This is a genomic window from Brevibacterium sediminis, from assembly GCF_024895295.1.
Classification (GTDB): domain Bacteria; phylum Actinomycetota; class Actinomycetes; order Actinomycetales; family Brevibacteriaceae; genus Brevibacterium; species Brevibacterium sediminis.
The window spans coordinates 1-57,671 of record NZ_JAHQRN010000011.1 but is presented as its reverse complement, the minus strand read 5'-3'; the positions used below and the strand labels follow the sequence as shown (position 1 = coordinate 57,671).

Genomic DNA, 57,671 nt, shown 5'->3' with positions numbered 1-57,671 from the left:
CGGTGAGTTCTCGTCGGGGGATTCGGCGGTGGGGGCCACCTCGGTGGGGGAGTCGTTTTCGGGGTCGACCCGTTCGGCTCCTGGGATCGGACCGGTCGAATTCACCTTCGATGCGGCGCGGATGTCAGGAGCGGCGGTGACGGGCCTGTGCCGTCGCGGTCGTGTCATCTGTCACCTGTTGACTTCATGTCGAGTGGGGAAGCTACGGTCTCCAGCCTAACGAGTAGGCGGGCTCGACCCGAGCATTCGGCACCGCATGGCGGGGTGTTTCTGCCGAATATTGCTACGCTTGAGGGCGTGAATACCGAAGAACTCGTCCAGGACTGGGCCCCGCTGCCCGACATCGCAGAGCTCACCGGGCTCGGCATCTCCCAAGTGCGGAGGCTGCTCGAAGACGGCGCCATCTGCGGAATCAAGATCGGCAATCCGAAGGTTCTGCGGGTTCCGTTGGCCTTCTTCGTCGACGGCGAGGTCGTCAAACCGCTCAAAGGCACCCTGCACACCCTCTACGACGCCGGATTCGACTACGAAGAAGCCATCGTGTGGCTCTTCACCGATGACGAGTCCCTGCCCGGCCGGCCCATCGACTTGCTTCGCTCGGGTAACAAGAAGGAAGTGCGCCGCCGCGCTCAAGCCCTCGCGTTCTGATCTGCGCGGGCTCGAGGAGAGCAGCGCAGCACCCTTGAGGTGAGCAGCGTTTGACGTGGTCAACGCGGCACCCTCGAAGCGAGCAGACCTGTTCGCCGGCCTCAGCTGGAGCGGTAGCTCAGCGCTTTCGCAAAACCCTTGAGTCGCTCCTGTGCGGCCGATCCGATGCGCACCTGCGCCGAGGCGGTCGGCCCTGCCGCTGAACCTGCACCGGCATCGGCTTCTGCCCACGTATCGACGATCGTCGCTGCGTGGGCATGCTTATCCGCGATGAAGGATTCGACGGCGGCGAGACCGCCCGAGTCCGTGATCATGTCAACGCATTCGGCCACCTCGGCGTCGCTGAGATCCGGATCGCCCAACCGCGCGGCGAGGACTTCGAGCTGGTCCGCCGAGATCCGGGCCGCGGTCTCGGCGATGAGCACGGTGCGTTTGCCCTCCCGGATATCGTCGCCGGCGGGTTTGCCTGTGGCCTCGGGGTCACCGGCGATGCCGAGCACATCGTCGCGCAGCTGGAACGCCTGTCCGAGGGGGAGGCCGAAAGCGGAGATCTCCTGCAGCTGCCCACCATCCGCTCCGGCCAGGGCCGCGCCGAGGAGGAGCGGCTGCTCGACCGAATACTTCGCGGACTTATAGCTCAGGACCTCCCACGCGCGTTCGGCGATCCGGTCGTCGCTGAGCGGAATGACCTCGGCGAGTACGTCGAGGTACTGGCCGACCATGACATCTCGGCGCACTGTTCCGCGCAGCTCGAGGGCCGTGCGGCTGTTGCCCAGGGCCTCCTGCGATCGTTCGAAGAGCTCCTCGCTCAGCGCCAGGCAGATATCGCCGATGACGATGGAAGCGGAGACGCCGAAGGACGCGCCGTCGCCATGGAAGCCGGAGCGCTGATGGTGGGCCTCGAACTGTCGGTGCAGGGCCGGCCGACCACGACGGGTGTCCGAATTGTCGATGACATCATCATGGATGAGCGCGGCGGCGTGGAGCAGCTCGAGCGAACCGGCCGCCTGCGCCAGACCCGCGGTGACGTCGGCTGCGGAGCCGGCTGTCCGGTCGGCTGTGGTCCCGCCTGCCTCGCCGGCGCGGACGTCACCGCCGGCGAGCTGGAAGCCCCACCACAGCAGGACGGGGCGGATCCTCTTGCCGCCGCGGGTGAACTCGATGAGCGCGTCGCCGATCGCTGTCGCATCGGGTGAGATCGCCTCGAACTCGGCAGCCTTCTCAGCAAGGAAGGCCTCCAGTTGGGGGGACACCTCGGCGGCGATGGACTCGGGAGAGTCGAGGAACTCGACGAGGGCGGGAGGGGCGTCGGCCGAGCCGGGTGCCGTGGACGGGCCGGGCTCAGGGGCGTCGCCGGTCATCCCCGATCTGTGCGAGGTCATGAACCGATGTTTCCGCCGACGGTCACGATCGAATTCGCTTTGTCCTCCGAATCCTCGGCGACCGTGACGACGAGGACGCTGTCATTGTCCTTGTGCTTGAAGTTGACCACGCGGGCGCTCTTCGTCTTCACCTCTTCGCCGAGGCGTTCGAAGTCCGCCTTGCCGAGCTCCTTCTCGTAGAACTCGAAGATGTCCTTGGCATCGGCCTTCGCCTTGACGACGAGGCTGACCTGTTCGGGCAGCTTCTTGTCCTTGTCGTTGTGAGCCTTGACGCTCGACGCGGAGAGCACCTCGGAATCCGGGTACGGCTTGATGTACTCGGGCAGATCCTTCACATCGTTCGATGTATCGGGGTCCGAGCCTGTGGCCTCGGTCGATGCTTCGGCCGAGGCGGTCTCGGATTCGGCAGGGGATGCGGAGGCAGGGGCCTCCTGAGAAGCCGAAGGGGTCGATTCGGCCTTGTCTCCACCGTTTCCCGAGCAGCCCGCGAGAGCGAGCGCGGCAACGATGGGCAGTGTCATGACAGCGGTGCGCGATACCATGCTTCAAGAGTACCTGGACTGTTCGGCGGAGCCGAAAGGAACAAGCGCGAGGGGCAGGCGATGAGTCGGAAGCAGCTGGCACGATCCGGAGGTGATCTGAGCCGTCTGGGCACGGACGACTCCGGCGCCACCATGCTCCACCTCGACATGGACTCGTTCTTCGTCTCCGTCGAGCTGCTCAGTCGCCCGCATCTCGTCGGCCGCCCCGTCATCGTCGGCGGACGCAGCGGACGCGGAGTCGTCGTCTCGGCCAGCTATGAAGCCCGCGAGTTCGGAGTCCATGCGGCGATGCCGATGTCGCGGGCCATGAACCTGTGCCCCGTCGCCGAGGTGATCCCGCCTTCCCACGGCCTGTACTCCTCGTACTCCCGCCAAGTCTTCGATCTCGTCGCCGAGGTGACCCCCGACGTACGGCAGGTCAGCGTCGACGAAGCCTATATCGATGTCTCCGGAGCCGTGCGCCGGCTCGGCTCTCCGGTGGAGATCACCACCCAGCTGCGAGCCCAGATCCAGGAGCGCACCGGTCTGAGCGCCTCGGTGGGCATCGCCGTCAGCCGCGTCGTGGCCAAACTCGCCTCGACGAGGGCGAAGCCGAACGGCCAGCTGCTCGTGCCCGCAGCCGCGACCCAGCAGTTCCTCGACCCGATGCCCATCGAAGCCCTGCCCGGGGTGGGGGAGAAGACGCAGGAGGGCTTCTTCCGCTATGGAATCCGCCTCATCGGCGACCTCGCCGCAGTCGACGAGGATTGGGCCGCACGAGTCTTCGGTGCGCACGGCCATCAGCTGTGGCGGGCTGCCCACGGTCAGGACTCGTCCGGTTTCGACCACCAGGCCAAGGAACACTCGATCAGTGCTGAGAACACCTTCGGCGAGGACATCTGGGACGTCGCCGTGCTCGAACACGAACTGCTGCGCCTCGCTGACAAGGTCGCCTACCGAGTCCGCGCAGAAGGAAAGGTCGCCACAAGCCTCGGTCTGAAGTACCGTCTCGGCGATTTCACGACTCTGTCGAGGTCTGTGACTCTGTCGGCGCCGACGGATCTGGCCCGGGAGATGTACGAGGCGCTGCGCCCGGCTCTGCGCAAACTGCGTGAGCAGCGCTCCCAGGGAGTCAGGCTGCTCGGCGTCCGAGCCGCCGGCCTCAGCGATTTCGCCGTCACCGGACGGCAGGCCACCTTGGACGAACCAGAACATTCCGGACGTGAAGCCGAGGTCGCCCTCGACGAGGTGAGGCGGCGATTCGGCAGCGAAGCGATCTCGCAGGCCTCGCTTCTGCGCAAACGCCCCGAGGCCTGAGAGCGGGTGAGCGGGAGCACAGTCTGAAGACCCCGTGGGAATCCGGCTCCTGACGGCCCCCGGAGATGTTTTTTCGGCCCTCAGAGACTATGATTGGGGGAAAGACTTGGGAAGCGAAACGGGGGTTCGAGATGCCACTCTCCGATCACGAACAGCAGCTGTTGGATCAACTTGAGAAGCAGCTGCGCAGTGAAGACCCTCGTTTTGCCCGGAATATCTCGGAAACCCAGGCCGCTGCCACGGGGCCCGGTTTCTCGGCGAAGCGCTTCGTCCTCGGTATTCTCATCGCACTCGCCGGGCTGGCCGCGACGATCCTCGCGATCTCGCTCGTGTCCAACTCCGCATGGTGGATCGCCCTCGGCGTCGTCGGCTTCGGCCTCATGGTCGCCGGAATGTACTGGGCGTTCAGCCGTCCCGGCCATGTGCACACCACTCAGACGGACTCTCGGAACTCCGGAGCGAAGACCGGTGCCAAGGGCAACTCCGGATTCATGAGCCGAATGGAAGACCGGTGGGAGAAGCGCCAACGCGGCGAATGATCCTGCTCAGGGCGATCAAGGCACTCTCGATATGAGAGTGCCTTTTTCAATGCCGGTCCGCCTACTCGCCGGTTCTGCCCTTGCTGTCTTTGCCGGCGTCTTCGCCTTCGCCGAGGCAGCGCACTGGCGATCGAGCCACCGTCGGCTGGGAGACTGTGATACCTCTGCTGGCCGGCGATCACGGAGCGACCGGTGGTCGAGTCCAGGCGTTCGGGCCCTGACCGCGGCAGGCAGAGACGAGACCACAGCCGACAGCGACCAGATCATCATCGTCCTCGGATATGCCAACCGCGGTCAGCGACCGAACGGAATCAACCGGTTCCGGGTCCGCGCGGGTCTGCGGTCGATCGATCCGACAGCCCGGTCGACTCTCCTCATCTTCTGCGGAGGCGCCGTCACAGGACGAACACCGGAGGCCCTCATCCTCGAACGCTTCGCCCGGGACGAACTCGGCTTCACCGGCCGAGCCGTGCTGGAGGAGCAGAGCACAACGACGTGGGAGAACATCGCCAACGCGATCCCCATCATCGACCGCGAGCTCACCCCGGCCACGACGATCAGCATCGTCTCGAACTCCCACCACGCCGAGAAAGCCCGCGACCACCTGTGGCAGATGCGCCCGGACCTGGCACGACGACTGGTCCGCGGGGGAGACTACCGATTCGGTGAACAGCCGCTGGTGAAGCCCATCGCCGCCGTGCGCGGCCTGCTCGCCCTGCGTGCACTCGATCGAGAGAACGCGAAACACGCGGCAGGGCACTGAGGTCCCAGACTCTCGCATGGAGGGTCCAGGCTCTGCGTGACAGCGAAGAGGCGGCCCCGCAGGACCGCCTCCTCGCACATCGACCAGGACCGCCAGGTATCGGCCTGGATCGTCAGCTCCTCGTCATTTCGGACGATTGAACAGGCTGGCCGGCCAGATCTTCGCAGAGATCCGACTGCCCGGCGTGGCCCGCTCCGACAAGTCCGTCCTCACCTCGTCGACGAGCGCTTGCACCTCCGAGTCATCGAGCGCCTCGGTAGCCGCACCGTAGCGCTGAGCTTCGAGGGCATCGACGAACGCTCCGAGCGCAGAGTCATCATGACCCGACTCTGACGGACGCGACGGGGCCGGACTGCTCAGACGTCGCAGCCGTTCATCCGAACGATCGAACGTCGAGGAACCGGCAGCTTCTGCGTTCTGCACGGCGGCACCGGAGCCGGCAGCCGCCTCGGCGGCGGTCTTTCGCATCGGTTCGCCGGTGTCCGGATCGATCTCTGGCGCCGTGGAGCCGGCATCCGTACCGGTGGTACTCGAGGTATCCGCAGCCTCGGTGCCACCACCGCCGGCAGCGCCGGTTGCAGGGACGGCACCGGCGAGCACGAGCTCGTTGAAGCGCAGTGTCCGACTCGAATCCAAGCTCTGCCCGTAGTCGGTGGCCAGAGCACGGACCTCAGTCCACACCGCCTCGAGGTTCTGCGGATCCTTCGTCCTGCGCGAGCGCAGGATCGAACGCCAGATCGCAGGCAGTGCCGCGAGCAGCAGCAGGACGAGCACGATCGCAGCGATGCCGAAGACAGTGCCGAAGTTCGAACCGGCCGGCTCTGCGGCCTGAGTGCTCGTCTCCTCCTCGGTGGGTTCCTCGGAGCCACCGGTCGGCGAAGCAGATTCGCTCGGCTCTTCGCTCGGGCTCGCAGACTCCGACTCGTCGCCCTCCTCCTGCTGGTCGGCGCCATCGGCGAGGGTCCACTTCGGCGGATCTCCGGCGGGACCGCCGGGGGTGGGTTCGAAGCGCACCCAGCCGGCACCTTCGAAGTAGAGCTCCGGCCAGGCATGCGAATCCTGCATGCTCACGTCGACGCCGTTCTCGGCTTCGTCCCCGCCGGCGTATCCGACGCCGATGCGGGCCGGAATTCCCATCGTCCGGGCCATGATCGTCATGGCCGAGGAGAACTGGACGCAGTAGCCCTGCTTATCCGCCAGGAAGTCCGAGATTGCGTCGCCGCTGGCCCGTTCGGGGGCATCGAGCGAATACTCGAAATCGCCGCCGCGGAAGTACGCCTGCAGCATGACTGCGGCCTCCCACTGGTTATCCGCATCGGCGGTGACCCGCTCTGCGGTCTCCTTCACGCTGGTCGGCAGGGAGTCGGGGACGGCGAGTTCGGTCTCGAAGTCGCTCTCGGACACCGGAGTTGCCGACTGCAGATCCTCGACGTCGGGATTCGGGGACAGATAGTCCATCGAATACTGCAGTCCACCGGTCTTCTCACCGTTGCCGACGACCGTCAAGGTCTTCTCGTCGAAGATCCACCGACGACTCAGGTCCTTCGGCTGCTGCGGAGCATACGGAGACGGCAGGTACTGCTGGTCGTAGTCGTCGCCGACGGCGACGCTGATCGTCTGCTCCTTGAAGTTCTTGTCCCGCGGCATCCCCGCGGGCCATGGCATTCCGTCGGCGGCGATCGCGAACGGATCGAGGCTGAACGGGCTCGGTGCCCAGTTCTCACCGTCGAAGTCATCGATCGAGGTCAACCGGATCGGATCCGCGTCCTCGTCCGTCGTCTGGTAGCTGAACAGCGTCTTGTCATCCCGGTCGCCGAGGTTCTGGCGCAGGTTGAGGAATGGGTTCGTCACCGTCAGGTCGCCCTGGCCCTTCGAGGCCCGGTCGGGCAGGGTGGGCACCGGGGGCAGCAGATGGGGCAGGCCGATGCCGATCGCCAGAGCCAGAGCTCCGGCGAGGATCGCCGTCATTCCTCCGCGCCACCGGGTCGCGGGCAGATAGGGGCTGAGCATGAGCAGCAGGAACGCCGCGAGGATCGCGACGATGTGCCACCACTTCACCTCCTGCGCGGCGAAGTAGACGGGGATCATCCACAGCACGAGCAGCAGCACACCGCCGACCTTCGGTGCCCGCAGATCCGAGACGAGGCCGTCGATGAGGATCGTGATGAGGGTGAAAGCGATCGTGAGCATCGCGATGAAGCCCGGTGTGCTCGCCGCCGGGGGAGCGGTCGCGTAGAGGTCGCTGACCCCCTCGGAGAGCAGATCGATCACCGTTCCGAAGGACTCACCGGTCGGGATGAACCCGAGCAGAAGCGAATCCCCGGCGCAGACGATGAAGACCGCGATGAGACCGGCCACGCACTGGGCGATGACCGCGGTGCCGGTCGAGCGCAGTGCCGGAACGGTGCGGAACACGGCGCCGACGATGACGACGACGGCGACGGCGACCAGGACGGGCGAGACCCAGGCGAAGTCCTTGAACACCGCCGATACGGCGACAGCGGTAAGGGCCATGGCGACGAAGACGACGATCGCCTCGAGCCAGCCCGTGCTCGGGCGCTCATCGCCCGTCGACGAGGGAGCCGAATAGCCGTTCGCCGGAGACTCGGAATCGGCTCCGCGCAGACGTGTGTCGGGAGTATTCAGACTCATCGGCGCACCCCCTGCGGAGTCGAGCTCGCACCACCCGGAGCCGCGGACGCGCTGCCGGCACCGGCAGTTCCCGGTCCGGGTTCGGCCGAGGTCCGACCGGTGCCGCTGCGAGAGCGCTTGGACTCGAACGTCGTCCAGGACTCCGGCAGGTCCTCGCTGAGACCGAGCATCGTCAGATCGTCGATCTCGCTGAGCGTGCGCAGAGTCACCGGCACGCGGCGGGAGAAGTGCGAGGCGAGTTCCTGCCCGCGCTGGTCGCCGACGGAGCAGATGACGATGTGGTTGGGGTTGTCGTGCGAGGGCAGTTCGACCCTGCCCGGGCGCACAAGGGCGGAGAGCAGACGCAGCTTGTCGATCTCGCGGGCTCCTTTGAATCTGATCTGGTGTCCGGGAGCGACGACATTGACTTCGTAATCGGCCTTGAGGAACGCGGTTCCGGCCGCGGTCGCCGCGGCCAGCAGGAACTCGATCTCGAGGTCGCTCGGCTCCACGGCGCCCTCATCGGCGACGAGGTCGATGAGGATGAGCGAATGGAGCGTCTCCTCATCGGCTTCGTGCCGGACCATGAGCTCGCCGGACTTCGCCGTCGAGGGCCAATGCACATGCCGCAGATCATCGCCGGGCACGTACTCACGTGTGTGGAAGTCCCGGGTGGTGTGTCCGGTGCGGACCTTGCCGTCGTCGAGGCGGGAGGGCCGAATCGACGAATCCTGCGGGATGCGCGCAGGCAGGATCGGCACGGACACGGCCACGGGGAAGGCCCCGTGGGCCTTCTTCTTCATCTTCACCAGGCCGAAGGGTCCGAACACGGTGATGAGGACCGCATCGATCCCGGAGACACCGCGGCGATTGGGGGTGAACGACGTCAGCACCGTCTGCGATGCCCCATGGGCCAGAGCCGGGACATCACCGGAGGTGGAGTCGCCGAATCCCTCGGCCGGGGTGAAATCGATCGTCGCGGCGGGAATCGCGAGCTGGCCGACATTCGTCACGCGCGCCTGGACTTCGACCTCTTTGCCTTCGGCGGCCAGCGGGTAGCGGTCTCCCGAAGGAGACAGCGCCACTTCGTGGAGGTTCGTGCTCATCGCGATCGACACCCGACGGGTGCCCCATAGGATGAGCAGCGCCGAGAGCAGGACCAGGCCGAGCAGCAGCAGACCGGCCGGCAGCAGGCCAGGCAGCGCGAAGCGGTAGGCCGTGATGATCAGGGCCGCCCCGGCCAGGACGAAGATGATGCCCGAAGTGCTCAGTCGCATGCGGTCACTGGTTCGCCGAGACGGGCACGCGGGACAGCACCCGACCGATGAGGTCAGCAGCCAGATCTGCGTCGTCTCCGTCGCGGGGGATGATGCGGTGGGCGAGGATGTACGGGGCCAGAGCCTGCACATCGTCGGGGGTGACGAAGGTGCGCCCCGACAGTGCCGCGCGTGCCTTCGCCGCCCGCAGCAGATGGACGCCGCCGCGCGGGGAGCTGCCGAGCAGGATCGCCTGATCGTTGCGGGTGGCATGGAGGATCGCCACGATGTACTCGCGCAGCTGCCGGCTGGCGGAGACATGGCGGACGATGGTGCGGGCCTGAGTGATCTGCTCGAGGTTCGTCACCGCGGCAGCGGTCTCGAGGGGATCGTTCTGGATCTGGTTGTCCAGCAGATCGACCTCGTCGGACGTCGCCGGATATCCCAGGGAGATACGGGTGAGGAAGCGGTCGCGCTGCGCCTCGGGCAGAGCGTAGGTGCCCTCCATGTCGATCGGATTCTGAGTGGCGACGACGATGAACGGCGTGGGCATCGGATAGGTCTGCCCGTCGATCGTCGCCTGACCTTCGGCCATGCACTCGAGCATCGCCGACTGCGTCTTCGGGGACGCACGGTTGATCTCGTCGGCGATGACGATGTTCGCGAACACCGGTCCCTGTCGGAACTCGAAGTGACGAGTCTCCTGGTTGAACAGGTTCACACCCACGACGTCGGTGGGCAGCAGGTCCGGGGTGAACTGGATGCGGCGCACGGAACCGTCGACGACCTTGCCCATGGCACGGGCCAACAGGGTCTTGCCGACGCCGGGGACGTCTTCGAGGAGGACATGTCCGCCGGCGAGCAGTGCGATGAGTGAGAGGCCGACGGCCTCATCCTTGCCCTCGAGCACCGAGTTCATCGCGGTGCGTGCCCGCGAGGTCAGATTCTGCACCCACTCGATGTGTTCGGCGCCGATCACGGAATTGGTCTGTGTACCTTCTTGGCTGGTCGACATACCCTCCATTGTCCCTTAAAGCCCGCACCCCAGCCACACGAGTTTCTTTCAGCTTCGTCACTCCCTTCTCCTCCCCACTCCCACGCCCTCCCCGAGGCACCCCACCCCACTCCCCACCACTCTCCCCACTTTCCTCCACGCGGACCCTCCACTTTCCTCCCCACTCGCCTCCACCTCGGCGCGGGTCTCGCCCGTGATCCCCGGATTCTCGCGGATCTGTGCCGTTCTCATCGTCCTCGCCGAGGCAGCCCACCGCCTTCGCGGGCCCGCCGTTCTTCCCGCGTCCGACACTCCCGCGACGCGCCTTCGAGAAATTTTCCCCACTTTCCTCCACCTATCTGACCTGGGAAAACAATGAGTCAGGAGCATCGTTGAAGCGAAAAGCTGGAATATGTGGAGGGAAGTGGAGTACTGTGGTTGCTATCGGAGCCGATGGGTTTCGAAAGGGGTGAGACGACATGTTCTTGGGCACTCATATGCAGAAGCTCGACGACAAAGGTCGCCTCATCCTGCCCGCAAAGTTCCGCGAGGAGCTGTCGCCCGGACTCGTTCTGACCCGTGGCCAGGAGAACTGCCTCACCCTGTTCCCCACCACGGAGTTCGAAGCCGAGCACGCGCGAATCCAGAACGCGCCGAAGACGAATAAGGAAGCCCGCGATTACCAGCGTGTGTTCCTGTCGGCGGCATCTGCGGAACAACCGGACAAACAGGGACGCATCACGGTCCCGAACATATTGCGGCAGTACGCATCACTCGATCGGGAAGTCGCAGTGATCGGCATGGGCAACCGAGTCGAGATCTGGGATGCACCGACCTGGGAGGACTACCTCGTCGGCGCTCAGCAGGCCTTCGCCGAACGCGAGGAGGAGGTGATCCCCGGAGTGATCTGATTCTGCTCGGGTTTGATCCTTGCCCGCCGTGCTCGAGTTTCGGGGAACTTCCCCGTTTCCGAAGCTCGGACGTCCTGACACACTTCCCCGGTGGCAGGGCCACGGCGGTCAAGGTTCTGGCTCCAGCAGCGCACCCCCGACCACCCCCGTATGAAGGACCCACGAATGACAGCTCAGCACGTACCGGTGCTCCTGACGCGCGTGGTCGAACTCATCGGCGTCGGCGTCGAAGCCGCCAGGGGCGCGGGCCACACCCCGGTCGTCGTCGACGGCACGCTCGGAATGGGCGGTCACGCCGAAGCCGTCCTCACGGCCTTCGACGATGTCCACCTCGTCGGCATCGACCGTGATCTGCAGGCCATCGACATCGCCGCGAAACGCCTGGCCCCCTTCGCTGACCGCATCGATATCGTCCACGCAGTCGACGACGAACTGCCCGAGGTCCTCGCCGACCTCGGCATCTCAGAGATCAGCGCGATCCTGCTCGACCTGGGAGTGTCCTCACTGCAGCTCGACGAGGACGAACGCGGATTCTCCTACTCCCGGCCGGCGCCCCTGGACATGCGCATGGACCGCACCCAGGAGCTCACGGCGGAGAAAGTGCTGGCCACCTACTCGGAATCCGAGCTGCGCCGCATCCTCCGCGAATACGGAGAGGAGAAGCTGGCCGGCAAGATCGCGAAGATCATCGTCACCGACCGAGTCGACACCCCGTGGGAGACCTCGGACCAGCTCGCGGCCATGCTCTCCCGAGTGATCCCGCAGACGAAAAAGAAGTCGCATCCCGCCAAACGCACCTTTCAGGCCCTGCGCATCGAGGTCAACGACGAGCTCGGGGTGCTGCGCACCGCGCTGCCGGCGGCACTGGAAGCGCTGCACATCGGGGGAGTGGCCGTCATCGAGTCCTACCAGTCATTGGAGGACACGATCGTGAAGAAGACCTTCCGAGCGGCCACGACCTCCTCGGCGCCGCCGGATCTGCCGGTCGTGCCCGAAGAGCACCAGCCCTGGCTGACCGAGATCATCCGGGGCGCCGAAATGGCTGATGAGCAAGAAGCAGAGACCAACCCGCGGGCGGCAAGCGTCCGACTGCGGGCAGTGCAGAAGATCAGGGAGGCACGATCGTGAGCAATTCCTCGGCAAGAGCCGGTCAGCATAACTTCCCCGAACGTCCGCGCCGGTTCGAAGAGGCCGGTGGTCAGCAGGGTGGGGCGAGGCTGCGGCTGCTCAAGTTCGAACTGCCGAAGTCCCGTCTGCCCTTCTCCATGCTGTGCGTGGGGATCCTTCTCGCCACCCTCGTGGCCGTGCTGCTGCTCAACATCTTCGTCGCCAACACCTCCTACAAGGTCGACCAGCTGACGAGTGAGAAGGAAGCTCTGGCCGAGCAGAAGGACCGCCTCGTCGAAGACAACTCGTACCGTGAGTCCCCGCAGAACATCGCCTTGGCCGCCGAAGAGCTCGGTCTCGTCCGTGATTCCTCACCGGAATTCCTCGACGCGAAGACCGGGAAGATGATCGATGCCCCCGGAATCGACGTCAGCGGTGAGAAAGAGCCCACAGTCGTGCCCGGCCCGCGCGCCGATACACGTAATGACATCCGACCCAATCTACGATCGGATGAGAAGCTCCCGGTCGTCGGGGGCAGCCCGAGCCAGGACGTGGCGGCTCCGAGCCAGGAGGCGCCGAAGTAGTCCGAGCTCACCGGGACCAGGGAACGGCCTGACCGACACATTCGCCGACCACACCAAGGACCGAGGACTCAAGCTATGGGCCCAGCCAAGACCCGACTGAAGAAGAAACGCAAGGGCGGTGGCCCCGATCTGCGTTGGCGGATGGGCTTCATCGCCGCGGTGTCGGTCCTCGTCCTCCTCATCACCTCCGTCCGCCTCGTATCCATCCAGGGTATGGATTCGATGAAGCTGGCGGAGAAGGCGCTGTCGAATCGCCTGGTCACTCGGACCCTGCCGGCCGATCGCGGACAGATCCTGGCCGCCGACGGCACAGTGCTCGCCGACAGCGTCTCCCGTTACCAGCTCGTCGTCGATCAGCAGAACGTCGCCCAGTACGAAGTCGACGGCAAGCTCGTCGGAGCCTGGGGCGCAGCCGAAGCCCTGTCGAAGCCGCTGAAGACCGACCCCGGTGTCCTCTATCCGAAACTCGTCGGCGACAAGCGATGGAACCCCGTTGCGAAGGGGCTGACCTCGGAGACCTGGCGTGCGGTGAAGAAGCTCGAGGTCCTCGGCATCTCCGCCGAGGAGTACTCCGTGCGCTCATACCCTGCCGGCGGAGTCGCCGGCAACCTCGTCGGGTTCCTCAGCTCCGACGGCACGGCCCAGGCCGGTCTCGAATCGGCCTATGACGAACAGCTGTCGGGCAAGGACGGCCAGCAGCAGTACGAACGCGGAGCACGCGGAGAGATCATCCCTCTCGGCGACAACAACATGAAGGACGCCGTCGACGGCCAGGGCCTGCAGACGACGATCGACCCGGCGATGCAGTACTACGCACAGCAGGCCATCGAAGAGCAGCGGAAGAAGCACGAAGCCGAATCCGCGTCGATCGTCATCAAAGAGATCAAGACGGGACGCATCATCACCGCCGCGGATGCTCCCACCGTCGACCCGAACTCCCCGGGCAAGGTCGACGGCCCCGACCGCGGTTCGCGCATCTTCACCGACATGTTCGAGCCCGGTTCGACCGCGAAGATGGTCACCGCCGCAGCGCTGCTCGACCAAGGACTCGTCACTCCCGAACAGGAGTTCACCGTCCCGGACAAGTGGAAGGCACCGAACGACGAGGAGTTCCGCGACTCCCACGAGCACCCCGACGAGAAGCTCACCTTCGCCGGAATCCTCGCCCAATCCTCGAACACCGGCACCGTGCTGGCGGGCAAGGAACTCACCGAAGCCCAGCGCTACGAATACATGAAGAAGTTCGGCTTCGGCACCAGTTCGGGAATCGACTTCCCGGCCGAGACCTCGGGCATCCTGCATCCGTACGAGGAGTGGGACGGACGTACGAAGTACACCGTGATGTTCGGTCAGGGTGTGGCCGCGAACGCGATCCAGACGACCGACGTCATCTCCACCATCGCCAACGGGGGAGTCCACGTGCCCTCCCGCCTCGTCGACGGAATGATCTCCCCGAACGGACGCACCATCTCCACCCCCGCAGGAGAGAAGGAACGCGTCGTCAGCAAGAAGGCCGCCGACGAGACCCTGCGGATGCTCGAAGGCGTCGTGGCCGAAGGCACGGGCAAGTCCGCCCAGGTCTCCGGCTACAGGGTCGCAGGGAAGACCGGCACCGCGCAGGCACCGGCAGCCGAGGGCGGAGGCTATGACGGATACACCGCCTCCTTCGTCGGCGTCCTGCCCGCCGAAGATCCCGAACTCGCGATCTCGGTGACTTTGCAACGTCCTCGGAACGGCTACTACGGTGGACAGGCCGCAGCCCCCGTGTTCTCCGATGTCGCGGGCTTCGCCATGCGGCATCTCAAGATCCCACCGTCGACACAGAAGCCCGACCTGCCCGCCCGAGAATGGAAATGATGCGCTTTTCACAGCTGCTGCCGATCGCACCCGGCACCCTCCACGGTGACCCCGAGACAGAGGTCACCGGAGTCTCCCACGACTCGCGTGCGGTCTCACCCGGTCAGCTCTACGCCGCCCTGCCGGGCGCGAACGTCCACGGTGCGAAGTTCGCCCCCGAGCTGATCCGCGCCGGAGTCGACGCCATCCTCACCGACGATGCCGGCTGGCATCTCATCACCGAAGCGCTGGGCACGGACGAGGCGGACCGGGACCTGCTCGCCGGAGTCACCGCTCTCATCGTCGAAGCACCTCGCGCCGTGCTCGGGTTCGTCTCCGCTGCCGTCTACGGGACCACCTCGGTGCCGGAGCTCATCGGAGTCACCGGAACGAACGGGAAGACGACGACGACCTACCTGGCCGACGGGATGCTCGCGGCACTGGGCCACCGCACCGCCGTCATCGGCACTGTCGCCATCCTCATCGCCGGCGATACGGTGCCCAGCGTGCGCACGACTCCGGAGGCCCCCGAACTGCACGCCCTGTTTGCGAAGATGCGCGCGGCCGAGGTCGACACCTGTGCGATGGAGGTCTCCTCCCACGCGCTCAGCCAGCACCGCGTCGACGGGGCTCACTTCAGCGTCGCCGGGTTCACGAACCTGTCCCAGGATCACCTCGACTTCCACAACACGATGGAGGAGTACTTCGAGGCGAAGGCCCAGCTGTTCACCCGCACATTCTCCGACAAGGCCGTCATTGTCGTCGAAGACGAATGGGGCGAGCGGATGACGGCGGCCGCACAGGTGCCCGTGCGCACGCTGGGACGAGACGAACGCAGCCAGTGGCGCATCGAGCACACCCCAGGCGTTTCGGACTTCGTGCTCCACCTCGACGACGGGGAGAGCATCCGGCTCCGCTCACCGCTGCCAGGCGATTTCAACGTCACGAATACGGCCCTGGCGGCCTCGATGCTCATCGAGGCCGGCGTCAGTGCCGAAGAGATCGATGCCATCGGCCGCAGCTTCGTGGCCACGGTGCCCGGACGGATGGAGATCATCGATGTCTCCGGTCCGCGGGCGCTGAGCGAATCCCACCCGGACATCCTGCCGCGGGCCATCGTCGACTACTCGCACACCCCCGACGCGATCGCGAAGGCGCTGGCGACGCTCCACGCCGACTCCGATGAGCTCATCATCGTCTTCGGCGCCGGAGGCGACCGCGACCGCGGCAAGCGCTTCGGCATGGGTCAGGCGGCGGCACGTGAAGCCGATGTGATCGTTCTCACCGACGACAATCCGCGCACCGAGGATCCCGACACGATCCGTGCAGCCATCAGGCAGGGGATCGACGCCGAGGTGGATGCGGGACGGGCCCGTGTGAAAAAGATCATCGAGGTCCCCGACCGCGGTGCCGCCATCGATGAGGCGATTGCCGAAGCAGACGCCTCGGCGACCGTGCTCATCGCGGGCAAGGGGCATGAGACAGGCCAGACCGTGGGCACCACGGTCACCGATTTCGACGACCGGGCCAGGACACGCTCAGCGCTGTCCATGCGACTGGGCGGCGCACAACCAGGTAAAGTTCACAGATGATATGAAGCGACTGACTGCAGCCGAAATCGCAACCGCCCTGGGCGGCGAGTTGTACGGCATCGACCCCGAGACCCCATTGACCGCCGGTGTGGTGACCGACTCGAGAGAAGTCGGACCCGGCGATATCTACGTCGCCCGCCGAGGCGAGAGCTTCGACGGCATCGAATTCGCCGCCGCCGCCGTCGAGGCGGGAGCGGCCCTGATCATCGGCGAATCCGTCCCCACCATCGACGACGAACCTCTGCCGGTCGTCGTCGTCGCCGATGCCACCGAAGCGCTCGGCCAGTTGGCCAAGCACAGCATCGAAGGCCTGCGCACAGACGGCGAACTCACCGTCATCGCGATCACCGGTTCCGTCGGCAAGACCACGGTGAAGGACCTCGCCGCGGATCTGCTCTCGGGTGAGGCGGAGACCGTGTGGCCGCCGAACTCCTACAACAACGAGGTCGGAGTCCCGCTGACAGCTCTGCGCGCGGTCGAAACCACTCGTTTCCTCGTCCTCGAGATGGGCGCACGGTCGATCGGCAACCTCGCCTATCTGACGAGCCTCATCCGACCAGATATCGCCGTCGAGCTGGCCGTGGGCACCGCCCACTCCGGAGTCTTCGGTTCGATCGAGAACACCGCGCGGGCGAAGGCCGAACTCGTGGAGTCCCTGACGGCCGGATCCACCGCCGTGCTCAACGCCGACGACACCCGCGTATCGGCGATGCGCGAGGTGCTCGCTCCAGAGGTGACCACCCTGTGGTTCTCACAGCGTGAGTCCCTGCCCGAATGGGTCGGTGCCGACGACCTGGTCGTGCGCGGTACCTCGGTGTCCACGGATTCCTCCGGTCATCCGACGTTCACCCTCACCCTGCCCGGTGAGGAGCCCCGCGATGTGCGTCTGGCGCTCATCGGCGAGCACCACGTCGGCAACGCTCTGGCGGCAGCCGCCATCGCCCACGCCTGCGGCGTAGCGGCCAGGTCGATCGTCACGACGCTGTCGACCTCCTCGGCGGCCAGTCGCTGGCGGATGGAGCTCATCGATTCGCCGTCGGGCGTGACCGTGCTCAACGACGCCTACAATGCGAACCCCGAATCCATGCGGGCCTCCTTGAAGACCCTGGCCTCGATGGGCCGCGGTGATGAGGAGAACAGCCCACGTCGCACCTTCGCCGTGCTCGGCGAGATGCTCGAACTCGGGTCCGAATCGGTGTCCGCGCACTCGGACATCGGCGAACTCGTCGTGCGCCTCAACATCACTCGCACCATCGTCGTAGGAGAGGGCGCGAAGCCGATCTTCAACGCTGCGAACCTCGAAGGCTCCTGGGGCAACGAGGCGGCCTGGGTCGCCACCGCGGCCGAGGCGAAGGACCTTCTGAGCGCCGAACTCGCTCCCGGCGACATCGTTCTGTTCAAATCCTCCCGCGATGCCGGTCTGCGCTATCTGGGAGACGAAATCGCCGGAGTATCGGGGGCCCAATGATTGCCGTACTGCTCGCAGCCTGCCTGGCTCTCATCTTCGCTCTCGTCGGGACACCGCTGTTCATCCGGGTGCTCGTCAAGAAAGGGTACGGCCAGTTCGTCCGTGACGACGGTCCGACCTCGCACGCGACGAAGCGCGGAACCCCGACCATGGGCGGAGTCGTCATCATCGGCGCCGCAGTGCTCGCCTACCTGCTCGGACACCTGTTCACCGGTTCCGTGCCCACAGCGTCGGGTCTGCTCGTGCTGTGGCTGGCCGCAGGACTGGCGGTCGTCGGCTTCCTCGACGACTTCATCAAGATCAAGAAGCAGCGGTCACTGGGACTGCGCCCCATGCCGAAGCTCATCGGCCAGGCCTTCGTCGGAATCTCGTTCGCCGTGCTCGCGCTGCAGTTCCCGAACTCCTTCGGTGAGACCCCGGCGTCGACGAAGGTGTCGTTCATCCGCGACACGAACCTCGACCTCGCCTTCGGTTCGGCGATCCTCGGCCTCATCCTGTTCGTCATCTGGGCGAACCTCATCGTCACCGCTGTCTCGAACGCGGTGAACCTCACCGACGGCCTCGACGGACTGGCCGCCGGCGCCTCGGTGGTCGTCTTCGCCGCCTATGTCGTCATCGGCACCTGGCAGTCGACCCAGAACTGCAATCTCATGTCCGAGGCCACGAACGCCTGCTACTACATGCGCGACCCCCGCGACCTCGCGATGGTCGCCGGCGCCATGGCCGCGGCCTGCTTCGGCTTCCTGTGGTTCAACACCTCGCCGGCGAAGATCTTCATGGGCGACACCGGTTCGCTGGCCATCGGCGGTGCCTTCGCCGGACTGGCGATCATGTCGCGCACCGAGCTGCTGCTCATCGTCCTCGGCGGACTCTTCGTCATCATCACCCTGTCGGTGATCATCCAGGTCGCTTCCTTCAAGACCACCGGCAAACGCGTGTTCCGCATGGCGCCCCTGCAGCACCACTTCGAACTCAAGGGCTGGGCCGAAGTGACGATCGTGGTGAGGTTCTGGATCATCGCCGCCCTCTTCGTCATCGCCGGAATCTGCCTGTTCTACGCCGATTGGGTGGCGCGCATTGGCTGATGAACCCACCACCAAGGAGATCCCGGCCGCACTGCACGGACCGAGTTCATCCCTGGCCGGACTGCGCATCCTCGTCACCGGTCTCGGGGTGACGGGATTCCCCGCTGCCGTCCACCTCGGCGAACGCGGAGCCGATGTCATCGTCATCGACGGCGACGCCACCGCCGATGTGAGCGAGAAGGCGCAGATCCTCGAGGTCTTCGACGTCGACATCCGACGGGGACCCGAACACGTCGAAGCTCTGCCCGAAGGCGAATTCGACCTCGTCGTCACCTCACCCGGATGGCGTCCGGACCAGCCGGTGCTCGCGGCCGCAGCGAAGGCCGGTATCCCGGTCATCGGCGAAGTCGAACTCGCGTGGCGGATCCGCGGCACCAACGACGCCAAATGGCTCGCCATCACCGGCACCAACGGCAAGACGACGACCACGACGATGCTCGAATCGATGCTGCTGGCAGCAGGGCTCAAGGCCAAGGCCTGCGGCAATATCGGCACCCCGCTGCTTGAAGCCGTGCTCGAACCCGGCCTCGAGGCCCTCGCGATCGAACTCTCGAGCTTCCAGCTGCACTGGCAGGAGTCGATGAGCGCCGACGCCGCAGCCGTGCTCAACATCGCACCCGATCACCTCGACTGGCACGGCAGCGCCGAAGCCTATGCGGCAGACAAAGCGAAGATCTTCCACAATGCGAAGCTCGCCTGCGTGTACAACTGCGCAGACGAGGTGACTCTGCACATGGTCGAGGACGCCGACGTCGTCGAAGGAGCCAAGGCCATCGGCTTCACCACCGGTGTGCCTCGCCCCGGCGAGCTCGGCGTCGTCGAGGACCTGCTGGTCGACCGGGCCTTCATTCCGCAGCGCTACTCATCGGCCGCCGAACTCGCCTCCCTCGACGATGTGGCGACGGCCACCGGGGTCGCGGGTTCGCGGCCCGCCCCCCACCAGGTCGCCAATGCTCTGGCCGCAGCCTGTCTGGCCCGCGCCATCGACGTGCCCGGTCAGGCGATCGCCGCGGGACTGCAGAACCATTCACTCGGCGCCCACCGCATGGTCACCGTCGCCGAGGCGGACGGCATCCGCTGGGTCGACGATTCGAAGGCGACGAACACCCACGCCGCGAATGCCTCGCTGGCCGCCTTCGACTCGATCATCTGGATCGCCGGGGGACTGCCCAAAGGCGCCGACTTCACCTCGCTGTTCGCCGACCACCGCGAACGGCTGAAGGCACTCGTGCTCATCGGATCGGACGACTCGGCTTACCGTGAGGCCATCGCCGCGACCATCCCCGACCTCGAAGTCGTCCGCATCGAACCGGCCCTGGCCGTGGACTCCGGAGTCCCGAAACGCCGCGGAGAGGCCGTCGCCGCGGCCGCCGTCGACGCAGCCGCACGGTTGGCCGAAGCCGGAGACACCGTTCTCCTGGCACCGGCGGCAGCGAGCATGGACCAGTTCCTCAACTACAACACTCGCGGCGATCTCTTCGCCGAGGCCGTCAACTCGCACCTGGAGCGCTGAGATGGGACGGCAGACCACCGCGAAGGCGGATGAACGCCGCCGCCGCAAGCTTGCGAAGGCCTCTGTCTCCGCATCCGCTCCGACGACGTCGACCACTTCGAGGCCGACGACCGGGCGGCAGCAGACGGGGGTCAAGACCGCGCCGAAGGCGCGAAACGCGAAGTCTGCCGGCACAGCGTCTGCCGCGAAGACAGCGCCGACGACGACCGCAGGCAGGCGCTCGTCAGGAACCGGCAGGTCGGCATCTGCCGCACGCGACTCCAGACCGAAGGCGGGGGCGGCGAAGAAGCCTGCGAAGACGTCTGGCAAGAGTGCCGCGAAGGCCACCTCGAAGAAGCCTGCGAAGGCCGCGGGGAAGAACAAGACCGCCTCGGTGCTCAAGAAGGCATGGATCCATCTGCGCGATGACATCTCCAGTCTCTCCGCGCACCCGCTGACGACCTACTTCCTCATCCTCGCCTCCGTCGTCCTGCTCACAGGACTCGGCCTGGTCATGGTGCTCTCCGCCTCATCGATCACTTCCTACGACGGGGGAGCCGGCTCCTCATTCGCCTACTTCAACAAGCAGGCGATGTTCGCCGGGGTCGGCCTCGTCCTCATGTACATCGCGAGCCGGATGCCGCTGCAGTTCTGGAAGCGGATCGCATGGTTCGCCATCATCGGCGGACTCCTCATGCAGGCGGCGGTCTTCGTCCCCGGACTCGGCAAAGAGACGAAGGGCAATGCGAACTGGATCGGGTTCGGCGGATTCCAGATCCAGCCCTCGGAGTTCCTCAAGGTCGCCCTCGCCCTGTGGCTCGGCTTCATCCTCGCCCAGAAGGCCGGGAAGATGACCACCTTCGGCCATGCCATGATCCCCGTCGTGCCCGGAGTCCTCGGCGCCGCCGGACTCGTCGTGGCCGGCAACGACCTCGGCACCGGCCTGGTCATCATGGCCATGGCCGTCGTCTGCCTGTTCGTCGGCGGATTCCCGATGAAGTACTTCATCCTCCTGGGTGGCGTGCTCGCCGCGGCGGTCACCTTCTTCGTCCTCAGCTCCCAGAACCGTCTTGACCGCATCCAGGCGATGCTCACCGGTCACGCGGACCAGAGCGCTGCAGACACCATGGGCCAAGCCTGGCAGTCCAACCACGGGCTGTTCTCGCTGGCCTCCGGCGGATGGTTGGGGGTCGGGCTCGGCGCCAGCCGTGAGAAATGGTCCTGGCTGCCCGAAGCCCACAACGACTTCATCTTCGCCATAATCGGAGAGGAGCTGGGCCTCGTCGGCACCCTCGTCGTCATTCTCATCTTCGCCGTCCTCGGCTTCGCCATGGTCCGCGTGGTGATGCGTTCGAACAGTCTCATGGTCCAGGTCGCCACTGCCGGCTTCTTCGCCCTCATCATCGGGCAGGCCGGAATCAACATCGGCGTCGTCACCGGACTGCTGCCGGTCATCGGTCTGCCGCTGCCGTTCGTGTCCTACGGCGGCTCCTCGATCATCGCCTCTCTCCTCGCAGTGGGAGTGGTGCTGTCGTTCGCTCGCACCGAACCGGGCGCCGAGGCGGCCATCGCCGCCAACAAGGAACGTCTGCGATCCTCACTCGCCGTGCTTGCCCGCAAGAAAAGGAAATGAGATGACGAGTATCCTCCTCGCCGGTGGAGGCACCACCGGCCATATCTCGCCGATGCTGGCGATCGGCCGCGAGCTGCGCCGGCAGCACCCCGACTGGGATGTCGTGGCGTTGGGCACCCCCGACGGGCTCGAAGCCGAAATCGTACCGCGTGCCGGGTTCGAACTGCTCACCATCGACAAGGTGCCCATGCCGCGGTCGATCAGTCCCGCCCTGCTGAAGTTCCCGGGACGCTTCCGCGGCAATATCTCCGCCGTCAAGCAGATCATCGCTTCCCGCAGCATCGACGCCGTCGTCGGCGTCGGCGGCTACGTCTGCCCGCCGGCCTTCCTCGCCGCCAAACAGGCGAAGATCCCACTGATCGTCCACGAAGCCAATGCGAAGCCGGGAATGGCGAACCGCCTCGGCGCCCGACTGACCACCACCGGGCGCGTCGGGATCACCTTCCCGGACACCGAGCTGCGGAATTCTATCCTCGTCGGCATGCCCATGCCCACCGAGATCACGGATCTCGACCGCAGCGACGCGGGACAGCGCGCGGGGTTCCGTGCCGATCTCGGGCTGCGCGACGACCGTCCGGTCCTCGTCGTGACCGGCGGTTCCTCCGGTGCGCAGAAGATCAACGAAGCGTTCCTGGCCACCGCGACCGCATGTCAGGAGGCCGGCGTCCAAGTCCTCCATATCACGGGGGCCGGAAAGGGCGAGGCCCTGCGGGAGGCGGCGGCCGAGCTGCCCGACTACCACGTCGTGGACTACGTCGACGGAATGCATCGGGCCTATGCGGTCGCCGATCTGCTCGTCGCCCGCTCCGGTGCCGCCACAGTCTCCGAAGCCACGGTCGCCGGAGTCCCGGCGGTCTACGTGCCGCTGGCCATCGGCAACGGCGAACAGCGCCTCAACGCCTCCGGAAGCGTCTCGGCCGGTGCCTCACTCATGGTCGACAATGCAGAATTCTCACCGTCGACGGTCGTCGACACTATTCTGCCGCTGCTGGCCGACGAGCCCCGTCTGACGCAGATGAGCCAGGCGGCACTGCATCTCAACTACCCCACCGATGCCGCGGCCCGCATGGCCGCCATCGTCAACCGCGCGCTGGAAGGCTGACCATGACCTCTGCGAACACGAGCCCCGCGAACATCGTTCCCGTCGGCGAACTCGGAGCCGTCCACTTCATCGGCATCGGCGGATCGGGAATGTCCGGAATCGCCCGGATCATGGTCATGAACGGAGTCACCGTCTCCGGTTCGGACGCGAAGGAATCCAACGTCGTCGACGTTCTCCGGACCCTGGGCGCCACGGTCACGATCGGGCATTCGGCCGACAACCTCGGCGAGGCCGATACTCTCGTCATCTCATCGGCCATCCGCAAGGACAACCCCGAACTCGTCGAAGCACAGCGCCGGGGACTGCGCATCCTCCACCGCTCCGGAGCACTCGCTTCGCTCATGGTCGACCGGCGGGCCGTGGCCGTGGCGGGCACCCACGGGAAGACCACGACCACGTCGATGACCACCGTGGCGCTGCAGGCCTGTGGAGTCGACCCGTCCTTCGTCATCGGGGGAGTGCTGTCGACGACGGGCACGAACGCCCATCTGGGCACCGGAGACGTCTTCGTCGCCGAAGCAGACGAATCCGACGGATCGTTCCTCCTCTACGAACCGGCCATCGGCATCCTCACGAACGTCGAAGCCGACCACCTCGATCACTACGGCACCCCGGAGAAGGTGCGCGAAGCCTTCATCGAGTTCTGCGACGGCATCCAGACCCGAGGTGGAACGATCATCGCCTGCGCCGACGACCCCGGCTCCCACGACGTCGCCCTGCACTCCCGCAGCCAGGGAGCCGACGTCGTCCTCTATGGCACGTCCGAGGATGCCGATATCGTGCTGCGTGACCTCGACTCCGGAATCGGCTCGAGCTTCGTCCTCGACCTGCCCGGCCGGGACGGCGAGCTGCGAGTCGAACTGCGGCAGCCGGGGATGCACAATGCACTCAACGCCACAGCCGCCATCGCCGTGGCACACAGCCTCGGCGCAGATGTCGAACGTGCGGCCACGGGTCTCGCCGGCTACGGAGGCACCCGCCGCCGCTTCGAAGAACGCGGAATCGCCGCCGGCGTGCGCGTCATCGACGACTACGCCCATCACCCGACCGAGGTGCGCGCGGTGCTCAGCGCCGCCCGCGGGGTCGTCACCGACGGGGGACGGGTCTGGGCCGTCTTCCAACCCCACCTGTACTCGCGGACGATGGAATTCCGGGAGGAATTCGGACAGGCCCTCGGTCTGGCCGATGAGGTCGTCGTCCTCGACGTCTTTCCTGCGCGCGAAGATCCCGTGCCCGGAGTCACCGGCGCGCTCATCGCCGACCGTGTCCCGCACGAGAACGTGACCTTCCTGGAGTCCTTCGCCGAGGCGGTCCCCTTCGTCGCCGCTCGCGTGAAGCCAGGCGATCTCGTGCTCACTGTCGGTGCCGGTGACGTGACCATCCTCGGGCCCGAGCTGCTGAGCGCGTTGGAGGGCTGACGCCCATGGTGCCGCTTCCCCCGGCTCAGGCCGGTGACAACTCCACCGCGGACCTCACCGGAGTCATTCGGGCCCGCCGCCTCAAGACCTGGCGTCGACGCCTCATCGGCATCGGCATCGTGGCCGCCCTCATCGCGCTCGTCGCCGTCGCCTGGTTCTCGCCCCTGCTGTCCCTGCAGAAGGTGCAGGTGAGCGGCAGTCGACTGCTCAACACCGATGAGGTCAGCAATTCCGTGCTCGACGACCAGGGCGGCCGACCGCTTCCGCAGGTGCGTCCCGGTCGCGTCGAGGACGCCGTGCTGGAGGAATTCCCGAAAGCCGAGACGGCTTCCGTCCACTACGCGGGTCCCAGGGCGCTGAAGATCGAGATCACCGATCGCACCCCCGTCATCGCCATCAGAGGCGAATCCGGCTATCGCCTCTACGACTCCGAAGCCGTCGACCTCGGCACGGTCGACACGGCGCCGAAGAAGCTCACGGTGCTCAGCGGCGGAGGACACCAGCCGGACAGAGAGACCGTCTCCGCGGTCATTCGCTTCATGGGCGAACTGCGACCGGAGCTGAGGCGTCAGCTGGTGACGATCGAGGCCAAGGACGCAATGAGCCTCAAGGGACGCCTCGACACCGGAAAGCAGAAGGCCACGGTCGTCTTCGGCGATTCCTCGGACTCCAGCCTCAAGGTGCGCACCGCCGCCCAGCTGGCCGCCGAGGGCCGCACCGAGATCGATGTCTCCGTGCCCTCGGTGCCCGTGACCGACTGAGTCCCGCCCGGCCGGTCGTCGGTCCGAGCCGGTGTCGAACACTTCGCCGCGGCCGCCCCGGGCCTCCGTGAGCTGCCCCGTATGGGCCAGTCGCTGCGATTGCCTCCGTTTGGCTCCGACACACCGGGTGTGAAGTTTGGCCGAACCCCGACACTCCGGCGAGAATGGTTGCAGTGAGATTGCCCCGCCCAATAGCCTCAGGGCAGAGAACACAGACCGAATGCGCACGCAGACCCTGCGGAGCGCAAGCGCTTGAGACGAGGAACCGACTTGGCTGAATTCCCACAATCCGGAGCGGACATCAAAGTTGCCGGAACCGGCGGCGGCGGTGTCAACGCTGTACAGAGGATGATCGACGTCGGCCTGCGCGGCGTGGAGTTCATCGCGATCAACACCGACGCCCAGGCTCTCGTCCTCTCCGACGCCGATGTCAAGCTCGAGATTGGCCGCGACCAGACCCGAGGCCTCGGCGCCGGCGCAGACCCGGAGATCGGCAAGAAGGCCGCCGAATCCTCCGAAGACGCCATCCGCGACGCTCTCGAGGGCGCGGACATGGTCTTCGTCACCGCCGGCGAAGGCGGCGGCACGGGAACCGGTGCCGCCCCGGTCGTGGCCCGCGTGGCCCGGTCGCTCGGCGCTCTGACCATCGGCGTCGTGACCCGCCCCTTCACCTTCGAGGGACGCCGTCGTTCCGCGCAGGCGGAAGCCGGCATCGCGGCGCTGCGCGAAGAGGTCGACACCCTCATCGTCATCCCCAACGACCGTCTGCTCTCAATCTCCGATCGCAGCGTCTCCGTCGTCGAAGCATTCCGCTCCGCCGATGAGGTGCTGCGCTCCGGTGTCCAGGGCATCACCGACCTCATCTCGGTCCCGGGTCTGATCAACCTCGACTTCGCCGACGTCAAGTCGGTCATGCAGGATGCCGGGACCGCGCTCATGGGCATCGGTGCGGCAACCGGCGACGACCGTGCCGTGCAGGCGGCCGAATCCGCGATCGCGTCCCCGCTGCTGGAAGCCAGCATCGACGGCGCCCACGGAGTGCTCTTCTGCATCACCGGCGGCGGCGACCTCGGACTCTTCGAGGTCAACGAGGCCGCACGCCTGGTCCAGGAGGCCGCGCACCCCGAGGCGAACATCATCTTCGGCGCCGTCATCGATGACAACATCGGCGACGAATGCCGAGTGACCGTCATCGCCGCCGGATTCGACAACACCTCCCCGAACGCGGAGGTCGCCGGATCCGACCAGCTCCCCGCGCCGATTCCGGCCGCCGCTCCGGCCGAGACCGAGTCCGAGTCGCCCGTCATCGCCGAATCCGAGCCCGAGGCCCCCGAAGCCGACGAGCCTGCACCTGCGCCGCGCCGCAGCGAGGAACACCAGATTCCCGCTTCGCTGCCGGGCGAACGCAGCAGCTCGAACTTCGACTCCGACCTCGATATCCCGGACTTCCTCAAGTAATATGCTGCGCTCGAGGTTCGTCATCCCGGGCGGGCGCACCGCCCACATCGCCTTCACCGACCGGCACGGCGGATACTCGAGCGGGGACTTCTCCTCGTTCAACCTCGCCCGCCACGTCGGAGACGATGACGAACTCGTCGCAGCCAACCGAGCCGCTCTCGCTCAGGTCATCGGCCTGAGCGGCGAGCGGCTCTCATTCGTCTCCCAGGTCCACGGCACCGATGTGCACATCATCGGCGACGAAGCACAGCTGCGGCAGACTCCGGTGGAGGCCGACGCCCAACTGACGACCGTCCCGGGACTCGGATTGGCGATCATGGTCGCCGACTGCACCCCTGTCATGCTCGCCGATGCCGACGCCGGTGTCATCGCCGCCGTCCACGCGGGCCGCCCGGGAATGGCCGCAGGAATCGTCGGCAGAACAGTGGCCGCGATGCACGACGCCGGTGCACGGGACATCCACGCGGTCATCGGTCCCTCGGTGTGTCCGCGCTGCTACGAAGTCCCAGCCGCGCTGAGGAGCGAGGTCGCGGCGATCGAGCCGACAGCCGCCTCGGTGTCGGTGACCGGAACACCGGCACTCGACGTCGCCGGGGCCGTGGCCGAACAGCTGCGCCGGAACGATGTGACCATCGATCATTTCTCGCGCACCTGCACGAAGGAATCCGAGGACCTCTTCTCCTACCGCAGGCAGAAGCGCACGGGCCGTTTCGCAGGAATCATCTGGCTGCAGGAAGAAAACACCGCGACACACCCATAGGACTCACCGGCCCAGATGCTCGCGTGCGATAGTTTGGGCGACAGGTGAGCAAGTGCCGAAGTCCGAGGAGCTTTAGACATGTCAGCAATCAAGAAGACGCTGGAATACCTGGGTTTCGTCGAAGAAGAGGACGAGACCACCCAGCACACCGACCGTCGTGAACCCGCCCGCCGGGATCGCGAGGTCGTCGAGACCTTCGACGAGGACGACCAGTACGACGAACCGGCCGCAGCCGAGGAACGGACTCCGGCTCCGGTGACACCGATCCACCCGTCACCGATCCGTCCCGTAGACACCCCGGCGCCAGGAACCTCAATGAACCGCATCAGGACCATCCACCCCCGCAGCTACAACGACGCCATGGTCATCGGTGCCGCCTTCCGTGAGGGCACCCCTGTGATCATGAACCTCTCTGAGATGGACGAGAACAACTCCAAGCGCCTCGTCGACTTCTCCGCCGGTCTCATCTTCGGCCTCCACGGGTCGATCGAGCGCGTGACGAACAAGGTCTTCCTGCTCACCCCCGAGAACATCGAAGTCGCCGGCGAGAGCGAAGCCGATTCGGATACTCAGGCCAGCTTCTTCAACCAGAGCTGAGTGGGCCGGAGAAGCTCTCAACTCGTCCTCAGCTGGAGCCGATAGGCTGAAGCCTCAGAACTCAAGCAACAACGAAAGGCGCGGGGGACCCACGTGGCCATCATCTTCTACATCCTCGGGACTGCACTGAGCCTCTACGTCTACGTGCTCCTGGCGCGAGTCGTGCTCGATCTGGTCCAGGTGTTTTCCCGCGATTGGAGGCCCACGGGCTTCCTCCTCGTCCTCGCCGAGATCGTGTACACACTCACCGATCCGCCCCTGAAGCTGCTGCGCAAGATCATTCCGCCGCTGCGGCTGGGACAGGTCTCGCTCGACCTGGGATTCATCGTCCTGCTCATCGGCATCCAGATCATCGCGTCGGTGTTCTTCAACCTTTCGCACACCTCCGCCTGATATCCGCCATCACAGTGTTCTCCGCTGAAGAACCACTGCGAATGGATATGGGGAACGGCGTGAAGAATGTGCCGGTCGATGAAGGGTTTTCGATTGATCGAATACCGGACAAATGGTGAATATGCTCACCGGAATTGGCTGTCAGTGTGCTCGAGTTGTTAGCCTCGAACGCGGAAAACTTCGTCATTGAATGCGAGACACGCCATTACTGCGGGACAAAACTGCAGGTGTTACGCTAATGTGACGTTGAAGCCGTCCTTCTGGGCGGCAGCGTAATGAATGTAGATCGACCGAAGGTGACCTCATGGCGCTCACGCCTGAAGACGTAGTAAACAAGCGGTTCCAGCATGTGAAGTTCCGCGACGGGTACGACCAGGACGAAGTCGACGATTTCCTTGATGAGGTCGTCGTTGAGATTCGCCGTCTCTACCAGGAGAACGACGAACTGCGTCAGAAGCTCTCCACCGCCGAACAGCGCGTGAAGGAACTCGAAGCCGGCGGCGCCTCCGCTGCACCGGCACAGGACATCGACGCCACTCAGGCGATGCCCGCCGCCGTTCCTGCTCCCGAAGCGAAGGAAGAGGCTCCGGCTCCGGCCGAGGCACCTGCCGCTCCGGCACCGGTCGAAGAGACCCCGGCCCCGGTCGTCAAGGAAGCCGCTCCCGCTCCGCAGGACAACTCCGCCGCACCAGCGATGACCGCCGGTGCCGCCGGTGGAGCTGCGGGTGCCGGTCTCGGTGCTGCCGCGGTCGGCGGCGACGGAGACGCTCATGGTCTCATCGCTCTGGCTCAGCGCGTCCACGACGAGCATGTTGCCGAAGGTGAGCGCAAACGCGACGAGCTCATCAAGGGCGCCGAGAAGGAAGCCGCCGACATCGTCGGCAAGGCCGAGTCCAAGCGCGACGAAACTCTGTCGACCCTCGAATCGCAGAAGTCGACCCTCGAGCGCTCCATCGACCAGCTCTCGAACTTCGAGCGCCAGTACCGCACTCGACTCAAGAGCTACCTCAACGATCAGCTGCGTGACCTCGAGAACTCCACGAGCCTGGCTCCGGAGACCCTCGACGGAAACGGCCCACTGGGCGGTTCCTCGAACCACAAGCTCTGATCTCAGCGCATCACCGACCGAGGTCCGGGAACTCCGCGGAGTACCCGGGCCTCCGTCGTGTCCGCACACTGCACCGTCGTGCGGGTGAATCCCGCGGCCTCGGCGGTGGTCTAGAATGAACCAAATGAACGATCCTGCCTCACGGGTGAAACGACCTCGCGCCGCCATGATGGCCCTGCTGTTCACAATCGCGGCAGTCGTGCTCGTGATCGATCAGTTCACCAAATTCCTCGCCGTCAGTCTCCTCGAAGACCAGCCTCCGGTGCCTGTGATCGGATCGCTGGCCGGATTCACCTTCTACCGCAATCCCGGAGCCGCCCTCGGCCTCGGCTCGAGCGTGACGTGGATCTTCCCGATCATCGCCATCGGCGTCTTCGTCGCGATCCTCGTGATCTCGCGCAAACTCGGCTCGAGAGCATGGGCAATCGGTCTCGGTCTGCTCTTGGGCGGACTCTTCGGCAACCTCGTCGACAGGCTCTTCCGCGAACCCGCATTCCTGCACGGAGCCGTCGTCGACTTCATCGATCTGTCGCTGTTCATCTGCAACGTCGCGGACATCGCGATCTCCGCTGCCGCGGTGACCTTGGTCATCGTCAGTCTCAGAGGCATCGACATCGACGGATCGGACTCCACCCGCGTGAAAGAGGACTCTCATGACTGAACGCTCCATCCTGGTCCCCGAGGGACTCGACGGTCAGCGCGTGGACGCTGCGATGTCGAAGCTGCTCGGCCTTTCCCGGACCGCCGCCGCCGATATCTGCGCCGACGGGGGAGTGGAGATGTCCGGGCGCCCCGTCATCAAGTCCGATCGCGTCATCGCCGGCGAACGGCTCGACATCATGATGCCCGAACCGAAGAAGCCCCTCGAGGTCGTGCCCGATCCAGTGCCGGGAATGCGCATCGTCCACGACGAGGACGCATTCGTCGTCGTCGATAAGCCCGTCGGGGTGGCAGCACACCCGGCTCTCGGTTGGACCGGACGCACCGTCGTCGGCGGGCTCGCCGCCGCTGGATTCCGCATCGCGACTTCCGGCGCCCCCGAACGTCAGGGCATCGTGCAGCGACTGGACGTCGGAACCTCGGGTCTCATGGTCGTGGCGAAGAGCGAATACGCCTACAGCGTGCTCAAACGCGCCTTCAAGGAACGCACGGTGGAAAAGACCTACCATGCGGTCGTGCAGGGACTGCCCGATCCAGTGCTCGGCACCATCGATGCCCCGATCGCCCGACACCCCAAGCACGACGGACTCTACGCAGTGCGCACCGAAGGCAAGAACGCGATCACCCACTACGAGGTGATCGAAGCCCACCGCCGCGCCGCACTCGTCGAGGTCCATCTGGAGACCGGACGCACCCACCAGATCCGCGTCCACTTCTCCGCCACCAAACACCCCTGCGTCGGCGACCTGCCCTACGGTGCCGATCCGGTGCTGGCGAAGGAACTCGGTCTGGAACGCCAATGGCTGCATGCCGTCAAACTCGGCTTCCACCACCCCGACACGCAGAAGTGGGTCGAATTCGAAAGCGGCTACCCCGAGGACCTGCAGACCGCGCTCGACCGCATCCGGCCGCACTGACGCCGCGGCCACGCGCTGCCGCTTGCCGGACTGTGTCGGAGACTGACTGCTGAGCGACGCGCCGACGGGACCCGCACAAACCGGAACCTCGTCGTGAAGTGCCCGGAACAACAGTCGCGGGAACCCGCTCCACGGGTGCCGATGGACTAAGCTGGAACGGCAACACCGGCAACTTCAGGAAGGCGGCGCCCAGTGCCGAACGAGGACTTCGTCCACCTCCACGTCCATACCGAATACTCCATGTTGGACGGTGCGGCCCGCCTCGCCGATCTGATGGCGGCGACGAAGGCATCGGGAATGTCCGCTATCGCCACGACCGATCACGGATACCTGTTCGGCGCCTTCGACTTCTGGTCGCAGGCGACAGCCGCCGGAATCAAACCCATCATCGGCGTCGAGGCCTATGTCACCCCCGGCACGGACCGTCGGGACAAGACCCGCGTGAAGTGGCGCACCGACGAATCGCAGAAGAGCGACGACCTCTCCGGTGGCGGTCTCTACACCCACATGACCCTGTTGTCTCGGAACAACACAGGCATGCGCAACCTGTTCAAGGCATCGTCGTATGCCTCACTGGACTCGGTGACGGCGAAATGGCCTCGACTGGACCAGGACCTGCTCGAGAGCTACTCCGACGGACTCCTCGCCACCACCGGCTGCCCGTCGGGAGAGGTGCAGGTGCGGCTGCGCCTGGGACAGTACGAAGAGGCCAAGGCGGCCGCCGGGAAATACCGTGAGATCTTCGGCAAGGACAACTACTACGTCGAACTCATGGACCACGGTCTGTCCATCGAGAAGCGAGTGACGAAGGACCTCATCCGGCTGTCGAAGGAACTCGACATTCCGCTGGTCGCCACCAACGACCTCCACTACACGCACGAATCGGATGCGAAGGCGCACGAGGCGCTGTTGGCCATCCAGTCCGGCTCCAAGCTCCTCGAACCCACCTACGATCAGGGCGGTTCGCGATTCGCCTTCTCCGGTTCCGGCTACTACCTCAAGACCCCCGCAGAGATGCGGTCCCTGTTCAAGGAATTTCCCGAAGCCTGCGACAACACCCTCGAGATCGCCGAGAAGTGCGAAGTCTCCTTCGACACCTCGGCGAACTACATGCCGAAGTTCCCGTGCCCTCCCGGTGAGGACGAGACCTCGTGGCTGATCAAGGAAGTCGCGAAGGGTCTCGACTACCGGTACCCGAACGGCGTACCCGACGACGTCCGCCGGCAGGCCGACTACGAACTCGACATCATCATCTCGATGGGCTTCCCCGGCTACTTCCTCGTCGTCGCCGACTTCATCAACTGGTCGAAGGACAACGGCATCCGCGTCGGACCCGGCCGTGGTTCGGGAGCCGGCTCCATGGTCGCCTACGCTATGCGCATCACCGACCTCGATCCGCTGCAGCACGGACTGTTCTTCGAGCGCTTCCTCAACCCGGACCGTGTGTCCATGCCCGACTTCGACGTCGACTTCGATGATCGTCGCCGCAGCGAGGTCATCGACTATGTGACCGAGAAGTACGGCGATGAGCGTGTGGCGATGATCGTCACCTACGGCACGATCAAGACGAAGATGGCGCTGAAGGACTCTGCGCGGGTGCTCGGCAAACCCTTCTCGATGGGTGAGCGGCTGACGAAGGCGCTGCCGCCGGCGGAGATGGCCAAGGACATCCCGCTCAAGGACATCGAGGACCCGGAGTCCAAGCGGTACAAGGAAGCCGGGGAGTTCCGCGAACTCGTCGACACCGATCCGGAGGCCCGAGAGACCTTCGAGACCGCGAAGGGCCTGGAAGGGCTGAAGCGTCAGTGGGGCGTCCACGCCGCCGGTGTCATCATGTCCTCGGACCCGATCATCGACGTCATCCCGATCATGCGTCGGTTCCAGGACGGTCAGGTCATCACCCAGTTCGACTACCCGACATCTGAGGGCCTCGGGCTCATCAAGATGGACTTCCTGGGGCTGCGGAACCTCACGATCATCTCCGATGCGGTGGAGAACATCAAAGCCAACCGGGATTTCGATCTCGACCTCGAGCACCTCGCCCTCGACGACCCGGCGGCGTACGAGCTGCTGACCCGCGGCGACACCCTCGGCGTGTTCCAGCTCGACGGCGGCGGTCTGCGTGCCCTGCTGCGGATGATGAAGCCGGATAACTTCGAGGATATCTCCGCGACCCTGGCGCTCTACCGCCCCGGTCCGATGGGCGCGGATTCGCATACGAACTATGCCCTGCGCAAGAACGGTCTGCAGGAGGTCACCCCGATCCACCCGGAGCTCGAGGAGCCGCTCAAGGAGATCCTCGACACCACCTACGGTCTCATCATCTACCAGGAGCAGGTGATGGCGATCGCGCAGAAGGTCGCCGGCTATTCGCTGGGCCAGGCCGATATCCTCCGCCGCGCGATGGGCAAGAAGAAGAAGTCCGAGCTCGACAAGCAGCAGGTCGGATTCTTCGGCGGAATGAAGGAACGCGGCTTCTCCGAAGCCGCCGCTCAAGCCCTGTGGGACATCCTGCTGCCGTTCTCGGACTACGCGTTCAACAAGGCGCACTCGGCCGCCTACGGCGTCGTGTCCTACTGGACCGCCTATCTCAAGGCGCATTACACGGCCGAATACATGGCGGCCCTGCTGACCTCGGTCGGTGACAACAAGGACAAGCTCGCGATCTATCTCAACGAGTGTCGTCGCCTCGGCATCACCGTGCTGCCTCCGGACGTCAACGAATCCGCTCTCCACTTCACCCCTGTCGGTACGGACATCCGCTTCGGAATGGGAGCGGTGCGCAACGTCGGCGCCCACGTCGTCGAGGGCATCGTCGAGGCCCGTGGAGAGAAGGGTTCCTACTCCTCGTTCACGGACTTCCTCGACAAGGTGCCCAGCCATGTGTGCAACAAGCGCACGATCGAATCGCTCATCAAGGCCGGCGGCTTCGACTCGCTCGGCCACAGCCGCCGCTCACTCGTCGAAGTCCACGAGGAGGCCGTCGACTCGGTCATCGGCGTCAAGAGGCAGGAAGCCAACGGTCAGTTCGACCTCTTCGCCGGTCTCGGCGGGGGAGACGACTCACCGGGCTTCTCCGTGACCATTCCCGACCGTCCGGAGTGGGAGAAGAAGGAGAAGCTGTCCTTCGAGCGCGACATGATCGGCCTCTACGTCTCCGACCACCCGCTCAACGGGCTCGAAGGCGTGCTGGCCGCTGAATCAGATGCCTCCATCGCCGAGGTGGTCGACCCTGAATCACACCGTCATGACGGATCCCAGATCAAGGTCTGCGGAATGATCACGCAGGTCACCCGCAAGGTGTCGAAGAACTCCGGGCGTCCCTATGCGATCGTGTCCTTGGAGGACCTCGAAGCCGAGATCGAAGTGATGTTCTTCGGCGACACCTACGAGCCCGTGGCGAGCCTTCTCGCGACCGACCTCGTGATCTCCCTGACCGGACGCATCCGCACCTCCGATGACCGTCCGACCTCGCTGATGGCGATGTCGATGACGATTCCCGATGTCACCGACCCCAACGATCGGCCGCTCAACCTCGTCATGCCGATGGAGAAGGCGACAGAGGAGATGGCGACGAAACTCAAGCAGATCCTCGAATCAAACAAGGGCCAGACCGATGTCCACATCACTCTGTCCCAGCCGGGACGGCAGACGGTGATGCGCCTCGACAGGTCGATCCGAGTCGACCCGAACCCGAGCCTCTACGGAGACCTCAAAGCGCTGCTGGGATCCCGCTGCCTGAGCGTCTGAGGCGCGAGCGCCGAGCCCGCCCTCGTCCGCACTTCGGGCGGGAGGAGAGCGGTGCTGCTGTGGAGACTAGAATGGTGCGGGTGAACATTCTGGACTTCCGTGGTGAGACCCTCAACAAGCGATTCCTGGCGCAGAAACTGCCTCGGGCCGCCGAGACCCATGCCGATATCGAACGACGGGTGGCTGAACTCCTTGACACCGTCGCCGGTGGGGGAGCGGCCGCGGTGAAGGACTTCACCGAACGCTTCGACGGAGTGCGCCCCGAAATGCTGCGGGTACCGGAATCCGCGCTGGCCGAAGCAGCGGCAGAACTCGATCCCGCAGTCAGGGCCGCGCTCGACGAATCGATCGCCCGCGCCCGGAAGGTCGCCGCCGATCAGCGCCCCGTCGATGTCCGCACCGAACTGGCCTCCGGTGCCTTCGTCACCACCCGTCACCTGCCGGTCGAACGGGTCGGACTCTATGTGCCCGGCGGACTGGCCGTCTACCCGTCGACTGTGATCATGAACGTCGTGCCAGCACAGACGGCCGGTGCACGCTCGTTGGCGATCGCCAGCCCACCGCAGAGCAATGGTCTGCCGCACCCGATCGTGCTCGCCACCGCACACATCCTCGGCGTGGACGAGGTCTGGGCGATGGGTGGGGCACAGGCGATCGGTGCTCTGGCCTATGGCTTCGACGACGATGAGGACCTCGAGCCGGTCGACCTCATCACCGGTCCTGGAAACGCCTATGTGGCTGCGGCGAAGTCGCTCGTCCGCTCCCGGGTCGGCATCGACGCGGTCGCCGGCCCTACAGAGATCATCATCCTCGCCGACGAACAGGCGGATCCGCGCTTCGTCGCCGCCGACCTCATCAGTCAGGCCGAACACGACGAACTGGCCGCCTCGGTGCTGGTCACCGACTCCGTCGATCTCGCCGAAGCGGTGCAGAAGGAGTTGGACGTGCAGGTGCCGGAGGCCATGCACACCGAACGGATCGGGACGGCTCTGGCCGGAAGGCAGTCGGCGATCGTCCTCGTCGACGACCTCGACGCCGGGATCACCGTCGTCAACGGCTATGCCGGTGAGCACGTCGAGGTCCACACGGTCGATGCGGAAGCGGTCGGGGCACGAATCACGAACGGGGGCGCGGTCTTCCTCGGCGATTGGGCCCCGGTGTCACTCGGTGACTACTGTGCCGGGTCGAACCACGTGCTGCCCACGATGGGCACCGCCGCGCACGGCTCCGGGTTGGGTGTGCACTCATTCATCAAGGTCAGCCAGGTCATCGACTATGACCGACAGGCACTGTCCGCGGTGGCAGAGCACATCGGTGTTCTCGCCGACGGCGAACAGCTGCCGGCCCACGGCCGGGCTGTCGACATCAGGTTCGAGGAGTAGAGATGCGCTGTCCGTTCTGCCGTGAGTCCGATTCTCGGGTCGTCGATTCGAGGACCAGCGAAGACGGCGCTGCGATCCGACGGCGCCGGCAGTGCCGTCATTGCGGTCGCCGCTTCACCACGATGGAGGCCACGAGCCTGTCGGTGATCAAACGCTCCGGAGTCACCGAGGAATTCTCCCGTCAGAAGATCATGTCGGGTGTGCGCAAGGCCTGCCAGGGACGTCCGGTCAGCGACGATGATCTCGCGAAGCTCGCTCAGCGGGTGGAGGAGAATATCCGGTCGCGCGGAATCGCCGAGATCGACGCCGACGAGGTGGGACTGTCGATCCTCGAACCGCTGCGCGAACTCGACCAGGTCGCCTACCTGCGATTCGCCAGCGTCTACCAGGGATTCGACTCGCTCGAGGACTTCGAGGCAGCGATCGATTCGCTGCGCGCCGATGCGCTGCTGCAGTCCGGTCAGACTCGGGAACCCACCCCCGACGACTTCGCCGACTGAGCTGCTCGGGGACCCGGCCGACCGGATCCTGAGACTGCTGAGATTTCTGTCAGAAATCTTCGTTTCGAGTACCGCGGTACAGAAATAGTTGTGTAGTATTGAACGTGCGCGCTACGGCGCGCGGCCGCTTGCGGTTCGGAGGGGAAGCCGAACCCAAGCGGCCTTTCACATTCACCCCTCAATTACTACCTGACGGCGGCCCAGCAACCTCGCGCGAGGTTGCTGGGCCGCCGTCAGGTAGTAATAAGGGGTTTGGGTCAGCCGGCTTGGCGGATCGTTTCGGCGGAGAAGAGCTCGGTGAGTTCCGTCGATGCCGATGCCAGGACACGCAGACGTTCAGTCGTGCGGGTCAGCGCCACATAGAGGCCGCCGACGCCCTCTTCGCCGCCGAGCGGAGCGATGCGGCCGGGTTCGACGATGATCACCGCATCGAACTCGAGGCCTTTGGCCTGCTGCGGGGTGATGAGGGCGATCTGATGATCCAAGCCCGTGACCGACCGCCCGAAATCGAAGTCCGCGATCGCCTCGGCGATGGGCTCGATGAGTTCCCCATCAGCGATGACGGCGATCTTCCCACCTTCGGCGGCGGACACCTCGGCCGCGACCGCCTCGGGGAGGGCGCCCAGCATCTCCGATTCGTCGGCGAAGGTATCCAGGCGCGGATTCGATCCTCCCTGGCGCACCGATTCGACGAGCTCGAGCTGCGGGAAATGCCGGTGCAGGTAGCGGTTGGCCAGATCCATCACCGACTGCGGGGTGCGGTAGGAGACCGTGAGCACCTGGAGGGCGAAACGATCTCCGACGAATTCGCTCAGGATCGATGACCAGGTGCGGGCGTTGTCGACCTGCGAGGACTGGGCGAGGTCACCGACGACCGTGGCCGACTTCGACGGCACGCGACGGAAGAGCACCCGCCACTGCATGGGAGAGAGCTCCTGCGCCTCATCGACGACGAGGTGGCCGTACGTCCACTCGCGGTCCTCGAGAGCGCGTTCGGCCAGCGTCATCGTCGGTCCCTGTTCCTCCCAGCGGGCAGCGAGGGTCTCGGCGGAGACCATCCCGCCGGTCTCGGTCATGTCGACGACGGCTTCGGCGTATTCGCGTGCCGAGTCATCTCGCGCCTGCGTCTGCTGCGGGGCGGAACCGAGAAGCTCGGCCAACTCGTCGAGCAGCGGCACATCATCGACCGTGAACTCATCCCGACGCTGCTCGAGCAGAATCGACTGCTCGGCAGGAGTGAGGACCTTGCGGGCAGCGGCCTGCAGTTTGTGCGGCCTGCCCAGCAGAGACCGCAGCGCGGCGGCCGGGCCGATGGGGAACCATGCGAGGTTGAGGGCGCGTCGGACGTCGACGGAGGAGCGCAGGTCTTCGAGCAGCTCGGGCAGCCGTTCGCCGGCCGCATCCATCCCCATCTCACGGGCGAGATCCTCGGCGAGGATCTTCAGCAGACCGGTGACGAAACCGGTGCGGGCGGCATTGTGCGGGTCCCCGCTGCGACGAGCCCGATCGCGCGCGGACTGAACGTCCTTACGACGCAGCACGATCGTGTGCGAACGCACCCGCATCTCGACATCGTGATCGGGAATGCGCTGATAGTTCGCAACATGGTTCTTCAGCACCCGAGCCATGACGGAGCGGCCCTTGATCTCGGCGACAGCCGGTGCATCTGCGGCATCCGTATCGAGGCCCGGGTACAGCTGACCGGGAGTGAGCAGAACGGCCCCGGTTTCGCCGAGGCTGGGCAGAACCTTCTCGATGTACTTGAGGAACACCGTCGACGGGCCGACGAGGAGGACACCGGACTTCGCGATGCGCTCACGGTGACGGTAGAGCAGGAAAGCGGCACGGTGGAGCGCGACGGCGGTCTTGCCGGTTCCCGGCCCTCCCTGGACGACGAGCACGCCGGAGAGCGGACGGCGGATGATCGCATCCTGCTCGGCCTGGATGGTTGCGACGATATCGCCCATCCGTCCGGTGCGATGAGTGCTGAGGGCGGCGAGGAGTGCGCCTTCGCCCTGGAGATTCGACCGCTGAGCGTCATCGAGTGCGTCGATGTCGAGCACATCGTCTTCGATGCCGGTGACCTTCCGGTTCGCGGTGACGAGGTGACGTCGGCGGGCGATCCCGTCGGGGTTGGCGGCCGTCGACTGATAGAAGCGCTCGGCAGCCGGTGCCCTCCAGTCGATGAGGATCTGCTGACGCTGTTCGTCGGTGAGTCCGATGCGACCGATGTAGGTGGGGTCGTCTTCGTCGATGATGTCGAGGCGACCGAAGCACAGCCCCTCCTCGGCGCCGTCGAGACGGATGAGCTGATCTTCGTACATCGTCGCGAAGGCATCGCGTTCGGTGCGGTGCTGGTGGTTGCCTCCGACCTCGGAGACCCTCACCGTGCCCAGGCGGGCCGTCGTCTCCTCCCGGAGCTCATCGAGGCGGGCATAGAGCTCGTCGAGCTTGGTCTGCTCGACACGAATTTCTGAAGTTTCGGTCATCTCACCTTCTTGGGTCGGCATTCAATTATGCCGAACTTTCCCCGGTGTCTGTAGTCGCATCGTCATTTCGGACCGGGGCGTACCTCACATTCCCTGTCTGCCGGGGGTAGGCAAAGCCAGCCGGGTCAGCAGGGCGAGGGGAGAAGAGCCAGCTGGGTCGGAAAGTGCAGGAGCGTGGGACCCGAGAGGCGGCCGGTGCCGACGTGAAGGTCAGAGTCCCGATCTCGTGAAGATCAGAGGCCCAACCTGGAGCGCAGTTCTGCTCCCGCCAGGAAGGTCGCTGAGGAGGCGGCGGTGCGCAGACTGCGGTCGAGCCCACCCGTGTCGAGGGGAGTATTGGAGGCGAGGACGACGACGTTTCCGCGTCGACGTCCCTTGAGGATCGCCGGTTCCGTGGCTGCGGCAAGATGGGCGAAGTGCTCGCCGAGGCTGCGGAGTTCGGACCGGAGGACGCGGTGGTCACCTGAGTCAGGCACATTGGCGACATAGATGCCGGAGCCCTTGACCGCCTCGGCGCAGGAGGCGAAGAACTCCGAAGTTTGCAGAGACGCGGGAACCGAGTCGTGGTCGAAGGCGTCGCGGACGAGGACGTCGAGGGTCTCGGGCCGGAACTTGCCGATCTCCACCGCTCCGTCGCCGGCGCGCAGCGCCAGGGCGGGGGAGCGGGGCAGGTCGAACCAGTCGCGAGCGAAGTCGAGCAGCTTGGCATCGATGTCGATCGCCGTCTGCTTCGATCCCGGTCGTGCCGAGTTCAGCGCCCGGGCCAGAGCACAGCCGGCAGCACCGATGTGTGCGGCCCGCAGCGTCCGGTCAGGGAGTTGAACGTCGATGATGCGTCGCATCCAGTCCAGGTACTCGAAGTCCAGTCGCTGCGGATCGCTGAGCGTGATCGACGAAGAAGGGACCCCATTGACGTGGAGCACATAGGAATCGGCCTCACCGTCGAGCTTCTCCAGCCGGGCTTCACCCGTCGAGATGTCGACCACTTGAGAACCAGGAACTGTGTATATCCGTCGCTTCGCCACCCCTCACTTGTATGCCAGTAAGGCGTGTGAGGCAATTCGGCCCGGATTCTCGTGGGGATGACGGATGCGACTCGCCCACCAGAGCGCTGTGGACCCGTGCGGTCCATCCACAGGCGCAGACCAGGATCTGGAGGAACGGATGAGGGATCGGTTGAAGTGGGTACCCAGAAAGGCAGCCCATCCCAGGCATGGGCCTCGCCTCAGGCACGGGAACCGCTCCGCACCGGCTGGTTCCGAACTGATCAAGGAGGACGCAGTGAAGACACCGGCCCGCACACCCGAGGACATCATCGGGATCATCCCCCATACTCTCGGGTACACCCCGCGTCGCAGCCTCGTCGCTGTCATCGTCGGCACCGAGCTCAACGGGTCCCAGACCAGTTCGACCACGATGCGCATCGACTTCGACCGGGAGAGCGCGGCGCAGACGCTGTCCCAAGGCGGCGGCTGGTACGCCGACCTCGTCATGCGCGCCGGTACGGTCACCGGGGTCTTCCTCGTTCTCTATGATGACGACTATCAGCCGGTCAGCGCTTTCGGCGCCGGTGCAGACGCCGAATACGCGGAGGTCCACCGTGGTCTCATCCGAGCAGCGATCGACGAACTGGCCATCACCTTCGCCTCCAGAAGCGTCGACACCCTCAGCGCATGGTGGGTCAACCAAGAGCACTTCGGACGCATCGACGAGGACGGCTATGACTGCACACCGCTGATCGAGGCAACCACCTCGGCGTGTGCCACCGAACTCGTCGCCGGCGGATCCAACCCAGTCAACGATCCGGAGGACCTCGTCATCGCCCCGATGACCGCCGATGCCTTCGCCGACAGTCGTCGCGGACATGCCGAGGAGTGGATGGGCACGGACGAGGCCTTCGCGATCCTCGCCGAGGTATACCCGCGCCTGGACGCCATGCGGTGCGAGGAGGACGCGATCGACGAGGCGCGCATCCACGACCTCATGGACCTGCCGACCGTGATGGCACTCGATACCCTGCTCGTCGAGAAATGGTCGCGCGACGCACTCGAGATGATCCTCAGCTTCGACCACCCAGACTTCCCACCCTCCCTGGTCAAGGGACTCGACGGTGACGAACTCATCGTGATGAGCCGCCGTGTGGTCTCTCAAGCACGGGCGGCTCAGCAGCTCGTCGGGCTCTCAGCGCGTGCACCCAGGCCGCGCGACATCATGCTCACCATCGCCTTCCTCAAGGACTACCTGCAGGCCGGCCACCCGCGGGCCAGAGCCAACACCTATGCCGTCATCGCCTGGTTCGAATGGTCTCTGGGCGGATCGACGATGGCGCTGAACTATGCCCGTGCCGCCCTCGGGCTCGAAGCCGAACACGGGCTGGCCGAACTCATCGTCAGCGCGGTCGATATGGGGTGCCTGCCCCGCTGGCTGACGGAGACTCAGCGTACGACCATCTGATCGGGCCGCCGTGTACGGCGCGGACGGTCGGCCTCCCCGATGCGGACGGTCGGCCGCCTCGGCGAGATCAACGCGAGGGGGAGGCGAGGGGAACAGATTCGCAGGTCACATTGTTGTCGGGGGCAGGCCGGACGGATCGTCCCGGAGTCTTCGACGGCCGATTCGCAAAGCGGGGAATAACGTGAGAAAATTAAGCGTTGACCCAGTCATTGCATGATGGGCGAACTCTGCGTTCGCCCCGGACCGCACGCGGACCACTTGACTTGGGTCTTAGTACTGTCCGAATGCATGGGGAAGTTTCAACGCTCGCGAAAGGTGAACACGTGCCCAGAGTCGACAAGGAATCCACAACGGTGACGGAGAAGTCGGAGGGAACGGCCGGCACGACCTCGACCGGTGGATCCAAGACCACTGCGGCGTCGAAGTCCACTGCGAAGAAGACGACCGCTGCCGGAGCCAAGAAGACAGCGACCGCGAAGTCGGCGACTGCGAAGTCGACTGCCGCAAAGACCGAGACGGCTGCGTCGAAGAAGACGGCTGCTGCGAAGAAGACAGCCGCCGCGAAGTCGACGGCTGCTCCGGCGAAGACCACGACGAAGGCCCCCGCCGCCAAGGAAGCCAAGAAGGCGACCAAGGCGAAGAAGGCCGACGACGATATCGACACCACCGAGGAAGTCGAACCGGCCGCGGACGCTCTGGCCACAGAGGAGAGCCCCGCCGAGGCGACCGAGACGAAGAACTCGGAAGAGAAGGAGAAGAACGCCGCCGTGGCCGAGGCCGGTGGCTTCATCGTCTCCGATGCCGACGAAGAGGACGCGCCCGCTCAGCAGGTCGTCTCCGCCGGTGCGACCGCAGACCCGGTCAAGGACTACCTCAAGCAGATCGGCAAGGTGGCCCTGCTCAACGCCGCCGAAGAGGTCGATCTCGCCAAGCGCATCGAAGCCGGAATGTACGCCGAGCATCTGCTCGACGGCGGAGAGGTGACCGACCCGCGCGAAACGATGGACTACAAGTGGATCATCCACGACGGTCGCATCGCGAAGAACCACCTGTTGGAGGCCAACCTCCGACTCGTCGTGTCCCTGGCCAAACGCTACACCGGCCGCGGAATGCTGTTCCTCGACCTCATCCAGGAAGGCAACCTCGGCCTCATCCGCGCCGTCGAGAAGTTCGACTACACGAAGGGCTTCAAGTTCTCGACCTACGCCACGTGGTGGATCCGCCAGGCCATCACCCGCGCGATGGCCGACCAGGCTCGGACGATCCGCATCCCGGTGCACATGGTCGAGGTCATCAACAAGCTCGCCCGCGTGCAGCGCCAGATGCTGCAGGACCTCGGTCGCGAACCGACCCCGGAAGAGCTCGCGAAGGAACTCGACATGACACCCGAGCGTGTCGTCGAGGTCCAGAAGTACGGTCGCGAGCCCATCTCGCTGCACACCCCGCTCGGTGAAGACGGCGACTCGGAGTTCGGCGACCTCATCGAGGACTCCGAGGCAGTTGTGCCCTCGGACTCGGTGAGCTTCACCCTCCTCCAGGAGCAGCTGCACTCCGTGCTCGACACGCTCTCGGAACGTGAAGCGGGAGTGGTGTCCATGCGTTTCGGACTCAACGACGGTCAGCCGAAGACCCTCGACGAGATCGGCAAGGTCTACGGCGTCACCCGTGAGCGCATCCGCCAGATCGAGTCGAAGACGATGGCCAAGCTGCGTCACCCGTCCCGCTCGCAGGTGCTGCGCGACTACCTCGACTGAGTCTCACCTCGGCCGGTCCACGAGCCGGATCAGTCAGCTGCGAACGCCCCTGGGATCGTCCCAGGGGCGTTCGGCATTCACGGGTCAGAACCAGTCGACGATGCCGTTGAACAGGGCGTCGGCGTATCTCCTCTGCCCGGATTTCGACTCCATGAGCTTTGCCTCCGACGGGTTGCGCATCTCTCCGCATTCGACGATGACGGCGGGAACCGATGCGTTGTTCAATCCGGCCAGATCCGGACGACGGCTGATCGCATCCTTTCCATAGGCCCTGTTCGGGGTGAACTCCTCGCCCATCGAACTCCCCACGGACTTCGCCAAGTCCCCGGAGGCCTTCTCGGTCTTCTCGTCCTCACCGGGATCGGCGACGATGATGTGGAAGCCCTTCACCGAACTCGACTCACTGCCGTTGGCATGGATGCTCACCAGCACGTCCGCGTCGTCGGCGAACTGTCCGCGCTCGTCCACGCACGGTCCGACTCCTGCGTTGTCCTTCCGGCTGAGCACGACCTCGGCTCCGGCGTCGGTCAGCGACTTCTGCAGCTTCTTCGCCACGGCCCAGGTGAAATCGGCTTCCGGATAGTCGGAATTCGTCGAGGTGCCCGTGGTGTTGCAGGCCTTCGTTCCGCCGCGTCCGTCCGGAACCTGCCGGTTGATCCTCTCCGGATGGTCCGCATTTCCGCCGTTGTGTCCCGGATCGATCGCGATGACCTTCCCTTTCAGATCCGCCTCTTCCTCCTTCGCCGAGGCGGTGCCCGACTTCGCGTCGTCGCCTCCGTCCGCACCGTTGCCGGCAGTCGGAGACGTGTCGGTTGTCTCGGCCGCCTGACTCGTTCGTTCGGGGGCACCTGCGTCCTGGGAGCAGGCCGCCAGTCCGGGCAGGCTGAGAGCGGCGGTGAGAAGGAGACTTGGGACGAGGAGGCGATGCGGCATGACTCCATTGTTTCAGCAAAGGCGTGCCCATGGTCGGGGTCGACCGGATGCATTCCCGACACGAGCCCGAGGGAATAGGGTCCTGAGCGCGCAGCGATTAGAATTTAATCGAACGAGAGGAATTGTGTGGAAGACGAAAGCTACGGCGCCAGGCACCTGTCCGTCCTGTCCGGTCTTGAGGCGGTTCGCAAGCGACCCGGCATGTACATCGGCACGACCGATTCCCGTGGACTCATGCACTGTCTGTGGGAGGTCATCGACAACTCCGTCGACGAGGCGCTCGGAGGACACGGTTCAGAGATCCTCATCGAACTCGCCGCTGACGGATCGGTGGCCGTCACCGACAAGGGCCGCGGCATCCCCGTCGACATCGAACCGAAGACCGGGCTGACCGGCGTCGAAGTCGTCATGACCAAGCTCCATGCCGGCGGAAAGTTCGGCGGCTCCTCCTACGCTGCTTCGGGCGGACTGCACGGAGTCGGCGCCTCGGTCGTCAACGCCCTGTCCGCTCGCCTCGACGTCGAGGTCACCCGCGGATCGAAGGTGCACAAGATGTCCTTCCGCCGAGGCGTTCCCGGACGCTTCGACGACTCCTCCGGCACAGCGAGCCCCGACAACCCCTTCGAGGCCTTCCAGGAGCCGACCGGTCTCGACATCGTCGGCAAGGCCAAACGCGGCGCCACCGGCACTCGGGTCCAGTACTGGGCCGATCCGCAGATCTTCCTGTCCAAGGCTCAGTTCGACTACCCGCATCTGGTCGAACGCGCCCGTCAGACCGCATTCCTCGTGCCCGGTCTCGAGCTGCGCATCGTCGATCGTCGCGGTGTCGCCCGTGACGAGACCGGTGCCGTCATCGAGGAGCGCGAAGAGGTCTTCAAGTTCGACGGCGGAATCACCGAATTCGTCGATCACCTCTCCATCGACCCGCCGATCACCGACACCTGGCGATTGCAGAACACCGGCACCTTCAAGGAGACCGTCCCGGTCCTCAATTCCTCGGGTCACCTCGAGTCCAAGGAAGTCGAACGCGAGGTCGGCGTCGATATCGCTCTGCGCTGGGGGACCGGCTACGACACGAAGCTGAAGTCCTTCGTCAACGTCGTCGCCACTCCACAGGGCGGCACACACCTCGCCGGGTTCGAACAGGCCTGCCTGAAGGCGATGCGCAAGGCCGTCGACGCCAACGCACGCAAGCTCAAGGTCGGCAAGGACAAGCTCGAGAAGGACGATGTGCTCGCCGGCATCACCGCCGTCGTCACCGTGCAGCTGGCCGAACCCCAGTTCGAAGGGCAGACCAAGGAGGTCCTCGGCACCGCGGCAGTGCGACAGATCGTGGCGAAGACCGTGGAGTCTCAGCTCGGCGAGGTGCTTGCCTCGACCAAGCGTGCTGAGAAGCAGCAGGCCGCCGTGCTCATGGAGAAAGTCGTGGCCGAGATGAAGTCGCGCATCTCCGCCCGCACCCACAAGGAGAACCAGCGACGGAAGACCGCGCTGGAAGCCTCTTCGCTGCCGGCGAAGCTCTACGACTGCCGTGACAACGGGGTGGAGAACACGGAGCTGTTCATCGTCGAGGGAGACTCGGCGATGGGTACGGCGAAGGCCGCTCGCAATTCCGACCATCAGGCGCTGTTCCCCATCCGCGGGAAGATCCTCAACGTGCAGAAGGCGACTCTGGCCGACATGCTCGCCAATGTCGAATGCTCAGCGCTCATCCAGGTCATCGGCGCCGGCTCCGGGCGCAGCTTCGATATCGACGCTGCACGGTACGGCCGAGTCATCATCATGACAGACGCCGATGTCGACGGAGCGCATATCCGCACTCTCCTGCTGACTCTGTTCTTCCGGTACATGAAGCCGCTGGTCGAGGCCGGTCGCGTCTTCGCGGCCGTGCCTCCGCTGCACCGAGTCGAGGTCGTGACGAAGCGCGGAACGCCCAACGACATCGTCTACACCTACACCGAAGCCGAGCTCCACGCTCTGCTGAAGAAGCTCGAGAAGCAGAAGAAGACCTACAAGGAGCCGATCCAGCGGTACAAGGGCCTCGGCGAGATGGATGCCGATCAGCTGGCCGAGACGACCATGGACCCGAGCATGCGCACCCTGCGTCGAGTGACGATGGCGGATGCCGAGATGGCGGAGAACACCTTCGAGCTCCTCATGGGATCATCGGTCGGGCCGCGCAAGGAATTCATCGTCTCCGGCGCTGCCGTCCTCGATGCCGAACGCATCGACAGCTGACCTCGACTGCTGAGTCAGCACCAATGCTGAGTCAGCACCGACAGATCTGAGCCCGGACCGAGAATCGGTCCGGGCTCAGATGCCGAATGAGGACGGTGTGACGATGAGCAGGGTCGGCAGGAGCAGCAGCAGAACGGCCAATCCGATCGACATCAGCCGCACGGGGATCCGCGCCGGATCCAGGGGATGCGACAGGCGCTGGATACGCTGCGCGGACAGATCACTGCGGTGATCGGGGCTGATCGCGGCGGCCGATCTCACTGCCTGAGCCAGGATCTGCGGATCGACATGGTCGCGGGCCTGATCATCGGCCATGAGCTCGATGAGCCGATTCACCGAGTTCAACCCGATCGCCGTGGCCGAGAAGTACGGCAGGGCCCGATGCCAGGCGGCGAAGGGGATGACGAGCACATCGTGCCGGAAATCCAGATGCGCCCGCTCATGGGCGATGACGGCGGTGCGCTCATCCTCGTCGAGGGCCTTGAGCAGACCGGTCGACAGGACGGCAGTGCCCTTCCGGGGCCCTTTGGGCAGGCAGTAGGCGACGGCCTCATCGGTGGTGATGATGCGCGTGTCGGGATAGGCGATCGACGGTTCGCTGAGCAGATGCAGGATCTCGTCGTGGCGCAGGCGAGTCTGCCGAGCCGAATAGAGGGTCAGGATCAGGCAGCCGAGCAGCCGACCGATGAGGAGCACGGCGATGACGAGGAAGATCCAGGCTAAGAGTGAGAGCTGAGTGTGGTCCTTGCCCCGGATGAGGTCGAAGAGTCCCTGCGGGAGACTCGTGGTCCCCGGGGCGACCGCGAAGGCGAGCGCAGCGCCGATGAGGGAGAGTCCTCCGGAGAGTCCGACAGCCTGCCAGAGGACGACCTCTGAGATCGGGTCACCGCGGAAACGCGCGAGGGCCGCAGGAATAGGCCATGCCAGCAGAAAAGCCAGCACGGCCAGAACGATTCCCACGATGGTCATTGAGGTGACCGGCCTGAGTCAGGACTGCGTCGAGTGATTGCGCCCGAGCAGATTGCGCAGCGCCTTGGTGTCGGCCTCCGAGACGGTGCCGAGGAAGCGAGCGAGGACAGCCTGACGATCCGGTGCCTGAGACAGCATCTCGGTCATCAGCTCCGCAACGTGATCCTCACGTGTCGATACCGCGACGTAGCGATGCGGACGGATGCTGCGATCGCGAGTGACAAAGCCCTTCTTCTCGAGTCGAGACAGGACAGTATGGACCGTTGTCAGCGCGAGCTCGCGATCCGAGAGGACTTCGCGGAGTTCAGCGGCACTCAACCCGTCGTCGTGGACCCAGATGGCGTCCATGACGCTGCGTTCGAGTTCACCCAGTGTTCCCACAGTTCTTTCGCCCTCAATTTCTTTGTCGGTCTGATCGCTCCAGTATATCTCTACAGTCTGTCGAATTCCACACAGACGTATGAGCATCGGCAGAGGGGCGGCCCTGGTCAGGGAGCTTGCCCGAGAGCATACTTGGAATGGGGAGTCTTGAATGATGAAACCACCCGGGCAGCGTTTCTACGGACTGTAGAATTCTACGTGACGTAGAAACATTGCTCGCGTGAAACCTGAATGGAGCACCCATGGAGCTGGACCCGGTCCTCATCGGACGGTGGCAATTCGGAATCACAACGGTCTACCACTTCTGGATGGTGCCGTTGACCCTGGGACTCGGCATGCTCGTGGCGGTCCTGCAGACCATCTACCATCGCACCGGCAACGAGGTGTACCTGCGGAGCACGAAGTTCTTCGGCAAGCTCTTCCTCATCAACTTCATCATGGGCGTGGCCACCGGCCTGGTCCAGGAATTCCAGTTCGGCATGGCGTGGAGCGAATACTCCCGCTTCGTCGGCGACGTCTTCGGCGCGCCCCTTGCGTTGGAGGCCCTGCTGGCGTTCTTCCTCGAATCGACCTTCCTCGGCCTGTGGATCTTCGGTTGGGGCCGACTGCCGCGGGCGGTTCACCTCGGCTCGCTGTGGCTGGCCGTCATCGGCACATGGATCTCGGCCTACTTCATCATCGTCGCGAACTCCTGGATGCAGCATCCCGTCGGCGTCGAAATGGTCGACGGCCGGCCCGTGATGACCGACGTCTGGGCAGTCCTCGGCAACAACACCGCCATCGCCGCCTTCACGCATACGATCTTCGGCGCCCTGGCAGTGGGCGGATCCTTCCTCCTCGGCATCTCCTGGTACCACCTCTACCACCGGCGCAAGGCCGGAATCGACACCGTCGGTGCCGACGGCAAGGTCATCGTGGGCTCTTCGAAGGAGCTTCCCGGACGGGACAAGACGGATCATGCGGTGTGGATCAAATCCCTGCGCATCGGCGCGATCGTCGGCGTCCTCGCCTTCGCCGGCGTCTCGATCACCGGTGACGTCCAAGCCAAACTGATGTTCGACCAGCAGCCCATGAAGATGGCCTCCGCCGAGGCGGCCTGCCACGACGGCACCCAATTCTCCGTCCTCACGATCGCCGATCCGTCGTCGAACGACTGCGACGGAGTGCAGAACATCTTCGAGATCCCCGGTCTGCTGTCCTTCCTGGCCAACGGCGACTTCGACACCCCGGTCCACGGTGTGACGACGCTGCTGCCTGAATACCAGGAGCGCTACGGCACGCATATCCCCGACGACCCGCGGTACGGCGACCATGCCGGCGAACCCATCGACTACCAGCCGATCATGATCGTCACCTACTGGGGCTTCCGCATGATGATCGGCTTCGGCGCCCTGGCCGCCGGCGTCTGCGTCATCGGACTGTGGCTGGCCCGCAAGGGCACGGTGCCCGAGTCGAAATGGCTCAGCCGCGGATTCGTCCTGGCCATCACTGCACCGTTCCTCGCGAATTCGGCAGGATGGATCTTCACCGAAATGGGACGCCAGCCCTTCGTCGTCGCACCGAACCCGGCTCAGCTCGACGGAGTGTACATGTACACCCAGGCGGCGCTGTCACCCGAGGTGACACCGGCGATGCTGCTGTTCTCACTGATCAGTCTCACCTCCGTCTACGGAATTCTGATGGTCGTCGAACTGCGGCTGATCACGAAATACGTCAAGGGGGGAGTCGCCTCGGCGATGCCCGAACTCGACCAGACGAATACGAAACCCACGATCACCGACAACGGCGACGACGTCCTGTCGTTCGCGTACTGAGGGAAGGTCACGATGGAAATCCTCGCCACAATCTGGTTCGTCCTCATCGTCGTGCTCTGGATGGGATACCTGTTCCTCGACGGCTTCGACCTCGGCGTGGGCATGATGATGCCCTTCCTCAGCCGCAGCGAACGCAGCAAGCGCGTTCTGCTCAACTCGATCGGTCCGGTCTGGGAAGGCAACGAGGTCTGGCTGATCACCGCGGCCGGAGCGATGTTCGCCGCCTTCCCACACTGGTACGCTTCACTGTTCTCCGCGCTCTACATTCCACTGACCATCTGCCTGCTCGCGCTGATCTTCCGCGCCGTGGCCATCGAATACCGCGGCAAAGGGCACTCGGAGAGGTGGAAGACCTTCTGGACCTGGGCTCTGGCCGTGGGATCGGCCGGAACAGCCTTCTGCATCGGTGCGATGCTCGCACTGACGACCATCGGGCTGCCGCTCAATGATCATGGCGACATGATCGGCGGTGCCTTCGCCTGGATGTCGTGGCCGGCTCTCGCCGGCGGACTCGGCGGGCTCGGCTTCTCCCTGGCCCACGGGCTCATCTTCCTCGGTCTCAAGACTCAGGGCGAGGTCCGGGCGCGGTCGCGGCAATGGGCCGGTCGGATCATGCTGCCGGCCGCGATTCCGTTCCTCATCTGGTTCGCCTCCTCGATCACCCAGCGGACCTGGCTCATCGTGCCGGTGCTCGTTGCGATCGTCGCTCTCATCTTCGCGTTCGTCGCGGTCCGCGCCGGTGCCGAGAAGCGCGCCTTCATCCTGCACGGGATCTATCTCATCGCCGGTCTGACCGCCGTCTTCGCCGGTGTCTTCCCGAACGTCCTGCCCTCGACGATCGACCCGGCGAACTCGCTGACGATCGCTGCGGCATCCTCGTCGGACTACACCTTGAACGTCATGCTCATCGTGACGATCGTGATCCTGCCGATCATCATCGCCTACCAGATCTTCAGCTACCGGATGTTCCTCGGCCGCATCGCCGAGACCCACATCCCCGAAGCTCACAAGCTGCCGGTGGCGATCCGATCGTGAGCTCACCCCTGTCGATCCTGCTCGAGCTGCCCACCGGTCGGCGGGGGTTGGCACTGTCGGTGCTCTCCGCCCTGTGCCGGTCGGTGGGAATCGTCCTCATCGCCGAAGCCCTGGTGAGAGCCATCATCGGCCACAGCGCGCCCGGGCTGTGGGTGGTCCTCGGCGCCCTCGGCGCGCTGCTGCGCGGCGGCGGACTCTGGCTCGACCGCAGTCTGGGCACCAGCCTGGCAGCCGTTTCGAAACAGGGTCTGCGGCGCTCGATCCTCTCCGGTCTGCTGCGCGGACGGGGACGCCCGCGGACGAATGCGGCGGTCACGGTCACCCGCGGAATCGACGATCTCGATGACTACTTCACCACGGTGGTGCCGGCCCTGACTGCGGCCGCGGTGGTGCCCATCGTGCTGCTGGTGCGCATCGTCTTCAGCGATGTCCTCTCGGCGGTCATCATCGCGGTGTGCCTGCCGTTGGTGCCGATGTTCATGGTGCTCATCGGCCGCTACACGGCAGAGTCGACCTCGGAGACCATGGCGGCTCTGGAACGGCTGTCGGATCACCTCGCCGAACTCGCCGAGGGGCTGCCCGTCCTCATCGGCCTCGGCCGTTCTCGCGATCACGCGCGCCGGCTGCGGGAACTGGGGGAGCGCTACCATCAGGCGAACCTCACGACGCTGCGCATCGCGTTCCTCTCCAGTTTGGCGCTCGAGCTCATTGCCACGATCTCGGTGGCGCTCGTGGCCGTGGTCATCGGTCTGCGCCTGGTCAATGGGTCGATGGAGCTGGGCGATGGCCTGTTGGTCCTGCTCATCGCGCCCGAATGCTTCATCCCTCTGCGGGAGCTCGGGGCCGGCTATCATGCGAGCGAGAACGGACGCGAAGCTCGTGAGAGAGCCCGGTCGCTGCTGTCGGAGACTCGGTCGGCAGATGCGGAGACGCCGTCGGCGGCTGCGGGGGCACGCGCGCTCGATGCCTTCGGCTGGCCGGGGGACCAATGGGTTCGCTATGCCGACGGCACACTCATCACGTGGTCGGGCGACATCGACACCCGGCCGGGAGTGACGACGATCAGCGGCCGGTCCGGAACCGGCAAGTCGACCGTGCTCGGTGCGCTGGTCGGCAGTCTGCCTGCCGAGGCGCACACCACCGCCGATCCGATGCGCGCGGCCTACGTGCCGCAGGCTCCACGCATGTTCGCCGAGACCATCGGCGCCGAACTGGCACTCTTCGGACTCGACGACGACCAAGCTCGGACGGTCCTGTCCGCCGCCGAACTGCCCACCGATCTGCGTGTGCAGACGGCGGCGCTGAGCCCCGGCCAACAGCGTCGGCTGGCCCTCGTGCGAGTGCGGCACCGCCTCGGTGACGGGGCCGAGCTGCTCGTCCTCGACGAACCGACCGCTCACCTCGACGCCGACAATGCCGCCATCGTCATCGACATGATCGCCGAGGCGGCCGCCACCCACCGCGTGATCCTCGCCAGCCATGACGAACAGGTTCGCGCGCTGGCCGACACAGAGATCCGCCCGGAGAAGACGCACTTTGAAGCGGCAGAGAACGGTGCACCAGCGGAATCAAAGTCGACCGTGATCGCGGATCAGGCCCGAACCGACGCCGCCGAGGTTCCTGCAACAAGGGCGCGGACTGAAGTTCCCGCTCCGGCGGAACGGACGGGTTCGGGCAGCGAGCCCGGGCCTCGGTCCGACGTCGAGCGGCACCCGGATGCCTCGACGCAGCACTCCGGAGGCGAGTCCTGGACAGCTGCACTGCGACGTCGCTGGTCGATACTGGGCTCGAGCCTGCCGCTGTTCACCCCGACCATGCTGGTGGCCGCGCTCACCGCCTGCGCGTCCAGCCTCGCGGCCATCGCCCTGACTGCCGTCTCCGCATGGCTCATCGTCGAAGCTTCGTACCAGCCGCCGATCATGCTGCTCATGGTCGCCATCGTCGGTGTGCGATTCTTCGGTCTCAGTCGCTCCGTGCTGCTCTACGCCAGCCGGCTGAGACTCCACTCGGCGATCTTCGCCGCGCTCACGAAACTGCGCACACGGCTGTGGGAGCACTTCGAGAGCGTCGGCATGAGTGATCGGCGTCTGCTGACCTCGGATTCGGCGCTGCGCGCCATGGTAGCCGACGCCGACGACGTCCGCGACCTGGTGCCCCGGACTCTGTTCCCGCCTTTCGTCTCCACCATGGTCGTCATCGGCGTGAGCATCACCGCAGCACTTCTCGACGTGAGGTCACTGGTCTGGTTCGTCCTGGTGGGCGCCGTCAACCTCGTCATCGTCCCGATTCTCGTCATCCGGGCAGAGAGCCGGTTGGCGTACGGAATCAGGGAGGACCGCAACCGGATCCTGTCCGTGCTCACTCGCGCTCTGTACGCAAAGGACGATCTGCGCACGAACCGGGTCGACTCTGCGGTCCTCGGCCTGTTGGCCGACTTGGAGGCCGACCTCGAGAAGAAGCAGAAGGCCTCCGCCCGCAACTTCGGGCTCGCCCAACTGTGGCTGCAGCTGAGCACGTTCACCACCGCAGTGATCCTGGCGGTGTCCACGGATGCTCCGACCGAGATCGTCGCGGTGCTCTCCCTCATGGCCTTGGGCCTGGGCGAAGTGTTCGCTTCGGCACTCGAAGCGTTCCGCCAGCTGCCCGCCCTGGGATCGGCACTGGACAGTCTGCCCAATGCAGACAGCGCGGCGGACCGCGAAGCCGAGGACTCGGGACACGACGTCGAAGTGCAGGCTCCTGCTGCCGGAACGACGGCCGGCGAGAGCGACGACTCGTCGTGCCGCTCTGGCCCGGTCGAGCTCGTCGGCGTCGACGCCCTCGAATTCGATGAGATCACCGTCGGATGGGACGATCAGGCTGTCGTCGCAGGACTGGACCTGAGAGCTCAACGCGGCAGTTGGACCGTGCTGTGCGGTGACAGCGGATCCGGTAAGACGACGAGCCTGAGCGTGCTCCTGCGGTTCCTCGACCCCTGGTCCGGCAGCTACCGTGCCCGTGACCGGAGCGGGACCGACCACGATATGCTCACCTGCTCACCCGAAGACCTCGTCGGCCGAATCGCCTGGTGCCCTCAGGAGGCACACGTCTTCCGCTCCACAGTGCGCGGCAATCTCGCACTCGCCGGGCGGTCGGTCCCCGGGGACGACGAGATGATCTCCGTGCTGAGAGCGGCAGGACTGAGCGACTGGGCCGACTCTGCGGGGCTCGACCGGTGGGTCGGCGACCACGGAGCGGAGATCTCCGGCGGTCAGCGACAGCGTTTGGCAGTGGCCAGAACCCTGCTGACCGGAGCCGATGTGATCGTCCTCGACGAACCGACGGCGCACTTGGACGATGAGACGGCTCGGCTGCTCATCGACGATCTCCGCGGGAGCCTGGGCGACCGCACGGTCATCATGGTCACCCATGACAGGAGACTGATCTCGGACGGCGATGAGGTCGTCGACCTCGGCACAGTCGAACCGGGTGCAGCGGGCCTCGGCACACGCGACCCCGAGGGCGAACACTCGAGAGTCTGAGGTCAGTCCCGTTTCGACCCGAACATGATCTCGTCCCAGCTCGGGATCGAGGCACGCGAGTTCTTCTTCGACTTCGGCTTCGTATCCTTCGCCGAGGCCGAGTCCTTGAACTGATCGTCGTGATCGCTCACTCCGGGCTCATTGAGCAGGGAGAGCTGATTCTCGTCGTCGAAGACGCCGACCTTCTCGGTCGGCTCCTGCGGTTCCTCAGCCGAGGCAGCCGCATCTTCGAAGGCGAAGACTTCGTCATCGGTGGCGGCTTCGGGCTGGCCCGGAGCGGTGTGCGCTCCCTGCGGGTGAGTCTCGGGGTCCTCGGTGACCGCGCGCAGACGGGTCCGCGGCTCTTCCTCGGCGTGGCGGCGCTTGCGCAGATTCTCCAGAATCCGGCCGGTTTCGGCCTGATGATCGCGGGCCTGCTGCGACGGCGCCGAACCGGCGGTGGGCCGGACCGGTCCGTCGGCGGCGATCGACGCGGACGACTGATCGGTCGCCGGGAGGACATCGACCTCCTCGGTGTTCCTCTGTCGTTCGGCCCCGCTGCCGTAGTTCGGGATCGGTCCGGTGTCGGTGGGACCGGAATCGGCGAGCCACTTCGCCTCATCGTCGATCGGGGTCAGCGAACGGCGGTAGTAATGCCAGCTGGCGGTGCGGACACGATCAGCGGCGGTGAAGCTGAGTTGGATGTACCAGTTGCCGTCCTGCTGCTTCCAGGAATCCCACTCCATCGTCTCGATATCGACGTCGCGCATCGCCAGGCGTTCCTGACACAGCTCGATGAGCGGAGTCGGTTCACCGTTGGGATCATGATCGGAATAGATGGGATGGCGGCTGGCGAGGTAGGCGGTGCGTTCGCGTTCGGCCATCGCCGGACCTTCGTAAGTGCGCACGTAATCGATGTCGGCACCGGTGGCGGCCACGACCTCCTCGGCGTCCATGCCGCCGCGGATCATGGCCTGGATCTCTTTCGGGCGCACGGGAGTCTCGGACTTGGGGTGGGAGCGGTCCCTTCGGACCGCGGCGAAGAGAGCCTCATCGAGGACGACTCGGTACTGAAGCCCGTTCTCGTCGTTCAACAGCAGATGTGTGCCGTCTGCGTTGACTCCGTTCAAGATCAGTTCACGCATTGCCTTAAGCTCCTTTGTCGCGTCTCAGAAGCATCGTGTCACGTTCGGCGCGTCGTGCCGGGCAGATTTCCGCGCGAGTCGCGAAATCACGGGGCAGATCGGGAGCCGGCGGGGTGATTCTGTGAGACCGGCCACGCACGTGCGAGAAATGTGCGAAAGGGGAACCTGCGCGTCGGCTCCGACAGCGTCGCCACCACGCCGCCGGCGTCGCCACGACACCGGCGAGGGCGGGCCTCGGACCCTCCGGTCGGCGTCTGCACCGTGAGTGGGCGCGGCTCACTGTGCGGACAGCGGGCCGAGCGGCTCTACAGTCTGTAAAATCGGGAAGGTGAATACGACTGCACCCATCGACGCCCTGATCCTCATGTCATTCGGAGGACCGGAGGCCCCAGAAGAAGTGGTTCCATTCCTGCGCAACGTCACCGCCGGCCGCGGGATTCCCGAGGAACGGCTCGAGGAGGTGGGGGAGCACTATTTCGGTTTCGGAGGCAAGTCTCCGATCAACGATCAGAACAAGGCGCTGCTGGCCGCGCTGCGCGACGAACTCGATCGCCGCGGAATCGAGACCCCGCTGATCTGGGGCAACCGCAACTGGGATCCTTATCTCACCGACGAGGTGCGCAAGCTGGCACAGGACGGTGCCACGCAGTTCCTCTCGATCGACACCTCCGCGTATTCCTCCTACTCGTCGTGCCGGCAGTACCGTGAGGACTTCGCGAAGACGATCGACACGCTCAAGGACGAGGGTCTCACCGTCTCGATCGACAAGATCCGTCAGTTCTACAACCATCCCGGCTACGCCGACGCCTGCGCCGACTGCCTCGGCGACGGCCTCGCCGATTTCCGGTCGAAGGTCGGCCAGATCGATTCGACCAAGCACCGGATCCTCTTCGTCACCCACTCGATCCCGAACGTCATGCAGGACGCCTCAGAGGTGACCACCAACGGATACCGAGCCCAGCACGAAGAACTCATCGACCACCTCATGGGGCGCATCGATGAGGCCGATCGTGTTCCGTCCGAACTCGTCTACTGCTCACGTTCCGGCTCGCCTGAGGTGCCCTGGCTCGAACCCGATGTCAACGACCGGATGACCGAACTCGCCGAGGAGGGGGTGACCGGTGTCGTGCTCGTGCCCATCGGTTTCATCTCCGACCATATGGAGGTCGCTTTCGACCTCGACACCGAAGCGAAGGAGACTGCTGAGGAACTCGGTCTCGACTTCACCCGGGTCGACACCGTCGGCACCCATGACGCCTTCGTCAGGGGACTCGTCGACCTCGTCGAGGAGCGCGTGGCTCAGCTGCGCGGGGAAGACGTCGACGTTCCGGCTCTGCCCGGGACGAAGGCTCTGGTGCCTGGCAGCGGAGCCTGCAGCATCGACTGCTGCCGCGGCCGCATCGAACGTGCAACCTATCCGAACTGGGCCATGGCGAACTGAGTCCTGAAGACGAATGAACCCTCCCTCACCGAATCGGTGAGGGAGGGTTCTTTGCTGTGTGTTCTCTCAGTAGTCGTCGGGACTCGGGATGACCGGCAGGGCTCCCGTCTCGGCCTGGATCACCTCGGCGATGGGACCGGTGTCGACATCGTTGCGTCCGGCCAATTCCATCAGGTTCTGCAGGTCGTCGATGAGATTTTCGACGAGGAAGTCGTCACCGGCGGAACGGGCCTCGTGAATGCGATGACGGACATCATCGATTCGTGTGTCGAGCTGATCAGCGAATTCACTCATTGTGGATCCGTCCTTCCTCGGGCCGCCTCCACAGGGGACGAGCCCGGTATTCGACCGACAGAGCGTGCTGTCGGTGCTGTCCATCACAAGCATTCTTGCAGAGCATTTCGTGAACTCTATGTGTGCTCCGTCCATGCGGACAAGCTGGTGACGAGAATCACCGCATCAGGTGCTCATTCCATCTTGCCAACGGCAAGCATACAGTGCACAATGCTGGGGACACATCTCGGAAGAGGAGAAGATGCTCCTCTTCGGCACCCCCTCCGGACAGAGAGCGATGAGGCCATATGGCAACAGACTACGACGCACCTCGCAAGCAAGACGATGAGATCAAAAGCGATTCGATCGAGCAGCTCAAGGCCCAGCGTTCCCAGGCTCAGGCGAGCAAGATCGACGAAGACGAGACTGCAGTAGCCGAAGGCTTCGAACTTCCCGGTGCGGACCTGTCGAACGAAGAGCTCTCCGTTCGGGTCCTGCCGAAGCAGAACGATGAGTTCACCTGCATGGAGTGCTTCCTGGTCCGCCATCGTTCTCAGCTTGCGACCGAAGAAGGCGGTGTCCCCATCTGCACAGACTGTGCAGGCTGAATCGCTTCTCTTCGCGAAAACCCGAAAACGGACCGCACCCTCAAAAGGGTCGCGGTCCGTTCTTCTCCCCTT

Annotated in this window: 47 protein-coding genes (1 of these 47 running past the window's edge); 34 read left to right on the top strand and 13 right to left on the bottom strand. The window is 65.2% G+C overall.

Going from position 1 to position 57,671, the window contains the following annotated elements; genetic code table 11:
• A protein-coding gene (locus tag KTJ89_RS18425) for a lytic transglycosylase (protein WP_259358856.1) crosses the window boundary here: on the bottom strand, nucleotides 1-168 show its start. 1,041 nt of this gene lie to the left of the window's left edge; the window shows 168 of its 1,209 coding nt (coding positions 1-168); it begins with the start codon at nucleotides 166-168; the stop codon falls past the left edge of the window.
• 129 nt (nucleotides 169-297) lie between these two features.
• Between KTJ89_RS18425 and KTJ89_RS18420 the strand changes: the two genes are divergently transcribed.
• Nucleotides 298-648 (top strand): Rv2175c family DNA-binding protein, encoded by a 351-nt coding sequence (locus KTJ89_RS18420; RefSeq protein ID WP_259358855.1) that lies wholly within the window; start codon nucleotides 298-300, stop codon nucleotides 646-648.
• A gap of 101 nt (nucleotides 649-749) precedes the next feature.
• Here the strand turns inward: KTJ89_RS18420 and KTJ89_RS18415 are convergent, their stop codons facing one another.
• The gene (locus KTJ89_RS18415; RefSeq protein ID WP_259358854.1) at nucleotides 750-2,030 is read right to left on the bottom strand and encodes a polyprenyl synthetase family protein; all 1,281 of its coding nucleotides are present in this window, start codon (nucleotides 2,028-2,030) and stop codon (nucleotides 750-752) included.
• Complete coding sequence (locus KTJ89_RS18410) at nucleotides 2,027-2,572, bottom strand: hypothetical protein (protein ID WP_229664119.1); 546 nt, start codon at nucleotides 2,570-2,572, stop codon at nucleotides 2,027-2,029. Before KTJ89_RS18410 ends, KTJ89_RS18415 begins: the two co-directional genes overlap by 4 nt.
• A gap of 60 nt (nucleotides 2,573-2,632) precedes the next feature.
• On the opposite strand from KTJ89_RS18410, the gene dinB reads away from it, so the two are divergent.
• The 3 genes from dinB (at nucleotide 2,633) to KTJ89_RS18395 (ending at nucleotide 5,170) form a co-directional block, all read left to right on the top strand.
• Nucleotides 2,633-3,868 (top strand): DNA polymerase IV, encoded by a 1,236-nt coding sequence (gene dinB, locus KTJ89_RS18405; protein WP_139908260.1) that lies wholly within the window; start codon nucleotides 2,633-2,635, stop codon nucleotides 3,866-3,868.
• A gap of 131 nt (nucleotides 3,869-3,999) precedes the next feature.
• Nucleotides 4,000-4,407: a DUF3040 domain-containing protein gene (locus KTJ89_RS18400; RefSeq protein ID WP_172170027.1), complete on the top strand. Its 408-nt coding sequence runs from the start codon at nucleotides 4,000-4,002 to the stop codon at nucleotides 4,405-4,407.
• A gap of 49 nt (nucleotides 4,408-4,456) precedes the next feature.
• Nucleotides 4,457-5,170, top strand: coding sequence for a YdcF family protein (locus KTJ89_RS18395; protein WP_259358853.1), 714 nt, complete (start codon nucleotides 4,457-4,459; stop codon nucleotides 5,168-5,170).
• 123 nt (nucleotides 5,171-5,293) lie between these two features.
• Here the strand turns inward: KTJ89_RS18395 and KTJ89_RS18390 are convergent, their stop codons facing one another.
• Genes KTJ89_RS18390 through KTJ89_RS18380 form a run of 3 tightly spaced genes read right to left on the bottom strand, consistent with a single transcriptional unit; the run spans nucleotide 5,294 to nucleotide 10,072 of the window.
• Nucleotides 5,294-7,822: a transglutaminase TgpA family protein gene (locus KTJ89_RS18390; protein ID WP_259358852.1), complete on the bottom strand. Its 2,529-nt coding sequence runs from the start codon at nucleotides 7,820-7,822 to the stop codon at nucleotides 5,294-5,296.
• On the bottom strand, nucleotides 7,819-9,078 hold the full coding sequence (locus tag KTJ89_RS18385; protein ID WP_259358851.1) for a DUF58 domain-containing protein: 1,260 nt from the start codon (nucleotides 9,076-9,078) through the stop codon (nucleotides 7,819-7,821). The genes KTJ89_RS18390 and KTJ89_RS18385 overlap by 4 nt, the downstream gene beginning before the upstream one ends.
• A 4-nt stretch (nucleotides 9,079-9,082) precedes the next feature.
• Nucleotides 9,083-10,072 carry an AAA family ATPase gene (locus KTJ89_RS18380; protein ID WP_101546280.1) on the bottom strand — a complete coding sequence of 330 codons (990 nt, stop codon included), beginning with the start codon at nucleotides 10,070-10,072 and terminating at the stop codon, nucleotides 9,083-9,085.
• Nucleotides 10,073-10,530: 458 nt separating this feature from the next.
• On the opposite strand from KTJ89_RS18380, the gene mraZ reads away from it, so the two are divergent.
• The 22 genes from mraZ to nrdR all read left to right on the top strand — a co-directional run bounded on the left by mraZ (nucleotide 10,531) and on the right by nrdR (nucleotide 36,565).
• Nucleotides 10,531-10,962 carry a division/cell wall cluster transcriptional repressor MraZ gene (mraZ, locus tag KTJ89_RS18375; RefSeq protein WP_025777975.1) on the top strand — a complete coding sequence of 144 codons (432 nt, stop codon included), beginning with the start codon at nucleotides 10,531-10,533 and terminating at the stop codon, nucleotides 10,960-10,962.
• 165 nt (nucleotides 10,963-11,127) lie between these two features.
• Nucleotides 11,128-12,090, top strand: coding sequence for a 16S rRNA (cytosine(1402)-N(4))-methyltransferase RsmH (gene rsmH / locus KTJ89_RS18370; RefSeq protein ID WP_259358850.1), 963 nt, complete (start codon nucleotides 11,128-11,130; stop codon nucleotides 12,088-12,090).
• Complete coding sequence (gene ftsL / locus KTJ89_RS18365; RefSeq protein ID WP_259358849.1) at nucleotides 12,087-12,653, top strand: cell division protein FtsL; 567 nt, start codon at nucleotides 12,087-12,089, stop codon at nucleotides 12,651-12,653. Before rsmH ends, ftsL begins: the two co-directional genes overlap by 4 nt.
• Nucleotides 12,654-12,728: 75 nt before the next feature.
• Nucleotides 12,729-14,510 (top strand): peptidoglycan D,D-transpeptidase FtsI family protein, encoded by a 1,782-nt coding sequence (locus tag KTJ89_RS18360; protein WP_139908253.1) that lies wholly within the window; start codon nucleotides 12,729-12,731, stop codon nucleotides 14,508-14,510.
• Nucleotides 14,510-16,081 carry a UDP-N-acetylmuramoyl-L-alanyl-D-glutamate--2,6-diaminopimelate ligase gene (locus KTJ89_RS18355; RefSeq protein WP_259358848.1) on the top strand — a complete coding sequence of 524 codons (1,572 nt, stop codon included), beginning with the start codon at nucleotides 14,510-14,512 and terminating at the stop codon, nucleotides 16,079-16,081. The genes KTJ89_RS18360 and KTJ89_RS18355 overlap by 1 nt, the downstream gene beginning before the upstream one ends.
• Before the next feature lies 1 nt (nucleotide 16,082).
• Entirely contained in the window at nucleotides 16,083-17,549 is a 1,467-nt protein-coding gene (locus KTJ89_RS18350) for a UDP-N-acetylmuramoyl-tripeptide--D-alanyl-D-alanine ligase (protein ID WP_139908251.1), read from the top strand.
• Complete coding sequence (gene mraY, locus KTJ89_RS18345) at nucleotides 17,546-18,634, top strand: phospho-N-acetylmuramoyl-pentapeptide-transferase (protein ID WP_139469765.1); 1,089 nt, start codon at nucleotides 17,546-17,548, stop codon at nucleotides 18,632-18,634. Before KTJ89_RS18350 ends, mraY begins: the two co-directional genes overlap by 4 nt.
• Nucleotides 18,627-20,147, top strand: a complete 1,521-nt coding sequence (gene murD, locus KTJ89_RS18340) for a UDP-N-acetylmuramoyl-L-alanine--D-glutamate ligase (RefSeq protein WP_259358847.1) — start codon at nucleotides 18,627-18,629, stop codon at nucleotides 20,145-20,147. Before mraY ends, murD begins: the two co-directional genes overlap by 8 nt.
• 1 nt (nucleotide 20,148) lies before the next feature.
• Entirely contained in the window at nucleotides 20,149-21,759 is a 1,611-nt protein-coding gene (gene ftsW / locus KTJ89_RS18335; protein WP_259358846.1) for a putative lipid II flippase FtsW, read from the top strand.
• Between the two features lies 1 nt (nucleotide 21,760).
• Entirely contained in the window at nucleotides 21,761-22,861 is a 1,101-nt protein-coding gene (locus KTJ89_RS18330; protein WP_259358845.1) for a UDP-N-acetylglucosamine--N-acetylmuramyl-(pentapeptide) pyrophosphoryl-undecaprenol N-acetylglucosamine transferase, read from the top strand.
• Nucleotides 22,862-22,863: 2 nt separating this feature from the next.
• On the top strand, nucleotides 22,864-24,279 hold the full coding sequence (murC, locus tag KTJ89_RS18325) for a UDP-N-acetylmuramate--L-alanine ligase (RefSeq protein WP_259358844.1): 1,416 nt from the start codon (nucleotides 22,864-22,866) through the stop codon (nucleotides 24,277-24,279).
• A gap of 5 nt (nucleotides 24,280-24,284) precedes the next feature.
• Complete coding sequence (locus KTJ89_RS18320) at nucleotides 24,285-25,040, top strand: cell division protein FtsQ/DivIB (RefSeq protein ID WP_259358843.1); 756 nt, start codon at nucleotides 24,285-24,287, stop codon at nucleotides 25,038-25,040.
• A 270-nt stretch (nucleotides 25,041-25,310) separates the two neighbouring features.
• Entirely contained in the window at nucleotides 25,311-26,498 is a 1,188-nt protein-coding gene (ftsZ, locus tag KTJ89_RS18315) for a cell division protein FtsZ (RefSeq protein ID WP_259358842.1), read from the top strand.
• Between the two features lies 1 nt (nucleotide 26,499).
• Nucleotides 26,500-27,258 (top strand): peptidoglycan editing factor PgeF, encoded by a 759-nt coding sequence (gene pgeF / locus KTJ89_RS18310; protein ID WP_259358841.1) that lies wholly within the window; start codon nucleotides 26,500-26,502, stop codon nucleotides 27,256-27,258.
• Between the two features lie 78 nt (nucleotides 27,259-27,336).
• The gene (locus KTJ89_RS18305) at nucleotides 27,337-27,855 is read left to right on the top strand and encodes a cell division protein SepF (RefSeq protein ID WP_101546293.1); all 519 of its coding nucleotides are present in this window, start codon (nucleotides 27,337-27,339) and stop codon (nucleotides 27,853-27,855) included.
• 93 nt (nucleotides 27,856-27,948) lie between these two features.
• Nucleotides 27,949-28,248 carry a YggT family protein gene (locus KTJ89_RS18300; RefSeq protein WP_101546294.1) on the top strand — a complete coding sequence of 100 codons (300 nt, stop codon included), beginning with the start codon at nucleotides 27,949-27,951 and terminating at the stop codon, nucleotides 28,246-28,248.
• Nucleotides 28,249-28,552: 304 nt separating this feature from the next.
• Nucleotides 28,553-29,356 (top strand): DivIVA domain-containing protein, encoded by an 804-nt coding sequence (locus KTJ89_RS18295; protein ID WP_259358840.1) that lies wholly within the window; start codon nucleotides 28,553-28,555, stop codon nucleotides 29,354-29,356.
• A 124-nt stretch (nucleotides 29,357-29,480) separates the two neighbouring features.
• The gene (locus KTJ89_RS18290; protein ID WP_139469774.1) at nucleotides 29,481-30,017 is read left to right on the top strand and encodes a signal peptidase II; all 537 of its coding nucleotides are present in this window, start codon (nucleotides 29,481-29,483) and stop codon (nucleotides 30,015-30,017) included.
• Nucleotides 30,010-30,933, top strand: coding sequence for an RluA family pseudouridine synthase (locus KTJ89_RS18285; protein WP_139908244.1), 924 nt, complete (start codon nucleotides 30,010-30,012; stop codon nucleotides 30,931-30,933). Before KTJ89_RS18290 ends, KTJ89_RS18285 begins: the two co-directional genes overlap by 8 nt.
• Nucleotides 30,934-31,173: 240 nt before the next feature.
• The gene (gene dnaE / locus KTJ89_RS18280; RefSeq protein ID WP_374990299.1) at nucleotides 31,174-34,683 is read left to right on the top strand and encodes a DNA polymerase III subunit alpha; all 3,510 of its coding nucleotides are present in this window, start codon (nucleotides 31,174-31,176) and stop codon (nucleotides 34,681-34,683) included.
• 71 nt (nucleotides 34,684-34,754) lie between these two features.
• Nucleotides 34,755-36,065, top strand: coding sequence for a histidinol dehydrogenase (hisD, locus tag KTJ89_RS18275; protein ID WP_259358838.1), 1,311 nt, complete (start codon nucleotides 34,755-34,757; stop codon nucleotides 36,063-36,065).
• 2 nt (nucleotides 36,066-36,067) lie between these two features.
• Nucleotides 36,068-36,565: a transcriptional regulator NrdR gene (gene nrdR, locus KTJ89_RS18270; protein ID WP_025777954.1), complete on the top strand. Its 498-nt coding sequence runs from the start codon at nucleotides 36,068-36,070 to the stop codon at nucleotides 36,563-36,565.
• 257 nt (nucleotides 36,566-36,822) lie between these two features.
• On the opposite strand, the gene KTJ89_RS18265 is transcribed toward nrdR, so the two are convergent.
• A complete protein-coding gene (locus KTJ89_RS18265; RefSeq protein WP_259358837.1) occupies nucleotides 36,823-39,054 on the bottom strand; it encodes a HelD family protein in 2,232 nt (743 codons plus the stop codon).
• Nucleotides 39,055-39,287: 233 nt separating this feature from the next.
• Nucleotides 39,288-40,040 (bottom strand): spermidine synthase, encoded by a 753-nt coding sequence (locus KTJ89_RS18260; RefSeq protein WP_259358836.1) that lies wholly within the window; start codon nucleotides 40,038-40,040, stop codon nucleotides 39,288-39,290.
• Nucleotides 40,041-40,335: 295 nt separating this feature from the next.
• On the opposite strand from KTJ89_RS18260, the gene KTJ89_RS18255 reads away from it, so the two are divergent.
• Both KTJ89_RS18255 and KTJ89_RS18250 read left to right on the top strand, forming a co-directional pair.
• Complete coding sequence (locus tag KTJ89_RS18255; RefSeq protein WP_259358835.1) at nucleotides 40,336-41,508, top strand: DUF4192 family protein; 1,173 nt, start codon at nucleotides 40,336-40,338, stop codon at nucleotides 41,506-41,508.
• Between the two features lie 284 nt (nucleotides 41,509-41,792).
• Nucleotides 41,793-43,262: an RNA polymerase sigma factor gene (locus KTJ89_RS18250; RefSeq protein ID WP_374990297.1), complete on the top strand. Its 1,470-nt coding sequence runs from the start codon at nucleotides 41,793-41,795 to the stop codon at nucleotides 43,260-43,262.
• Nucleotides 43,263-43,346: 84 nt separating this feature from the next.
• On the opposite strand, the gene KTJ89_RS18245 is transcribed toward KTJ89_RS18250, so the two are convergent.
• A complete protein-coding gene (locus KTJ89_RS18245) occupies nucleotides 43,347-44,195 on the bottom strand; it encodes an N-acetylmuramoyl-L-alanine amidase (protein ID WP_259358833.1) in 849 nt (282 codons plus the stop codon).
• A gap of 126 nt (nucleotides 44,196-44,321) precedes the next feature.
• Here KTJ89_RS18245 and KTJ89_RS18240 point away from each other — a divergent pair, with 126 nt between their 5' ends.
• Nucleotides 44,322-46,433 (top strand): DNA gyrase/topoisomerase IV subunit B, encoded by a 2,112-nt coding sequence (locus tag KTJ89_RS18240; RefSeq protein ID WP_139908234.1) that lies wholly within the window; start codon nucleotides 44,322-44,324, stop codon nucleotides 46,431-46,433.
• Between the two features lie 75 nt (nucleotides 46,434-46,508).
• Here the strand turns inward: KTJ89_RS18240 and KTJ89_RS18235 are convergent, their stop codons facing one another.
• Both KTJ89_RS18235 and KTJ89_RS18230 read right to left on the bottom strand, forming a co-directional pair.
• The gene (locus KTJ89_RS18235) at nucleotides 46,509-47,402 is read right to left on the bottom strand and encodes a M56 family metallopeptidase (protein WP_139908233.1); all 894 of its coding nucleotides are present in this window, start codon (nucleotides 47,400-47,402) and stop codon (nucleotides 46,509-46,511) included.
• Nucleotides 47,403-47,420: 18 nt separating this feature from the next.
• Complete coding sequence (locus tag KTJ89_RS18230) at nucleotides 47,421-47,783, bottom strand: BlaI/MecI/CopY family transcriptional regulator (RefSeq protein WP_092013109.1); 363 nt, start codon at nucleotides 47,781-47,783, stop codon at nucleotides 47,421-47,423.
• 242 nt (nucleotides 47,784-48,025) lie between these two features.
• Between KTJ89_RS18230 and KTJ89_RS18225 the strand changes: the two genes are divergently transcribed.
• The 3 genes from KTJ89_RS18225 to cydC are packed head-to-tail and all read left to right on the top strand — an operon-like array spanning nucleotide 48,026 to nucleotide 54,153.
• Nucleotides 48,026-49,597, top strand: coding sequence for a cytochrome ubiquinol oxidase subunit I (locus tag KTJ89_RS18225; RefSeq protein ID WP_172169970.1), 1,572 nt, complete (start codon nucleotides 48,026-48,028; stop codon nucleotides 49,595-49,597).
• Between the two features lie 12 nt (nucleotides 49,598-49,609).
• Nucleotides 49,610-50,632, top strand: coding sequence for a cytochrome d ubiquinol oxidase subunit II (cydB, locus tag KTJ89_RS18220; RefSeq protein ID WP_259358832.1), 1,023 nt, complete (start codon nucleotides 49,610-49,612; stop codon nucleotides 50,630-50,632).
• Nucleotides 50,629-54,153 (top strand): thiol reductant ABC exporter subunit CydC, encoded by a 3,525-nt coding sequence (cydC, locus tag KTJ89_RS18215; protein ID WP_259358831.1) that lies wholly within the window; start codon nucleotides 50,629-50,631, stop codon nucleotides 54,151-54,153. The genes cydB and cydC overlap by 4 nt, the downstream gene beginning before the upstream one ends.
• A 2-nt stretch (nucleotides 54,154-54,155) precedes the next feature.
• Here the strand turns inward: cydC and sepH are convergent, their stop codons facing one another.
• The gene (sepH, locus tag KTJ89_RS18210; protein WP_259358830.1) at nucleotides 54,156-55,277 is read right to left on the bottom strand and encodes a septation protein SepH; all 1,122 of its coding nucleotides are present in this window, start codon (nucleotides 55,275-55,277) and stop codon (nucleotides 54,156-54,158) included.
• A 328-nt stretch (nucleotides 55,278-55,605) separates the two neighbouring features.
• Here sepH and KTJ89_RS18205 point away from each other — a divergent pair, with 328 nt between their 5' ends.
• Nucleotides 55,606-56,718: a ferrochelatase gene (locus KTJ89_RS18205; protein ID WP_139469788.1), complete on the top strand. Its 1,113-nt coding sequence runs from the start codon at nucleotides 55,606-55,608 to the stop codon at nucleotides 56,716-56,718.
• Between the two features lie 66 nt (nucleotides 56,719-56,784).
• Here the strand turns inward: KTJ89_RS18205 and KTJ89_RS18200 are convergent, their stop codons facing one another.
• Nucleotides 56,785-57,012 (bottom strand): hypothetical protein, encoded by a 228-nt coding sequence (locus KTJ89_RS18200; RefSeq protein WP_139469789.1) that lies wholly within the window; start codon nucleotides 57,010-57,012, stop codon nucleotides 56,785-56,787.
• Nucleotides 57,013-57,299: 287 nt separating this feature from the next.
• Between KTJ89_RS18200 and KTJ89_RS18195 the strand changes: the two genes are divergently transcribed.
• On the top strand, nucleotides 57,300-57,599 hold the full coding sequence (locus KTJ89_RS18195) for a DUF4193 domain-containing protein (RefSeq protein WP_135541258.1): 300 nt from the start codon (nucleotides 57,300-57,302) through the stop codon (nucleotides 57,597-57,599).
• The last annotated feature ends 72 nt before the right edge of the window (nucleotides 57,600-57,671 follow it).

Bases quoted from the DNA above. Each gene is read 5' to 3' on its own strand.
- KTJ89_RS18415 (WP_259358854.1), bottom strand. From the start codon at position 2,030: ATGACCTCGCACAGATCGGGGATGACCGGCGACGCCCCTGAGCCCGGC.
- KTJ89_RS18410 (WP_229664119.1), bottom strand. From the start codon at position 2,572: ATGGTATCGCGCACCGCTGTCATGACACTGCCCATCGTTGCCGCGCTC.
- dinB (WP_139908260.1), top strand. From the start codon at position 2,633: ATGAGTCGGAAGCAGCTGGCACGATCCGGAGGTGATCTGAGCCGTCTG.
- KTJ89_RS18400 (WP_172170027.1), top strand. From the start codon at position 4,000: ATGCCACTCTCCGATCACGAACAGCAGCTGTTGGATCAACTTGAGAAG.
- KTJ89_RS18395 (WP_259358853.1), top strand. From the start codon at position 4,457: ATGCCGGTCCGCCTACTCGCCGGTTCTGCCCTTGCTGTCTTTGCCGGC.
- KTJ89_RS18390 (WP_259358852.1), bottom strand. From the start codon at position 7,822: ATGAGTCTGAATACTCCCGACACACGTCTGCGCGGAGCCGATTCCGAG.
- KTJ89_RS18385 (WP_259358851.1), bottom strand. From the start codon at position 9,078: ATGCGACTGAGCACTTCGGGCATCATCTTCGTCCTGGCCGGGGCGGCC.
- KTJ89_RS18380 (WP_101546280.1), bottom strand. From the start codon at position 10,072: ATGTCGACCAGCCAAGAAGGTACACAGACCAATTCCGTGATCGGCGCC.
- mraZ (WP_025777975.1), top strand. From the start codon at position 10,531: ATGTTCTTGGGCACTCATATGCAGAAGCTCGACGACAAAGGTCGCCTC.
- rsmH (WP_259358850.1), top strand. From the start codon at position 11,128: ATGACAGCTCAGCACGTACCGGTGCTCCTGACGCGCGTGGTCGAACTC.
- KTJ89_RS18360 (WP_139908253.1), top strand. From the start codon at position 12,729: ATGGGCCCAGCCAAGACCCGACTGAAGAAGAAACGCAAGGGCGGTGGC.
- KTJ89_RS18355 (WP_259358848.1), top strand. From the start codon at position 14,510: ATGCGCTTTTCACAGCTGCTGCCGATCGCACCCGGCACCCTCCACGGT.
- KTJ89_RS18350 (WP_139908251.1), top strand. From the start codon at position 16,083: ATGAAGCGACTGACTGCAGCCGAAATCGCAACCGCCCTGGGCGGCGAG.
- mraY (WP_139469765.1), top strand. From the start codon at position 17,546: ATGATTGCCGTACTGCTCGCAGCCTGCCTGGCTCTCATCTTCGCTCTC.
- ftsW (WP_259358846.1), top strand. From the start codon at position 20,149: ATGGGACGGCAGACCACCGCGAAGGCGGATGAACGCCGCCGCCGCAAG.
- KTJ89_RS18330 (WP_259358845.1), top strand. From the start codon at position 21,761: ATGACGAGTATCCTCCTCGCCGGTGGAGGCACCACCGGCCATATCTCG.
- murC (WP_259358844.1), top strand. From the start codon at position 22,864: ATGACCTCTGCGAACACGAGCCCCGCGAACATCGTTCCCGTCGGCGAA.
- KTJ89_RS18320 (WP_259358843.1), top strand. From the start codon at position 24,285: ATGGTGCCGCTTCCCCCGGCTCAGGCCGGTGACAACTCCACCGCGGAC.
- pgeF (WP_259358841.1), top strand. From the start codon at position 26,500: ATGCTGCGCTCGAGGTTCGTCATCCCGGGCGGGCGCACCGCCCACATC.
- KTJ89_RS18305 (WP_101546293.1), top strand. From the start codon at position 27,337: ATGTCAGCAATCAAGAAGACGCTGGAATACCTGGGTTTCGTCGAAGAA.
- KTJ89_RS18295 (WP_259358840.1), top strand. From the start codon at position 28,553: ATGGCGCTCACGCCTGAAGACGTAGTAAACAAGCGGTTCCAGCATGTG.
- KTJ89_RS18290 (WP_139469774.1), top strand. From the start codon at position 29,481: ATGAACGATCCTGCCTCACGGGTGAAACGACCTCGCGCCGCCATGATG.
- KTJ89_RS18285 (WP_139908244.1), top strand. From the start codon at position 30,010: ATGACTGAACGCTCCATCCTGGTCCCCGAGGGACTCGACGGTCAGCGC.
- dnaE (WP_374990299.1), top strand. From the start codon at position 31,174: ATGTTGGACGGTGCGGCCCGCCTCGCCGATCTGATGGCGGCGACGAAG.
- hisD (WP_259358838.1), top strand. From the start codon at position 34,755: ATGGTGCGGGTGAACATTCTGGACTTCCGTGGTGAGACCCTCAACAAG.
- nrdR (WP_025777954.1), top strand. From the start codon at position 36,068: ATGCGCTGTCCGTTCTGCCGTGAGTCCGATTCTCGGGTCGTCGATTCG.
- KTJ89_RS18265 (WP_259358837.1), bottom strand. From the start codon at position 39,054: ATGACCGAAACTTCAGAAATTCGTGTCGAGCAGACCAAGCTCGACGAG.
- KTJ89_RS18250 (WP_374990297.1), top strand. From the start codon at position 41,793: ATGCATGGGGAAGTTTCAACGCTCGCGAAAGGTGAACACGTGCCCAGA.
- KTJ89_RS18245 (WP_259358833.1), bottom strand. From the start codon at position 44,195: ATGCCGCATCGCCTCCTCGTCCCAAGTCTCCTTCTCACCGCCGCTCTC.
- KTJ89_RS18235 (WP_139908233.1), bottom strand. From the start codon at position 47,402: ATGACCATCGTGGGAATCGTTCTGGCCGTGCTGGCTTTTCTGCTGGCA.
- KTJ89_RS18225 (WP_172169970.1), top strand. From the start codon at position 48,026: ATGGAGCTGGACCCGGTCCTCATCGGACGGTGGCAATTCGGAATCACA.
- cydB (WP_259358832.1), top strand. From the start codon at position 49,610: ATGGAAATCCTCGCCACAATCTGGTTCGTCCTCATCGTCGTGCTCTGG.
- sepH (WP_259358830.1), bottom strand. From the start codon at position 55,277: ATGCGTGAACTGATCTTGAACGGAGTCAACGCAGACGGCACACATCTG.
- KTJ89_RS18200 (WP_139469789.1), bottom strand. From the start codon at position 57,012: ATGAGTGAATTCGCTGATCAGCTCGACACACGAATCGATGATGTCCGT.
- KTJ89_RS18195 (WP_135541258.1), top strand. From the start codon at position 57,300: ATGGCAACAGACTACGACGCACCTCGCAAGCAAGACGATGAGATCAAA.